This window comes from Cyclobacterium sp. 1_MG-2023, assembly GCF_030546805.1.
In the GTDB taxonomy this organism is placed as follows: Bacteria; Bacteroidota; Bacteroidia; order Cytophagales; family Cyclobacteriaceae; genus Cyclobacterium.
The window spans coordinates 230,686-288,147 of sequence record NZ_JAUOPC010000009.1 but is presented as its reverse complement, the minus strand read 5'-3'; the positions used below and the strand labels follow the sequence as shown (position 1 = coordinate 288,147).

42 protein-coding genes, 2 tRNA genes, 1 pseudogene and 1 riboswitch (1 of these 46 only partly in view) are annotated in these 57,462 nt (G+C 39.1%); of the genes and pseudogenes, 23 read left to right on the top strand and 22 right to left on the bottom strand.

The annotated features are described in order from the left end of the window. The 3 genes from Q4534_RS16025 to Q4534_RS16015 form a co-directional block, all read left to right on the top strand. A partial coding sequence (locus Q4534_RS16025) for a GIY-YIG nuclease family protein (RefSeq protein WP_303614154.1) occupies positions 1 to 185 on the top strand: 185 nt, incomplete at its 5' end. A gap of 110 nt (positions 186 to 295) precedes the next feature. Beyond that, positions 296 to 541, top strand: a complete 246-nt coding sequence (locus tag Q4534_RS16020; RefSeq protein ID WP_303614153.1) for a GIY-YIG nuclease family protein — start codon at positions 296 to 298, stop codon at positions 539 to 541. 111 nt (positions 542 to 652) lie between these two features. Continuing rightward, a complete protein-coding gene (locus Q4534_RS16015; RefSeq protein WP_303614152.1) occupies positions 653 to 898 on the top strand; it encodes a GIY-YIG nuclease family protein in 246 nt (81 codons plus the stop codon). A 410-nt stretch (positions 899 to 1,308) separates the two neighbouring features. Here Q4534_RS16015 and Q4534_RS16010 read toward each other — a convergent pair whose 3' ends face one another. The 6 genes from Q4534_RS16010 to Q4534_RS15985 all read right to left on the bottom strand — a co-directional run bounded on the left by Q4534_RS16010 (position 1,309) and on the right by Q4534_RS15985 (position 9,932). Then, positions 1,309 to 2,166, bottom strand: coding sequence for a phosphoenolpyruvate hydrolase family protein (locus Q4534_RS16010; RefSeq protein ID WP_303614151.1), 858 nt, complete (start codon positions 2,164 to 2,166; stop codon positions 1,309 to 1,311). Between the two features lie 41 nt (positions 2,167 to 2,207). Beyond that, a complete protein-coding gene (locus Q4534_RS16005) occupies positions 2,208 to 3,422 on the bottom strand; it encodes a Tm-1-like ATP-binding domain-containing protein (protein WP_303614150.1) in 1,215 nt (404 codons plus the stop codon). Between the two features lie 14 nt (positions 3,423 to 3,436). Further along, positions 3,437 to 3,736 carry a Dabb family protein gene (locus tag Q4534_RS16000; protein WP_303614149.1) on the bottom strand — a complete coding sequence of 100 codons (300 nt, stop codon included), beginning with the start codon at positions 3,734 to 3,736 and terminating at the stop codon, positions 3,437 to 3,439. Between the two features lie 154 nt (positions 3,737 to 3,890). Continuing rightward, positions 3,891 to 7,067: a PVC-type heme-binding CxxCH protein gene (locus tag Q4534_RS15995; RefSeq protein ID WP_303614148.1), complete on the bottom strand. Its 3,177-nt coding sequence runs from the start codon at positions 7,065 to 7,067 to the stop codon at positions 3,891 to 3,893. A gap of 30 nt (positions 7,068 to 7,097) precedes the next feature. Continuing rightward, positions 7,098 to 7,784 carry a DUF1080 domain-containing protein gene (locus Q4534_RS15990; protein WP_303614147.1) on the bottom strand — a complete coding sequence of 229 codons (687 nt, stop codon included), beginning with the start codon at positions 7,782 to 7,784 and terminating at the stop codon, positions 7,098 to 7,100. Between the two features lie 699 nt (positions 7,785 to 8,483). Beyond that, complete coding sequence (locus Q4534_RS15985; RefSeq protein WP_303614146.1) at positions 8,484 to 9,932, bottom strand: AraC family transcriptional regulator; 1,449 nt, start codon at positions 9,930 to 9,932, stop codon at positions 8,484 to 8,486. A 704-nt stretch (positions 9,933 to 10,636) separates the two neighbouring features. Here Q4534_RS15985 and Q4534_RS15980 point away from each other — a divergent pair. Further along, positions 10,637 to 11,020, top strand: a complete 384-nt coding sequence (locus Q4534_RS15980) for a hypothetical protein (protein WP_303614145.1) — start codon at positions 10,637 to 10,639, stop codon at positions 11,018 to 11,020. A gap of 135 nt (positions 11,021 to 11,155) precedes the next feature. Here the strand turns inward: Q4534_RS15980 and Q4534_RS15975 are convergent, their stop codons facing one another. Next, positions 11,156 to 12,436: a sensor histidine kinase KdpD gene (locus tag Q4534_RS15975; protein ID WP_303614144.1), complete on the bottom strand. Its 1,281-nt coding sequence runs from the start codon at positions 12,434 to 12,436 to the stop codon at positions 11,156 to 11,158. 320 nt (positions 12,437 to 12,756) lie between these two features. Here Q4534_RS15975 and Q4534_RS15970 point away from each other — a divergent pair, with 320 nt between their 5' ends. Further along, positions 12,757 to 14,913: a transcriptional regulator gene (locus Q4534_RS15970; RefSeq protein WP_303614143.1), complete on the top strand. Its 2,157-nt coding sequence runs from the start codon at positions 12,757 to 12,759 to the stop codon at positions 14,911 to 14,913. Positions 14,914 to 14,998: 85 nt separating this feature from the next. Here the strand turns inward: Q4534_RS15970 and Q4534_RS15965 are convergent. From Q4534_RS15965 to mutS, 3 genes are all read right to left on the bottom strand, one after another. Further along, positions 14,999 to 15,082: transfer RNA gene (locus tag Q4534_RS15965), tRNA-Leu, on the bottom strand. Between the two features lie 93 nt (positions 15,083 to 15,175). Continuing rightward, positions 15,176 to 15,248, bottom strand: a tRNA-Gly gene (locus tag Q4534_RS15960). Between the two features lie 135 nt (positions 15,249 to 15,383). Further along, positions 15,384 to 17,984: a DNA mismatch repair protein MutS gene (gene mutS / locus Q4534_RS15955; RefSeq protein ID WP_303614142.1), complete on the bottom strand. Its 2,601-nt coding sequence runs from the start codon at positions 17,982 to 17,984 to the stop codon at positions 15,384 to 15,386. A gap of 186 nt (positions 17,985 to 18,170) precedes the next feature. On the opposite strand from mutS, the gene Q4534_RS15950 reads away from it, so the two are divergent. After that, positions 18,171 to 18,707 carry an RNA methyltransferase gene (locus tag Q4534_RS15950; protein ID WP_303614141.1) on the top strand — a complete coding sequence of 179 codons (537 nt, stop codon included), beginning with the start codon at positions 18,171 to 18,173 and terminating at the stop codon, positions 18,705 to 18,707. Between the two features lie 88 nt (positions 18,708 to 18,795). Here the strand turns inward: Q4534_RS15950 and Q4534_RS15945 are convergent, their stop codons facing one another. After that, entirely contained in the window at positions 18,796 to 19,893 is a 1,098-nt protein-coding gene (locus Q4534_RS15945) for a transporter substrate-binding domain-containing protein (protein WP_303614140.1), read from the bottom strand. A 266-nt stretch (positions 19,894 to 20,159) separates the two neighbouring features. On the opposite strand from Q4534_RS15945, the gene Q4534_RS15940 reads away from it, so the two are divergent. The 8 genes and pseudogenes from Q4534_RS15940 (at position 20,160) to metE (ending at position 34,040) form a co-directional block, all read left to right on the top strand. Further along, positions 20,160 to 21,302, top strand: coding sequence for a DUF4221 family protein (locus Q4534_RS15940; RefSeq protein WP_303614139.1), 1,143 nt, complete (start codon positions 20,160 to 20,162; stop codon positions 21,300 to 21,302). Between the two features lie 102 nt (positions 21,303 to 21,404). Beyond that, positions 21,405 to 22,562: pseudogene (locus Q4534_RS15935) on the top strand (DUF4221 family protein). A 141-nt stretch (positions 22,563 to 22,703) separates the two neighbouring features. Beyond that, complete coding sequence (locus Q4534_RS15930) at positions 22,704 to 23,861, top strand: DUF4221 family protein (protein WP_303614138.1); 1,158 nt, start codon at positions 22,704 to 22,706, stop codon at positions 23,859 to 23,861. Between the two features lie 141 nt (positions 23,862 to 24,002). Then, complete coding sequence (locus Q4534_RS15925) at positions 24,003 to 25,157, top strand: DUF4221 family protein (protein WP_303614137.1); 1,155 nt, start codon at positions 24,003 to 24,005, stop codon at positions 25,155 to 25,157. A gap of 278 nt (positions 25,158 to 25,435) precedes the next feature. Beyond that, complete coding sequence (locus Q4534_RS15920; protein WP_303614136.1) at positions 25,436 to 28,699, top strand: DUF1553 domain-containing protein; 3,264 nt, start codon at positions 25,436 to 25,438, stop codon at positions 28,697 to 28,699. 5 nt (positions 28,700 to 28,704) lie between these two features. Then, entirely contained in the window at positions 28,705 to 30,168 is a 1,464-nt protein-coding gene (locus Q4534_RS15915) for a DUF1501 domain-containing protein (RefSeq protein WP_303614135.1), read from the top strand. 9 nt (positions 30,169 to 30,177) lie between these two features. Further along, positions 30,178 to 31,242: a 6-bladed beta-propeller gene (locus Q4534_RS15910; protein WP_303614134.1), complete on the top strand. Its 1,065-nt coding sequence runs from the start codon at positions 30,178 to 30,180 to the stop codon at positions 31,240 to 31,242. Between the two features lie 95 nt (positions 31,243 to 31,337). Then, a riboswitch (cobalamin riboswitch) is annotated at positions 31,338 to 31,530 on the top strand. 182 nt (positions 31,531 to 31,712) lie between these two features. Continuing rightward, positions 31,713 to 34,040 carry a 5-methyltetrahydropteroyltriglutamate--homocysteine S-methyltransferase gene (metE, locus tag Q4534_RS15905; RefSeq protein WP_303614133.1) on the top strand — a complete coding sequence of 776 codons (2,328 nt, stop codon included), beginning with the start codon at positions 31,713 to 31,715 and terminating at the stop codon, positions 34,038 to 34,040. Positions 34,041 to 34,092: 52 nt separating this feature from the next. Here metE and Q4534_RS15900 read toward each other — a convergent pair whose 3' ends face one another. From Q4534_RS15900 to Q4534_RS15875, 6 genes are all read right to left on the bottom strand, one after another. Next, positions 34,093 to 35,169, bottom strand: coding sequence for a DUF6340 family protein (locus Q4534_RS15900; RefSeq protein WP_303614132.1), 1,077 nt, complete (start codon positions 35,167 to 35,169; stop codon positions 34,093 to 34,095). Positions 35,170 to 35,288: 119 nt separating this feature from the next. After that, complete coding sequence (locus Q4534_RS15895; RefSeq protein WP_303614131.1) at positions 35,289 to 36,947, bottom strand: SusD/RagB family nutrient-binding outer membrane lipoprotein; 1,659 nt, start codon at positions 36,945 to 36,947, stop codon at positions 35,289 to 35,291. Between the two features lie 32 nt (positions 36,948 to 36,979). Further along, positions 36,980 to 40,411, bottom strand: coding sequence for a SusC/RagA family TonB-linked outer membrane protein (locus Q4534_RS15890; RefSeq protein ID WP_303614130.1), 3,432 nt, complete (start codon positions 40,409 to 40,411; stop codon positions 36,980 to 36,982). 506 nt (positions 40,412 to 40,917) lie between these two features. After that, positions 40,918 to 41,934: a DUF4421 domain-containing protein gene (locus Q4534_RS15885; RefSeq protein WP_303614129.1), complete on the bottom strand. Its 1,017-nt coding sequence runs from the start codon at positions 41,932 to 41,934 to the stop codon at positions 40,918 to 40,920. Positions 41,935 to 42,674: 740 nt separating this feature from the next. After that, a complete protein-coding gene (locus Q4534_RS15880) occupies positions 42,675 to 43,385 on the bottom strand; it encodes a glycosyltransferase (RefSeq protein WP_303614128.1) in 711 nt (236 codons plus the stop codon). Between the two features lie 51 nt (positions 43,386 to 43,436). After that, positions 43,437 to 44,639: a pyridoxal phosphate-dependent aminotransferase gene (locus tag Q4534_RS15875; RefSeq protein ID WP_303614127.1), complete on the bottom strand. Its 1,203-nt coding sequence runs from the start codon at positions 44,637 to 44,639 to the stop codon at positions 43,437 to 43,439. 244 nt (positions 44,640 to 44,883) lie between these two features. Here Q4534_RS15875 and Q4534_RS15870 point away from each other — a divergent pair, with 244 nt between their 5' ends. Continuing rightward, a complete protein-coding gene (locus Q4534_RS15870; protein ID WP_303614126.1) occupies positions 44,884 to 45,738 on the top strand; it encodes a toxin-antitoxin system YwqK family antitoxin in 855 nt (284 codons plus the stop codon). Here the strand turns inward: Q4534_RS15870 and Q4534_RS15865 are convergent. Continuing rightward, positions 45,732 to 46,088 carry a YraN family protein gene (locus Q4534_RS15865; RefSeq protein WP_303614125.1) on the bottom strand — a complete coding sequence of 119 codons (357 nt, stop codon included), beginning with the start codon at positions 46,086 to 46,088 and terminating at the stop codon, positions 45,732 to 45,734. The two genes, Q4534_RS15870 and Q4534_RS15865, sit on opposite strands and share 7 nt — an antisense overlap. A 41-nt stretch (positions 46,089 to 46,129) precedes the next feature. Here Q4534_RS15865 and lipB point away from each other — a divergent pair, with 41 nt between their 5' ends. From lipB to Q4534_RS15835, 6 genes are all read left to right on the top strand, one after another. Then, the gene (gene lipB, locus Q4534_RS15860; protein WP_303614124.1) at positions 46,130 to 46,864 is read left to right on the top strand and encodes a lipoyl(octanoyl) transferase LipB; all 735 of its coding nucleotides are present in this window, start codon (positions 46,130 to 46,132) and stop codon (positions 46,862 to 46,864) included. Beyond that, positions 46,861 to 47,262, top strand: coding sequence for a hypothetical protein (locus Q4534_RS15855; protein WP_303614123.1), 402 nt, complete (start codon positions 46,861 to 46,863; stop codon positions 47,260 to 47,262). The genes lipB and Q4534_RS15855 overlap by 4 nt, the downstream gene beginning before the upstream one ends. A 5-nt stretch (positions 47,263 to 47,267) precedes the next feature. After that, on the top strand, positions 47,268 to 48,002 hold the full coding sequence (locus Q4534_RS15850) for a 3'-5' exonuclease (protein WP_303614122.1): 735 nt from the start codon (positions 47,268 to 47,270) through the stop codon (positions 48,000 to 48,002). A gap of 81 nt (positions 48,003 to 48,083) precedes the next feature. Then, positions 48,084 to 50,261 carry a ribonuclease R gene (gene rnr / locus Q4534_RS15845; protein ID WP_303614121.1) on the top strand — a complete coding sequence of 726 codons (2,178 nt, stop codon included), beginning with the start codon at positions 48,084 to 48,086 and terminating at the stop codon, positions 50,259 to 50,261. Beyond that, complete coding sequence (locus Q4534_RS15840; RefSeq protein WP_303614120.1) at positions 50,251 to 51,237, top strand: polyprenyl synthetase family protein; 987 nt, start codon at positions 50,251 to 50,253, stop codon at positions 51,235 to 51,237. The genes rnr and Q4534_RS15840 overlap by 11 nt, the downstream gene beginning before the upstream one ends. Before the next feature lie 4 nt (positions 51,238 to 51,241). Then, complete coding sequence (locus tag Q4534_RS15835; RefSeq protein WP_303614119.1) at positions 51,242 to 51,871, top strand: rhomboid family intramembrane serine protease; 630 nt, start codon at positions 51,242 to 51,244, stop codon at positions 51,869 to 51,871. Between the two features lie 58 nt (positions 51,872 to 51,929). On the opposite strand, the gene Q4534_RS15830 is transcribed toward Q4534_RS15835, so the two are convergent. From Q4534_RS15830 to rplU, 3 genes are all read right to left on the bottom strand, one after another. Beyond that, positions 51,930 to 52,238 (bottom strand): HPF/RaiA family ribosome-associated protein, encoded by a 309-nt coding sequence (locus Q4534_RS15830; protein WP_303614118.1) that lies wholly within the window; start codon positions 52,236 to 52,238, stop codon positions 51,930 to 51,932. A gap of 126 nt (positions 52,239 to 52,364) precedes the next feature. Continuing rightward, positions 52,365 to 52,625: a 50S ribosomal protein L27 gene (rpmA, locus tag Q4534_RS15825; RefSeq protein WP_303614117.1), complete on the bottom strand. Its 261-nt coding sequence runs from the start codon at positions 52,623 to 52,625 to the stop codon at positions 52,365 to 52,367. A 33-nt stretch (positions 52,626 to 52,658) separates the two neighbouring features. Beyond that, positions 52,659 to 52,970 carry a 50S ribosomal protein L21 gene (gene rplU / locus Q4534_RS15820; RefSeq protein ID WP_041935086.1) on the bottom strand — a complete coding sequence of 104 codons (312 nt, stop codon included), beginning with the start codon at positions 52,968 to 52,970 and terminating at the stop codon, positions 52,659 to 52,661. Positions 52,971 to 53,562: 592 nt separating this feature from the next. Here rplU and Q4534_RS15815 point away from each other — a divergent pair. Both Q4534_RS15815 and Q4534_RS15810 read left to right on the top strand, forming a co-directional pair. Further along, positions 53,563 to 54,543 carry a ribonucleotide-diphosphate reductase subunit beta gene (locus tag Q4534_RS15815; RefSeq protein ID WP_303614116.1) on the top strand — a complete coding sequence of 327 codons (981 nt, stop codon included), beginning with the start codon at positions 53,563 to 53,565 and terminating at the stop codon, positions 54,541 to 54,543. 29 nt (positions 54,544 to 54,572) lie between these two features. After that, positions 54,573 to 56,969 (top strand): ribonucleoside-diphosphate reductase subunit alpha, encoded by a 2,397-nt coding sequence (locus Q4534_RS15810; protein ID WP_303614115.1) that lies wholly within the window; start codon positions 54,573 to 54,575, stop codon positions 56,967 to 56,969. 200 nt (positions 56,970 to 57,169) lie between these two features. Here Q4534_RS15810 and Q4534_RS15805 read toward each other — a convergent pair whose 3' ends face one another. Further along, positions 57,170 to 57,462, bottom strand: partial view of an alpha-L-rhamnosidase C-terminal domain-containing protein gene (locus tag Q4534_RS15805; protein ID WP_303614114.1) — the 3' portion only. It continues 1,480 nt past the right edge of the window; the window shows 293 of its 1,773 coding nt (coding positions 1,481-1,773); the start codon falls outside the window, past its right edge; the stop codon is at positions 57,170 to 57,172.

Here is a 57,462-nt window from a genome sequence, read left to right as displayed (position 1 = left end):
GTAAAAACCATTTAGAGCGTTTTGAGCGTCACCAAACCGGGCGTAATAAATCTACTAAAGCAGGTATACCATGGGAAGTAGTTCATGTAGAATATTTTGATGATCGTTCCTCTGCTGTTCGAAAAGAGCGTCAAATTAAAAATATTGGTAGTCGAAGATACATTGAGAGGTTAAAGGATCGGTAGGCTATAGCCAAGAAGACAGCGTATCCTGACGGAGGTCAGGAGGGTCGCAGGTTCAAATCCTGTCACCCCGACGAGAAGCCAGGCTGGGATAACCCGGCCTGGCATTTTTTATGAACTATTCTGTCTACATATTGTATTCTGTTTCACTTGACCGTTATTACGTAGGTCAGAGTAAAAACCATTTAGAGCGTTTTGAGCGTCACCAAACCGGGCGTAATAAATCTACTAAAGCAGGCATACCATGGGAAATCGTTCATCTAGAATATTTTGATGATCGTTCCTCTGCTGTTCGAAAAGAGCGTCAAATTAAAAATATTGGTAGTCGAAGATACATTGAGAGGTTAAAGGATCGGTAGGCTATAGCCAAGAAGACAGCGTATCCTGACGGAGGTCAGGAGGGTCGCAGGTTCAAATCCTGTCACCCCGACGAGAAGCCAGACTGGGATTAACCTGGTCTGGCATTTTTTATGAAATATGCTGTATACATATTGTATTCAATTTCACTTAACCGTTTTTATGTAGGGCAGAGTAAAAATCATTTGGAGCGATTTGAGCGACATCAAGCAGGCCGGAATAAATCTACTAAAGCTGGTATACCTTGGGAAATCGTTCATGTAGAATTTTTTAATGACCGTCCTTCAGCTGTTCGTAAAGAACGTCAAATTAAAAATATTGGTAGTCGAAGGTATCTTGACCGACTGCAAAATCAATAGGGAATAGCCAGCAAAAAAGCGTATCCTGACAGGAGTCAGGAGGGTCGCAGGTTCAAATCCTGTCACCCCGACGAGAAGCCAGGTCGGAATTAAACCGGTCTGGCATTTTTTATGAAATATGCTGTTTACATATTGATCTACACTTTGTTATTTTCTAACAGCAGTGTAAAACATTAATTAAAATATTACATGATAAGGTTAGAATGGGCTACTACCATTACCTACTAAGGAATCTCTTTCAATAACCCTCTTTCCAAAGCTTTATGGCAAGGTTGGTTTTTACTCTTCAGACTATTATGAGGTTTTGGAATATTTTTACTTAAAAAATGGCTTTGGAATTAAAACTTTAATAAAAATAAATTAGGGGCAGACCAATAAAGTCTGCCCTTAATAAAGTTGAAATATATTAGCTAGAGTTTTATGGATTTGAAGTCTTGAGTCAATGCTGTTAATGAAGACTCTACAGCCATTCGCTCCAAAGAAGAGGCACCTACAAATCCGTGAGCATCTGTGTTGGAGAGTATTACCTTCACATCATCCGGTGTATTAATAGGCCCACCATGAGCTAAGAATATGATATCCTTATTGATCTTTCGGCCTGCTTCAATGATCTCTTGGGTCCGTTTGATAGCGAAGTCCATATCAACAGTTGCTCCTACTACTCCAATTGATCCTCCTACTGTAGTTCCTACATGAGCAATTATGGCATCTGCTCCCACCTCCGCCATTTGAATGGCCTCTTCCGGAGTAGCCACATAAACACATGAGAACATGTCCATCTCAGAGGCTAAACGTACCATCTCCACTTCCTTGTGAAACCCCATTCCTGTCTCTTCGAGAATATCCCTAAAATTACCATCCACGATAGAATGCGTAGGAAAATTGTTGACCCCTGAAAATCCCATTGCCTTTACTTGTTGCAGAAAATGCCACATACGCCTGCGTGGATCAGATCCGTGAACACCGCAAAATACCGGGATCTCCTCTACTACCGGCAAAACTTCAAACTCACCAATTTCCATGGCTACTGCATTCGCATCACCATAAGCCATAAGGCCAGCTGTGGAGCCATGGCCAGCCATTCTAAATCGTCCGGAATTATATACAATCAGAAAATCGGCACCACCCTTTTCTATGAATTTTGCACTAATTCCTGTTCCAGCCCCTGCCCCTATAATGGCTTTTTTTTGGGCCAAAGTATTTTGCAATCGCTGTCTAATTTCCTCCCGGGTATATGGATTCCCTTTACCTGTCCATTTGTTTGGCATTTTTATTTTATTTTGTTAGTAATTCAATTAAATATAAAGCACTATTTAAGTAATTTCAATAATTGCTCTACCAAGCATATAGCAAATGCTTCATCATTGATATGAGCGTCCATTTCAATTACATTAATTTTATTTCTTGCAGTCACCTTTACTGTTTCAAAGAGTGCATTATTTGCTGCTGGATCATAAAAAACCCCACCTACGTTATCAATTTGCGAAATACCTTTTAATGGGATGATGATTTCTACAGGCCCTGTAGAATTCTTTAATTTCTCAACCAGCTGTTCCCCCAAAACCTTATTTTCTGATATATTGGTACGCATTAGTGTCACATCCGGGGCCCAACTGTATAGTTTCCTTGTTTGATATTCTTCAGGAACTGTGTCTATTTGGGCAAAATTGACCATATCCAAACAGCCGGGAACAACTAGCTGAGGAATTCCCATTTCAGACGCTGCCGTCAATCGGTCAGGCCCAGCACTTAAAATCCCTCCGCAAAGCTCATCAGCCAGTTCCGTTGTAGTTATATCCAATATTGCATCAAAAACATCTTCACGAATAAGCGATTCCATAGTCGCTCCGCCTACTCCAGTAGCGTGAAAGGCCATCACTTCATATCCTTTCTCCTTTAATAATTCTGTACACCGGTCAACACATTTGGTCGTGTTTCCAAACATGCTAATCGCAATATTTTTTCTTTTTCGCAACCCAGAATCCTCTGTGACTTCTGACATAGCTGATATTGCCGTAGCAGCTTGCCGAATCAATAATCTACTGATTCGATTCAGCCCAGCTATATCTACCACAGAAGACATCATGGTAATGTCCTTTACTCTAATTTGTCTGGAAAGCTCCTTGGCAACTACTGTTGAAAGACACAACTTGGGTATGCCTAAAGTTACTTTTTGCATCGCTTCCAAAATGATAAAGGTGCCTCCTCCTCCCCCCATTCCGATTACCCCTTTTACTAAGTTTTTGGAAACAAGATCTGCAAGGATTTCCGCAGCTCCTTTCCCCATTAGCTCTACCGCCTTTCCCCGATCTCCTGATTCTCGAATAGCTTGTAAACCTACACCAGAAGCGGCAGCCACCACGTCATTGCCAATATGTACATCAAAGTCAACCAACGTTTCCATAACCCCGACGTTGATAGTAATTAATGGTTGTTTCAGTTTAATAAGAAAATCTACGAGAAATGTAAAATCTTCTCCTTTTGTATCAAAGCAACCTAGAACTACAATACTTTTTTCCTGCATGCCTAATTCAATTATTAAACATTAAAATCAAAAACAACCACCCGTTCTAAATTTGGGACTACTACGTTTTTTACTTCTTCATGAACTGGATGTGGTAGGTAGGCATCCCGAGATTCAGGACTTTCAAAGGTCATAATAAATCCGTGAGTAAATCCATCGTTAAGTCCTTCTCCACTATCATATGCACCATATTCCATCCCTAACAAGCCCGGTATCTTTCCAATCATTGCCTTCATCGTGACAAAGCAAAATTCTATTTCTTCAGCACTAACCGTTTCTTTAAACTTAAACATTCCAAAATGTCTGGTCATCATTGTAATTTATATTATCAAATTTAAATAAATTTCTACTAAACCTCTGATCCTATAAAAAGAGGAAACTATTTCCATTAAATTTCTTACAAGAACAGATAATAGGTCCTCTCTTGAGAATTTAACTTCTGTAATTCTCAAGAGTATATTGCAATAGCTATTTGAGTGTTTTTATATAAGCTAGCAAGTCAGCTACCTGCTCCTCCGAGAAGTTATCTATCAGTCCTTTAGGCATAAATGAACGACCACCTAAATGACCTTCAAATCTAATTTCAGAAGCTTGGATGAACTGTTTGCTCCCCCCCATAAAACCTAAAGTGGTACCTCTTTCATCCTTCTTCACTAAATACCCTTCTATATTGCTTCCGTCATTTTTTGTCACCCGATAAACTAAATAATTACTTTCTACAGCAGCATCGGGTTCCAGAATAGCCGTCAATAACGCCTCATTTTCACGTAATGAGGATCCATCCAAAGCAGGTGCGAAATCGAAGCCCTGGTCTCCAACACTATGACACATTAGACAGGTCTGGAAAAGCGTCTTTCCCTTTTTCGGGTTTCCATCTCCTTTTTCCGCTATGGCCATGTATGTTTGTAACTTCAATTCCAGTTCATTCTTTTCTTCCTTAACCCTATTCTTCACCTCTTCATAAAGTCGTTTTCCTTGTTCATCGCTTTTATCTGAATGAAATATTTTTTCTGCACTTGAAAGATCAAATTCATTGGCATAAACATGCCCTTGTTCAAGCAACAGTTTTAAGAGTTTAATGCCTTCTTTAGCGTTTGCCAAAATGTTGATAACTTTTTTCTTCTGCTCCGAATCAAGGTTGGGGAGCCAATTAACCAAAATTTGGTTGGCTGCATGTACATCTGTAATAGCTACAGTCTGAATAGCAGAAGCCCTAACCTCAACTTCCAATGTTTCCATTTTTGATAGCTTCATAAAAGTTTTTTGATTTTCTTTAGGCTGGTTGATAAGGGCAGACATGTACAACCTAACCATTTCGGTAGAAGAATTATCATCGACCAATGACAACACCTCACTTCTTAAGCCTTGGATCTTCAATTTTCCAATGGCCTCCAAACCTAACATTTGATCGGACACATCTGAGCTTTTTAATAAATGACTTATTGGTTCTATCAACGCTTTGGTCAATTCTTCTGATTGAACCCTGGCTTGATTCATTAATGTGAGTGAAACGTGTTTCACTGCCATGTCCCTATTTTCTAAGATTGGTAATATTAAGTTCAATACTTTTCTGTTTCCTAGCATTTCGGCTACCAAAACGAAAGTCACTTCATCCAAATCTTTTTTGTTATTTTTCTTCCAAAGCTCTATAAATACCTGTTCTTTTTCAGCTTGGGGCAATGCTTGACTAGCCCATATCAAATTGGATGTTTCATATTGTTCTACAACAGGAGATCTGAAGAAATCCAACAGCTCTGTTGGATAATTCTCGAGCGCCTTTCTGGCTAAAAATCGCTCAAAATTTCTTTCATAGGCACCACCCATTGCATTACCTTCAAGTGGCTCTTTGCAGGCCTCGACTAGCAATCCAATAGTTGCTTCATTCGCAGTATTGACTGTTTCCAAAGTCCTTAATACCTGAGACCGTACCATGGGATTGCTATCTGAGGATGGTTTTCTAAGTAAGGCAGCAAGTACAGCTGCATTTAATGGAAAGGACTGCAATGCACGAATAGCTTCTCTTCTAAGGTTATCAAATCGACTGCTCAACAAAGTCTTCATCAGATTTTGATCGTAATGCTTTATACCCTCCAGTGACCAAAGCGCCATTATTCTTGTAATTTCATCTTGAGCACTATCAGAAGCGAGTTCGATAAGCTCCTTGGCAAGGCCCCGTGTTTCTTCAATAGGACGATCACTGATCTGGTGCCATGCTGCCCTTTTTGCCCAAATCGACGGAGATTTCAGATAGGCCACAAGCTCACTTGTTTTTACCTCATAAAAATTGGGGATTTCTCGAGAAGGTTGGGATTTATGGCGAACTCTCCAAATACGACCATGTGATTTATCCCTATCTGGATGGGATGTTCCCACTTCGTTATGGGAAACTATTTTATTGTACCAATCGACAATATATAGGCTACCATCAGGTCCAAACTCCATGTTGACAGGTCTAAACCAGTCATCTTGAGAAGTCAAAAAATCAGGTAAATGTTCGGCTGTCACGGAACCATCGCTTTTACGTAAGATTCTCACAGCGTTAATAGAACTGGTAATGGGATTTGCAATGAAAGCCACATCTTTCCATTCTTTGGGGAAGCTTCCATCCAAATCATCTGCAAAAGCAACACCGGAGATACCCGTTCCTCCTACACGAAATTCATGCAATTCAGGCATCCAAGGTTGATACGGACGAATACGATCATTTCCAATACCAGGAAAGCCAGTCCCTTTTTCCATAGGGACAATAGAGTATCCCAAATCATTGGCTTCAATACCATACCATTGGCCATTTCCTCTCAGCTTATATCCCCAGATATTTTGCAGGCCGGAATTAACCAGCTCCATTTTTGAGGCGTCTAAAGAAAACCGAACGATTTTACTGTAGTCTATCCGCACTTCAACATCGCTAATAAGGGAACTTACCTTTCCCTTATTTAAAGCACCATGGCTAAAATGGATCCAATCACCGGGCGCACGTACCAATGCATGTGCCATGGTATGTGTATCTGTAATTCCAAAACCAGTGAACAAAGGTGTTCGTTTGTCTGCTTTACCATCTTCATCTGTATCCTCTAAAAAAAAGAGTTCAGAACCTTGAGCAACAAAGCTTCCGTTTTTGTAAGGCAAAACGCTTTGGGGTATGGCAAGTCCATCTGCCCAAATAGTGGATTTAACCTTATTTTTTCCATAAAGGTCAGAAAGCACTAATATTTTATCCTTCCCTTTGGTTTTGCCACGGTACAGGTCAAAAATCCTTCTGAAATTAGGATCTTCCTCCTGAGCTTCAGGGTTATCCATTAAATTTAATAATTCATGCCAGGCGATATCCGAAACCGGATCCATAGGATACATCTCTGCGGTTTGAGTCCATAATTTTCCGGCATCATCAAAAGCTATGTGGATAGGGTTTACCACTCCGTCTCTTTCACTAGCTACCAATTCTACTACAAAACCTTCAGGTACTTCAAAACCTGCCAACTCCTCTTCAGGACTAAACAATTTCGTTCTTGCAGACTGTGTTTTATGGTTGTAATCAATGTATTCATTACCAGCAGCATCTGTTGGTGAGTTAGGTGCTTTTTCTTTACAACCTAAACCGATGAAAATTGTCAGAATAAAGAATAAATAGAATGCGCTTTTCATTTGTATTGCTAAATAGGTAGGTAATGTATTTTAAAGCTTAGAGATGGTAATGTCCTTGAATTCAATTTTAGCATTCCCGCCACTGTGCAACTGAATACCAATGACCCCTTTAGAAGGAATTTCAACGTCCATTTCGAAATATTCCGTCGTTTTGACCCCATTGATATACAGCTCATGCTTGTTTCCTATGCACCTTATGATATAACTGTTCCAGCCATCTTCGTACAAAATATTGTTGAGCGTACTGAGATCTCCGCCCATAAGCTTGCCTCGACGGTGCTCGTCGTAGATATCTCCCCAATACCCCTTTCCTATATCAGCCTGATACCCAATGATAGTATTGCCTTCGATGAAGGAACGGTATTGAATACCGCTGTTGATCAGGCCAGTGGTGTGATCACCTGTTAAACGGAAAAGAGCACGGAATTCAAAATCCTCAAAACTTTCAACCGTACGCAAATAGGTGTTGGTTGGAATATTGATTGTTCCATTACCTCCTGTAATTACACCATCAACTACTGACCAGTATTTCCCGTTTTCTGGGTTGACCACTTCCCAACCTTCTAAAGACGTTCCTTCAAAAAGCGAAATCGTATGATTTTCACTTTGTGCATAGCAATTCAAATTAACAAAGCAAACAAAAAACAAAATTATTGTACAGCTGTACAAGCTGCACATTTGCTCCTTAGGTCTAACTATTTTTATATGATTTTTCATGGTATTATTATGGTTATGGATTCATTTTATGAATAGTATTGAATTTCAATTCTTTTGTTTATATACTCAATTTTTCTATTAACATCTGTTGCTATCTATGCAATGAAAGCACTGTTTCTGTAGGCCCATTCTCAATAAAAGTAACCTTCTAGCCAAGCCAACAATTAAGAATAAATACCAAAGACATGCGTGGAAAAATTATTTTTCCCTTCATAAGCGCTTCAATAATCAGCGCTTAAAAGTACAATCATATAAAAGTCTAGTGAACCTGAAACATGCGAAAAATGTCCCAAAAGCACTTTGGGACATCCCAAATTCCAAAAATGATAAATATGGCCTGATCAAAATGTCCTCTAAAACATTTTAAAAATCGGTTGAGCTTGAATCCCTCATGCCAAACTTGGAGATGTCCTCGTTGAACAAACTTTGAAAAAGTATTTCTAATGTTTATTAAAGTTCACTTATGAATTTTTAAGTGGTGGCCTGCGGGTGCAGAGTCGAGTTTAAGCATATATAAAATTTGCATCGCTACCTTTTTCTATGACGTACTTAAAGCCTTCGTGAAGGGTGTTTTATATCTGGTAAATCTGGAATTGAGTATTGCAGATTGTTTTCATCAAAAACTTTACATGAAGAATACTTAGATTGAACAGGCTTTACTACACGAAAAAAGTGTTATGGATCCAAATTACTGTAACTTTACAGCAGCTTTTTATACTCAGTAGGGGTGATTTTAGTGACCTCCTTGAAAATTCTATAAAAAGAGGTTTTGGAACTAAATCCACATTGATTTGCAATGTAAATCATCGTATACGCTTTGTTTTTTGGATCTTGCAATTCTTTTTTAAATTCTTCAACCCTAAGCTCATTTATAAAAAATGAAAAAGTTTTACCCTCACCCCTTAAAAATAACTGTTCGATTTTTTCTGAATCCATGCCCACAGATTTAGAGTAGGAGGTTAAATTATATTTTTGATTCCTGAATTCTTTATTAATTATTATTTGGTTTTTTAACTGCTCTAAAGTTTTGCGTTCGACATCAGAAATCTCAACCCTGGATTTTTTCCTGATTTTAAGGAGTATGAATATAGTTATCAAAATAATTACAAAAACAACCCCAGCTATTTTAGCATATCTTTGATACCAAGGAGTGTTGACAAATAGGATTTCATCTACAATTATGTGTCCCCAAGGGCCGGAATATTGGTCAACAATCTCTATGGTAGCAATGCTTCCTCTTAGGTTCTTGACATTCCATTCCTTTCTCCTCAAATTCCCATCATCATCTCCAGTTGCTGACCGAACCACTTTTTCACCAACTACAAGGTTGATACATGTTTTACCATCATGGCTTCCCCCACCAATCAAGAACTGAATTTTATCATACTGAATTTTAAATGGCCTGGAGACAAGCTTCCCTTGAAGTAAATCATGAGAATCCCCAAAACTAAATGCATAATAATCTCCCTTATAGCCATTTGCTATTATTGGGTAGTATACATTTTTATTACTATTAGGCTCTCGGAAGGCATCACCAGTTACATTCCAGCTATTAAAGGTCCCACTTTCAAAATCCTCAAAAACCTTTTTGTTTTCCCTATTATCATCACTCAAAACAATTCGATCTACTAGTAATCTATTATCGAAACCCTGTGTGGATTCAGTAGACAGGGCATCCACTATTTCTAGATAGGCCTCTTTACCTTCATATTTTCGAATGTCCCAAATAATTTCCCTGAAAATTAAGTCGTTTTTGCCGGTAGCAGATTTAACTATAGTATTATCTATGATTAAATTTACGCTAGACCTGGTTTCATGTTCATGTCCTGCTATTAAAAATCTTAAAAAATTCCTGTTAATGGTAAAACTATTTGTGATTAGTTTACCGGAACCTTTGAAAGTCCCTGAAACCTGACTTGAAGAATAGGCGAAATATTTACCATGGACATTAAAAACTGTATCTTGTATCGCATCAATGTTTACCGGTTGATGGAATGCCGTGCCCTGAATTTCCCAATTTTCAGAAAACACTCCCCCTTCAAAATCTTCCAATACGATATCAAACTCATTTTTATGAACACAAGAATGCAATAAGTAAAGTAAAAAAAACAATTTCCCCTTTTCAAGAAAGGACTTCATTAATGACATCCTGATTAAATTAAAACCTTATTTATTGACAACTGATTAGGTAAAGCTATTTCGATTGTTCTTTTTTCTCTGCTCTTTACGAAGATGAGAAAAGCGGACAATATTAATAATTTTATATTTACAATTTATTAAACCTGAAAAAGATTGTAAATCGTAAAAACCTGAACGCCGCGTCTTATTACAACAACCCGACATTTTATCAGCAATGATGGGGTAATTAAACTTGAACATTAAATTATTAAAGATAACCAATAATTCCATGCGACCCACTTAAACTTTGTTTCTTCCCACTAATTTGATGAGAGTGAAATTGCATTCAAGCAGGATATGGCATTTATCATTCTATGTGCAAAGTAAGCCCCATTTACGCTGATCAACTTTTCGAAGTTACTCTTTTAAATTCAAAAGAAAAGCTCCCTAAATTTTAAGTAATTAGAAAGGAGAAAGACAAAACTATCTCAATATTTTTTAAAAGTTATCAATAGTATATGATCAGGCAACAAGCTATTTACCAATATTTTATAATTTTTTTTATTTATTATTACCTTTTACCATTGGTTTATTTATAATATATACCTATATTAATATTATAAATTCATTTACTTGTTATAATTACTTCTAAGCTTACATGGTAAGTTATTCCAGAACTAAAGCGTCTTATGGAGTAAAACAATTTTAACCATAAATTCAAACCCATTTATAATATGAAATTGGTTACTGCAGATCTATTAGACATTTATCATCACCCTTTTGGATCAACAGATCCTAATGGTGAAAAAATAGCCCGGAGGTTATTTTTACCTCCCTTATTGGAGGAATCAGCTCAAAAAAAAATTTGGTCCCACTTGGCAAATTATTTCAAAATCCATCGGGTTATGCCAGACGAGTTAGTAAAAAAAGAAATAACCAATTATTCGTTTAAATTTTATTTTAACCCTCCATACCACAACCACGGAAGAGGAAAGCTAGGACACTTCGGCAAGCAAATAATAAATAAACTCCCTGTAGAAAACTTAGCAGATTGCTATTTCATTGACAATGGCAACACAATTGAGTTGCATATTTTTGACAATATTACTTTCACCTAAGACAAGAAAAAACTAAATCCAACACGCGAGGCTATTCAAAAAAAAATACCCTTTCCAGCAGAAGCCAGTCCCTAATTGAGGGAAATCCTACATCAAAACCTCCTTGACTATACTTTTTAGCAAAGCCTATTGCTTTTACTTAAAAACCAATTGAAAAGAAGCTCCTTCATTTGGTCTACTTTCCACCCTGATTTCCCCTCCCATTTTTCGCATCAGGTCATTGGCCAAGGAAAGCCCCAAACCGGTGCCTTGCTCCCCATTGGTTCCCCTCGAACTATTATTGAAGTTACCGGACAACAAGGCTGAAGCCTTTTCCTTAGTCATTCCTTCCCCTTGGTCCCTTATACTCAAAACCTTATCTTCATAATGGATCACAATCACCCCTTTTTCAGGTGAAAATTTAATGGCATTGGACATGATATTCCGAATAACCGTCTGCAATACCGGCTTGTCCGCCAAAACCACATCCTCTTTTTTGATTTGAGTTTTCACTTCCAATTGCTTCTCACTTATTTGGTTGGCATAAATCCCAATAACCTTCTCTGCTTTTTCAAGCAGGTTCACCTCTAAAAGCTCCACCTTTATCGCATTCAACTGGGCTTGAGCCCATTTTAATAGGTTATCCAATAACTCAAAAGAACTTTTAGAGGAGGCTTTGGCCACCTTCAGAAAAGTGTCAAGATTTTCCTTATCTCCTTGCACACTGAATTCACTGGCCAATTCCAGCAAAGTATAAAGATTACCTATAGGGCTACGCAGGTCATGTGCAATAATTGAAAAAAGCTTGTTCTTTGTGTCAATTTCAGCTTCCAATTCTTTTTGCTTGTTTTTTAAGTTCTGATTGAGCACAAAATAACCTTTAGCCCCCTTATACTTATTTTCTACCAAAAAATAAGCACTAATACAAATCGCTAATGCTATCGGCCACCAACGAAGTATATCATTTGCTGAAAAAGGACTGAATAACTCAAAGAGTACAAAATTCACCAACAAACCATAAATCAGTAAAATCAACATGTGCTTACTCTTCCAAACTAGTAGCAATGCAGGAATGATGAAAATAGGAATATTTGAAAGAATCAATGGACCTAAGGATCTTTCACTCAAGGTTAGGGCTGAAATCACTGCATTACATGAAATTAACCCAACTGAATTGCCGTAAGCTAAAATAAATGAATTTTTCATCTTATTAGCAGCAAACCAAGAGGCAAGAAGAATTAAAGGAGTAATTATACTAATGAAAATATATGGAGACAACAGCATTTCGGTGTTGTAATACCTTAAGGTTAAGGTTCCTAATAGACAATAAGAAAAAAGCCCTATCAAAACGGTCTTGGTCGCCCCTTCCTTAAGCAATAGCAGTTGCTTTTCTTCCCATAAGGATTCAGTTGTGGCTATATTCAGTGGATTAGTCATAAAAAGATAATTACACGCACACCTATATTTTTAATATTCTATAAAAAATACAAAGACACTATTAATGACAGAGTAGTAAATTATGAAAAAGACAATTCACATCAAGAAAGCTACTTTCATAATTAATACAATTTACGGTAAAATCAACAAAAATAGACTTTAACAACTTATTTATTTAACAAAACTAAGACCTTTTATTAAATAATAAAAATAGCCTAATTTTTGGCCTGATCAGTAGTATATCAAGAGTTTAACTATTTGGCATAAAAAGCAACCCCCACCTTATCACCTCTCACTTCAATAAAATAGAAACCCCTAAAATGAAAATATTAAAATTACTCATTTTACAGTTATTCATCCAATTTTCGGGTACCTACACTACCTATTCTCAAAAACTTCATTCAGGAGAATACTATCAGGAAGTTAGCCAATCCATTGCATTGCCTCCACATGCAGGACTGGATGTAGTCAAATTGTTTAAAAATCAAGACCGCGTCAAAGCAATCACCTCCCATGGCATATTTTATTACCAAAACGGAAAATGGACTGGAAGACCTTTTGTTTCTGGAATAATCAATGCCAGCACAGACAAATCACAAACCGTATGGATGAACAACGACAAGACGATTTGGTCTGAAAAAGGGGAAAGAATCCCAAATCCTCCACGTACTAATGGACGACAGGCCATTACTGCCACGATTTGGACAGACAACAACTCTTTGCTTGCAGGCACTACCCACGGTCTATACCTATGGAATGGCTCTTGGGAAAAAGACCTTTCCTTCCCCGAAATAAAGATCAATGCGATCACACAGGATAGCGAAGGCACCGTTTGGATTGCTTCAGATAAAGGGCTCTGGCAGAAAAAGTCAGGTGAATGGCTGGACATCGACAAAATAGGCTTGGCGCTTGGTCATGACAGCCAATACCTAACAGTAACCACGGGATTGAATGACAAAGATATTTTGTTTAGCTCCCCAAAAGCAATTGCCGCTCTTGCCTCAGACGGTAACCACTGGCTCAAAAGAGGTGCTGATGGACTGCCCTACGGCCCGGCTACAACAATTCTTGAAACAGACAGCTTGTTATGGATAGGTACTGCAAAAGGCCTGATTCGCAAGGGTAAAAACTGGAGGTATTATACCAGCAAAAGGTGGTTGGCTGATGATCAGATCAATGACATACTAGCCATTGAACCGGGTAAAGTATGGGTGGCAACACCCAATGGCATCTCCGAAATCGGATTAAAAGCCATGACCCTGGAAGAAAAGGCCAATGACATCGAAGACATCATCGAAAAAAGACATAACAGGATAGGCATTGTCAACAGGTCTAAACTAGCCATCCCCGGCGACATTAACAGCAGCTTTCTAGAAAACCAAGACAACGATGGCCTTTGGACTTCCTGCTATCTCATTGCTGAATCTTTCAGGTATAGTGTAACCAAAAGCGATGATGCAAAAGCCAAGGCAAAACGTACCTTTGAAGCCCTTGAAAGACTGGAAACCGTTACAGGAATACCGGGGTATCCCGCAAGGTCTTATGTAAGATCTGAAGATCTTTTGGCCCCTTCCAGGTCTCCACATCCTAAAAACTGGCACCCTTCACCTGATGGAGAGTGGCAATGGCTCGACGACACTAGCTCAGACGAAATTGTAGGACATCTACTTTCCATGGCACTCTACCATGATCTGGTAGCTGATGAGGCGGACAAAAAGAAGGTAGTAGACTTGATCGACAGAATTGTTAGCCATATTATAGACAATGACCTACAATTAATCGATTACGATGGAAAACCTACCAGATGGGCCATTTGGACTCCTGACTCCCTGAACAGATCTTCCAATTGGTATTACGAAAAAGGGTTGAACTCCCTACAAATCCTTTCCTCTCTGCAAACAGCCTATCATTTTACAGGAAAGGCAAAATACAAGAAGATTTACCAGCATTTGATAGAAAAAGAAGGCTATGCACAAAATGCCATACAGGCCAAGATGACAGATCCTTTTGATATCAGTCATTCTGATGACATATTAAATTTCTTTCCTTATTATAATTTATTAAAATACACACCCAAAGAAGATCCCAATTACCCACTCTACCTACAAAGCCTCCAAAGATCTTGGAAAGCAGTACAATCAGATAATATGCCTGTTTGGAACGTTTTTGCCAGCGCCTTATTAAAAGAAGACAAGGATTTGAATATCGCATTGCGTGAAATCCAAACTTTCCCTTTGGACATGATTACCTGGTCTATCGATAACAGCCATCGCTGGGACCTCAGGATAGATGAGTTTCCAGGCAGAGGGAGAAGCCCACAAGCTTACACCGCCATCCCTTCACCGGAAGGCAACACCTTTAGGTGGAACACCAATCCAAAACAATTGAAAATTAGCGGAGGAGGAAAAACTGAAGTAAGTGGCACCTATTACCTCGTTGCCTATTGGATGGGGAGGTATTATGGATATTGGGAGTAAAAAAACTAAAAACCACCTAAAAGAAAAGCCGCTTAAAATAAATTTAAGCGGCTTTTTTTGTGTTTGCCTAACAGCATAAACGGTGTACCAGGAGCGGGAATCGAACCCGCACGACCGTGAGGTCACAAGATTTTAAGTCTTGCGTGTCTACCAGTTCCACCATCCCGGCAACATTAGCGACAACTAATATAGAAAAAGGAAAAACCATTTCCACTATAATTGCCATCTAAATAATAAAGCCCTTCTTCAAGGGCTTTATATGAGCGAAAGACGAGATTCGAACTCGCGACCCCGACCTTGGCAAGGTCGTGCTCTACCAGCTGAGCTACTTTCGCTTGTTAATTTCACACAGAAAAACGTTTATTTCCGCGATTGTGAATGCAAATTTACGCCTTAATTTTTAAAGTCCAATATTCCGAAAGAAATTTTTCTCAACTTATTGCTACTCCCCTGACAATAAAGCCTATAAATTATTCCAGCATCTTTTTAACCTCATTTAATTTAAGCAAAGCCTCCACCGGAGAAATGGTATTGATGTCCAATGCCTCCAATAATTCCTTCGCTTCTTTGAATTTCGGATCCAGTTCAAACATACTTAATTGGTAATTGTTCTTGGGTATATCTTTGATATTGTCTTTGTGCTGCTGAAGCTGCTTGTCCTTCTCCAGAAACTTCATGATTTCTGCAGCGCGTAAAACCACGGGATTGGGCATCCCGGCCATTTGGGCTACATGAATACCAAAGCTATGCTCACTTCCCCCTTTTTGCAACTTCCGCATAAATACCACCTTATTGCCCAACTCTTTTACAGCCACATTGAAATTTTTCACTTTTGGGAAATCGCTGGCCAGCTGATTCAGCTCATGGTAGTGGGTAGCAAATAATGTTTTGGCCTTGCATTTGGGATGGTTGTGCAGAAATTCTACAATGGACCAGGCAATGGAAATCCCATCATAGGTGGATGTACCTCTTCCGATTTCATCCATAAGAACCAGACTCCTATCAGAAAGATTATTCAAAATACTGGCGGTTTCAGTCATTTCCACCATAAAAGTAGATTCTCCTTTTGAAAGGTTGTCCGAGGCACCGACTCTGGTAAAAACCTTATCAACTATACCCACCCGAGCAAATGAAGCCGGAACAAAACTCCCCATCTGGGCCATAAGCACAATCAGTGCAGTTTGTCGAAGCAGGGCTGATTTACCCGCCATATTGGGGCCGGTAATAATGATTACCTGCTGACTGGAATTGTCCAGGTATATATCATTAGGCACATAATCTTCGCCTATGGCCAGCTGTTTTTCAATGACAGGATGTCGGCCATCCTTAATTTCAATGGCATCTGAGTCGGCGATTTTTGGCGCACAATAATTGTTTTCCGAGGCCACCTCCGCAAAACTTAAAAGGCAGTCTAAAGTAGCCAAGACCCTTGCATTCTGCTGAATTTGTTCTACATAATCCCCTGCATCCTGCACCAAAAGTTGAAAATATTTTTGCTCCAAAGCAATCAGCCTTTCTTCAGCATGTAGTATTTTCTCTTCATACTCCTTCAACTCTTCGGTGATGTATCGCTCTGCATTCACCAAGGTTTGCTTCCGTATCCATTCCGGTGGCACCTTGTCTTTATGCGTATTGCTTACCTCCAAATAATAGCCAAAAACCTTATTGAAGGCTACCTTCAAGGAGGTAATCCCTGTACGCTGTACCTCTCTCTGCTGGATTTGAACAAGGTAATCCTTTCCTGAATTGGCCAACTTCCGGTACTCGTCAAGATCCGGATCCACCCCATTTTTAATAATACCTCCCTGATGAGTAAGCATAGGGGCATCTTCCATCAATTCCTTCTCAATTTTCTCCAGCAAATAAGAACAGGTATTCAATTGATCTGCTAGTTTTTTCAAAGCCCCATGTTGCTGGGTAGCCATCAATTCCTTAATTGGCAGGGTACACTTTAGTGCTTTCTTTAAGTGGTTCATTTCCCGCGGATTGATCCTTCCCACAGCCACCTTGGAAATCAAACGCTCCAGGTCACCAACATGCTTGAGGTGGGAAAAAAGCTCTTCCCTTAGCTCTGAATTCTCATAGAAAAAGCGTACTGATTTTTGTCTTTCTACAATCAATGCTTTCTCTTTTAGTGGTAATACCAACCACTTTTTCATCATCCGGCTCCCCATGGGTGTTTGGGTGCGGTCCAAAATCTGGATAAGAGGCACGCCACCTTCCTGTTGAGGGTATACCAGTTCTAAATTCCTAATGGTAAATTTATCCAACCACACATATTTCTCTTCAGCAATCCGGGAGATGGAAACAATATGTTTGACCTGCTTGTGTTCCGTTTCTTCCAAATAATACAGAATAGCACCCGCCGCAGTAATGCCCAGCTCCATTTTTTCCACTCCAAATCCTTTAAGGTTGTTGGTTTCAAAGTGATTGGTGAGTTTTTCATAAGTATACGCAGGTTGAAAAACCCAATCCTCGCAATGAAAAGTATGAAAATCATTTTTTAACAAAGCTCCGGCAGGTCCCTTAGCAGCCTTGGAATAGATAACCTCAGAAGGATTAAAACTCTGTAAAAGTTTTTCTATATAGGATTGATGCCCTTCGGCACACATAAATTCCCCGGTAGAGAGATCTAAAAATGCAATCCCTAACCGGTCCTTCCCAAATTGAATACTGGCTAAAAAATTATTTCTGCGCTTGTCAAGCACATTGTCATTATAGGCCAAACCAGGAGTAACCAATTCAGTCACACCTCGTTTCACTATACCCTTTACCTCTTTAGGATCTTCCAGCTGGTCGCAGATTGCCACTCTATTTCCTGCCCTAATCAACTTGGGAAGGTAGGTATCCAGAGAATGGTGTGGAAACCCTGCCAACTCTATATGAGAAGCAGAGCCATTGGCCCTTTTGGTCAGGACTATATCAAGAATCTTGCTTGCCTTAACTGCATCTTCTCCAAAGGTTTCATAAAAATCCCCTACCCGAAAAAGCAAAATGGCTCCGGGATGCTTTGCCTTGATGGCATTGTACTGTTTCATTAAAGGGGTTTCCTTGGCTTTCGTCTTGCCCATGGTCTTTTTTCTGTTTCAGGACATGAATTTAATTAAGAATGTAAGGGAAACAAAACCTAAATCTAATACTAGGCCCTAGTCTCTCTTGTTTTTTTTGTCTGGAATTAAGTAAATTTGAGGTCCTTTGGGCTTTGAAAGCCCTACCATTCACTAAATCAGCATTTTAAATTTTTAATTTATATCTCGATGAAAAAACTCAGCATGGAAGAACTCAACCGACTCTCTGTTGAGGATTACAAAGAAATCGAAAAAAACCCAATTGCCCTGGTTCTTGACAATGTTCGAAGCCTAAACAATGTAGGTTCAGCCTTCAGAACCTCTGATGCTTTTCTGGTGAAAAAAATCTTTCTATGTGGCATTACAGGAAAACCACCACATAGAGAAATACAAAAAACGGCCCTTGGTGCTACTGAGTCAGTAGACTGGGAACATCACGAAAACACCTTAGACGCAATCAAGCTTTTAAAAAAAGAAGGCTACGAAATCTGTGTGCTAGAACAAGCCTCGCACAGTACACCACTCAATGAATTTGTGCCAAAACCTGGAAAACCTTATGCCTTTGTATTTGGAAATGAAGTGTTTGGCGTGGAAGAAGATGTTGTACTGGCTGCAGATCAGGTATTGGAAATCCCTCAATTTGGAACCAAACATTCTTTAAACATCTCAGTAAGCATTGGCATTACCCTCTGGGATATGGTAAGCAAAACCTATGGGGTTAAATAAAAGAAGGGTAATTAGAGCAAAGTTGAAGGTCAAGTTTCAATAAATAGCAATAAACTCAATTGCATTTAAATTGGATTAACTTCTTCAATTACTCTTCTCGTCTCAGGTACCTATCTATTATCTTATCCGTATCCTGGTCTTCCGCCAATTCAAGCAATGCTCTGTTGACCTCATAAACCAGGTTACTCTCGAGTGGAAAAGCAAAGCCATAGCCTTGCTTATAATACTCCGCCTTGGCCATAAATAAATCCTCATCCCCGTGCTTTTTGAGGTAATACAAAAGCTGTGGTCTATCATAAACCACAGCAGCCACCTCCTTTTTGTTTAACATGGACATGGCTTCTGCCAAAGTATATACCTCCACAGGTTTGGCATAGTGCTCCTCCAAAAATACCTGAGAAGGAGAATTGGTAATGGTCGCCACATTTTTATTTACCAATTGTTCTATATTGGAAACGGGAGATTTGCCCAAAGAAGATAAAGTTAGGGTACTGGCAATACCGGCGACCATGGAGGTCGCAAAAATAATAGAGATAATCATCCAACTGCCTGCGATAATGCGACCCGTGAGCGTAATCGGTGCTTTGTCACCATATCCGGTGGTACTCATGGTGACGATGGCAAGCCACATCCCGTTCCCTATCCCATCTATTGGATCATTTGGAAATTGGTCTTTGGAATGCTTTCTCTCTGCCAACCACAACATGGTACCTACGATGGCGAGAATAAATAAAAAGACAATTACCGCAATCAATAATTTCATACTAAAAAATGGCTTGATCTTGTCCCAATATCCTTGCTTTTCAGAACGAGAAACGATGGCCAAACTTGAATTATAAAAAGGCTGGGAAAACCTAAAGTCCTCCACCCTTCTAGAAGTAATACTGATAGGCCCAATTACCAAATCCAATGCCCCTTCTTCCAAGGAATGCAAAGCGTCATCTACAGTAGTATAAGACTTAAAATAATAATTCCACCCTTGTTTGGCCGCCAATTCTTCCCAAATTTCAACAGAAATACCACTGACTTCTTGACCTTCACCATACACAAACGGTTCACTTCCTGCCACCCCCACAAGCAAAGTATCAATGTCTAAGCGCAATTGACGGGCTTGAAGGTTAGTCGTTAGGAGAAATAAACCTAGTATAAAGAAAAATAGAATTGGGCTTTGACATTTCTGAAACATGTGCGTATGTTTTATTTAAGGACTACCCAATTTATTGAAATTAATTAATAAATTGATTCTAAACAGCTTCCAATATAAATGGAGAACCCTTAAATAAGGTACAGAACTTTTCTCTCAAAATAAAAACCTTTTCCAAGTCAGGAAAAACACCCTTAAAAAAATTTAGAAGTAATTAGTCTTGGTCTGTATTAAAACTAAAGTTGTCTTTCAATTTCTAGGAAAGCTTAAATTTATCAGCTAAATTTTTAGTCTAAATTGATGACCAAATGAAATTCAGCGCTTATTTTTTTGTTTTTTGCTTAATTCTCGCTTGTAGTAGCCCAAAAACAGGAGAAGATCATGAACTACTCTCCTTGGAAATCACCATGGACACTGTCGTGATAGATCCAGGTGAGGAAATTTTATACCTCAAAAGGAGAGTTAGGGTAAATGCAATAAGTGAGGATAAGAAATACCTTTACAATGTTGATCCCCTGAAACGCAGTATTGAGCAAATCAATCTCAATAAACTAACCCTGGAAAAAAAACACCACTTCGAAAGAGAGGGACCAAATGGCACCGAAGCTATCTGGGCAATTTCTTTAATTGGTGAGGACAAGCTACACATAAACAATAGTACGAATGAACATGTATTCAACTGGCAAGCGGAAAAGCTCGAAAGTTTTAACATCACTGAAATAGGCAAAGAATCAGAACAGCTGGAGGAAGGGTATGAGGTTCATAAAACGATAAGTATAGCCTCGGACGGTAAGCAATTTGCCTCTTTGATCTCCGATCATGAAAAAAAGGACATGTCTTTTGCAATAATAAACATTGAAGACAGAACCTTTAAGAAATTTCCAGTCCCAGCCATTGATAAAGCCAGAAATTTTGAAATATCATCCAATGAGGGTGGAATGGGTAGCACTCTAAGTGCCCGTCGTTATTTAATAAAAGAGGGAGGAAAAGTATTATTGGGAACCAACGTAAGTAATGAACTTTATGTGCTGGACGAAACAAATGACTCCCTCAGCCACATCACCTTCAACAGCCAACCGAACCCAAATGAAAAAAGTGGCACTTACCCTTCTGAAGTTGGAGATCAGTCTCAATTTGATAGCTACTTTCAAAAAATAGCAGAAGACATTAACTTTATGGAACCTGTTTGGGATGAAAAAAAACAGGTATATTATCGTATGTCTTTTCGGTCAAAATTTGATAAAAATAAAGCAGAAGAACTGCCATTCCTTCCCACCAGCTCTGAATGTTATATAAGTGTATTGGACAAGGACCTCAACTTAATCGCAGAAGACCATTTCCAAACAATTGATACCTCTCCAAAAATTTATTTTGCCAAAGATGGCAAACTATGGCTATTTGAAAATATTGAGGATGAAATGGGTTTTGTAAGGTTAGAAATTAATTGGTGATCAATTTTTACTTCAAATAATAAATACCATTTTTAAATATCCCCTAATTTCTTAGGAAACCTAAAAACTATCCACTAAATTTTATTCCCAAACTTTAAGCCAATGAAATCCAGCTTTTACTGCATCACTTTATTTATTTTTTTTGCGTGTAACCAATCAAAATCCACCAGTGACAGTGATCCACTACCTTCCTTAGAAATATCCTTAGACACCGTCGTAATAGATCCGGGTCAAGAATTCCTATTCCTTAATAGCAATTTGAGCTTAAGTGCTCTAAGTGAGGATAAAAAATACCTATATAACATCAACTCCAAGGAATATACCATTGAACAAATCAACCTAAATACCTTAGCATTTGAAAAAAAGTACCGCTTAGAAAAGGAAGGCCCGAATGAAGTTGGCCATAGTATACAGACATTTTCACTTATTAATGAAGACAAGCTTTTTATTAGCACTTTTTATAACGATGGTGTTTTTAACTGGCAAGGAGAAAAAATAGAAAGCTTTGGTATTAAAGAAATAGGAATTAGTTTAGGTCAGTTAAAAGAAGGTGACAGGCCCTATAAAACGGTTAGTATAGCTTCAGATGGTAGTAAATTTGCTTCTCTAATTCACAATTTTGAAGATAAAAAACGTTCTTTTATTTTAATAGAACCAGCCAATAATACAATTAAAGAACTCCCAATTCCAGTCATTGAGAAAGCCAAAAATTTTGATGTTGCATTGGTAGAAGAGAGGACAGTTGCCATTGTTGGTCCTCAACGTTATTTAAACATTGAGCAAGGAAAAGTAATACTGGGAACCGAAGCAAGTAGTGAACTTTACGTATTAGACAAAGACGCAGACTCGCTAAAACATATAACTTTTAATAGCAGGCTTATTCCTAATGAAAAGTCAGGCACTTATCCACCCGAAGTTTCAAGTAAGAATTAGTTTATAACCTATGCTCTAAAAATACAGAAAGACATCAGTTACAAGGCACCTGTTTGGGATGATAAAAGAAAGGTCTACTATCGATTTTCTTTTCAATATATTTTTGATGAAAATAACATACCAAAAGAGAAACGACTCTTTCCAAAGCCTGTTGGAGCAACAGTTTATCTAAGCGTCTTGGATAAGGATTTTAATTTGGTGGCAGAAGGAGCTGTTCCTCAATTGGATCGCACCCCCTCCTTCCATTTTGCCAAAGACGGTAAACTATGGCTATTTGAAAATATTGAGGATGAAATGGGTTTTGTAAGGTTGGACATTAATTGGTAGCAAACGGATTGGCGCTTAGTAACAAGGCAAGGAAAATTTACTATTGAACCAAATTGAAAAGTACTGTAGAAAAGTTATTCCTAAATCTTTAGGAAAACTAAAAACTATAAGCTACCTTTTTAGTTCACAAAACCTAAACCAATGAAATCCAGCTTTTACTGCATCACTTTATTTATTTTTTTTGCGTGTAACCATTCAAAATCCACCAGTGTCAGTGATCCACTACCTTCCCTAGAAATATCCTTAGACACTGTAATGATAGATCCCGGCGATGAAATTTTATTCCTTAAATTGGGATTGGCGTTAAGTGCACTGAGTGATAATAAAAACTATTTATTTAACTTAGACCCTCGAAAAAATTCCATTGAACAAATCAATCTCAACACCCTGTCATTTGAGAAAAAATTTATTTTCGAAAAGGAAGGTCCAAATGGCGTTGACGGTTACATATTGGGTTTTTCACTCATAAACGATGAGCAATTATTATTTTGCACATCTCAAAAAATAAGTATATTTAATTGGCAGGCTCAAAAAATTAAAAGTACTAACATAATCAATTTAGGAAAGGTGTCAAACCAACTGGAGGATGGAGAATGGCCCTTTATAACTGTTAGCATATCCCCAGAGGGCAATCAATTTGCTTCTTTAATTTTTAATTATGAAGAAAAAACAAACGCTCTTGCACTGATAAACCTTGACGATGAAACATTTAGAAGGTTAGCTGTTCCCACCATAGAAAAAGCTAAAAAATATGAAGTGACTTTCAAAGAAAATGGTGGAGGGTCTGGTATAGTCTCAACCCGTTACCTGAAAGAAGGAGGAGGCAAAATTCTGTTAGGGACTAGTGTAAGTAGTGAAGTCTACGTCTTGGACAAAGGTTCTGACACGTTAAGGCATCTAACTTTCAATAGTCAGCTCACTCCTAATGAAAAAAAAGGGACTTACCCTTCTGAAGTTGGGACACTTGCAGAATTAGCACTATTCAAACGTAAGATTGAGGAAGACATCAATTTTAAAGAACCTGTTTGGGATGAGAAAAAGCAGGTCTACTATCGTTTATCCTATCAATTAGGATTTGAGGATAATTTTGACCAAAATGAAAATCATGTTTTCCCCATTCCCATCGGAGCAACGGTTTACCTAAGTGTTTTGGACAAGAACTTTAATTTAATTGTAGAAAAAAAAGTGCCTGAATTAAGTAAAAATCCTTCTTTTCATTTTGCCAAGGACGGGAAACTATGGCTGTTTGAAAATATAGAAGACGAAATGGGTTTTGTAAGGCTGGATATTAATTGGTAGTAATCGGATTGGTGCTTAGTAACAGCACCAAGAAAATTTATTATTGAATCAAATTAAAAAATACTATTCGAAAATTATTTTTAAACTTTTAGGAAAACCAAAAGCTAACAGTTAACTTTTTAATCCACAAACCCTAAACCAATGAAATCCAGCTATTACTGCCTATTTTTCACCTTTATTTTTGCATGCAACGGATCAAACGAAAAAACAAATCATGACCTTCAAGGCTTTGAAATAACAAGCGACACTGTTATAGTAGATCCGGGTCAGGAAATACTATTCCTCACTTACAAATTAGGCCTAAGTACGCTAAGCGAGGATAAAAAATATCTTTATAATTTCAACAACCAAGATTTTGCTATCGAACAAATAAATCTAAACACCCTTAAATTTGAAAAAAAATATCCTTTCGAAAAAGAAGGGCCAAATGGGGTTGGGGAGTATCTAATGGATTTTTCACTCATTGACAACAATCAAATATTTTTCAGGACTTTTACCGGTGAGGGTATTTTCGATTGGCAGGGCAATAAACTCGAAAGCTTTAATTTGGCCAATATGGGTGAGGAAAAAGGGCTTTTGGAAGAGACTGATAGAGCTTATAAAATATTGAGCTTCTCACCGGAAGGGAAAAAATTTGTTTCATTAATTACAAATTACCAATCCAAAACAAATGCGCTGGCCATAATAGACAGAGAACACCAAACTTTTGAAAAGCATGCGATTCCTGCCGTGGATAAAGCAAGTGACTTTGAGGTCTTTTTAAATGATGGAAAATCTGCTTTTGGTTTTGGTGCTTACAGATTCTTAATCCAAGAAGGGGCTAATATAATTCTAGGAACCAATGTAAGTAATGAACTTTATGTCGTGCATCAAAAAAGTGATTCCCTACAACTCTTATCCTTCAAAAGCGATTTAACCCCTAATCAAAAATCCGGAACCTACCCTGCCGAATCTTCTGATATCGATGAATTTAGAACTTATCGGCAAAAAATTCAGGAAGATATAAATTTCAGGGAGCCCTATTGGGATGAAAAGAAGCAGGTTTATTATCGCATTTCATATCATACAAAGTTTGATGAAAATGCAGAAATACCGGAGGGAGGGATGTTTCCTTCCCCAAGTGGTGTTAAGGCCTTTTTAAGCATATTGGACAAAGACCTCACTCTAATCAAGGAAGGGGAGTTCCCCCAATTGAATCGGGTGCCGGAATTCCATTTTGCCAAAGATGGCAAACTATGGTTATTTGAAAATATTGAGGATGAAATGGGCTTTGTAAGGTTTGATATCAATTGGTAAGCCCTCTTATTTTAAAGGGGTAAAGGAAACATTACCTATTAGCAACATCCCGAGCATCCTTTTCATTAAACCAGAATTAACAAGTTATCATGCCAACTCATTTCTATTTACCGAAACAAAATTTTTTGTTACTCCCTTCTTATAATTGTAATTTTATTTCTTAAAGATATTCAATAACTTTAAGGTTAACTATTGACAAAAATTACCCGTTAAATTACGTTGAATGCAAATGACATTTGGCGAAATAACTGTCATATAAAATTATCAATTTACAATAAATGACACAAGTCATACCCAACATAACATACAAGAAGGTCTTTCCTTTAATTTTACTTTTCCCGCTCCTGATTGGCTGTAGTTGGGAGAAGCCGGAAGCTATTGAAAAAGCCTATGAAGACTTGCCGGAGGCCATAGATTTCAATTACCATGTTAAACCCATTCTTTCTGACAAATGCTTTGCCTGTCATGGGCCTGATGCCGCCAATCAAGAAGCGGATTTAAGGCTAGATTTGGAAGAGTTTGCATATGCCAGCCTTAAAAGCAATGCCGGTCATTATGCCATCGTCCCGGGAAAACCAGGTAAAAGTGAAGTCGTAAGCAGGATCTTAACCGAAGACAAGGAGTTATTGATGCCTCCACCTGAATCAAACTTAAGTCTAAGTGTAGCAGAAATTGCCACGCTGACAAAATGGATTGAACAAGGAGCAAAATACAAACCTCATTGGTCATTTATCCCTCCTGAAACACCTTACGTTCCTGACCTAGAGAATAAAGACTGGGCCAATAATGAAATTGATCATTTTGTAGCCGCCAAACTGAAAAGCGAAAATCTAAATCCTTCAGAAAAGGCCAACAAAGAAAACCTTATTCGTAGGGTAAGTTTTGACCTGACAGGCCTACCACCTTCCCTAGAAGAAATAGAGGCATTTGTTGAAAGTGATGACCCAAAGGCTTATGAAAAATTAGTGGACAGGCTGCTCGCTTCTGCAGCCTATGGTGAGCGAATGGCCGCAGACTGGATGGATGTAGCCCGGTATGCAGATTCAGATGGTTACCTAGATGATAAACACAGGGATTTTAGCCCTTACCGGGACTGGGTCATCCGAGCTTTTAACAAAAACATGTCCTATGAACAATTCATCACTTGGCAATTGGCCGGAGATCTTATTGAGGACCCCACCCAAGAGAGCATTTTAGCGACTGCTTTTAACCGACTACATAAAAAGAATTCTGAAGCCGGTATCGTTTTCGAAGAATACAGGGCAGAATATGTTGCAGACAGAACCTCCACCGTAGGAAAAGCCGTAATGGGTCTGAGTATGGAATGCGCCAGGTGCCATGACCACAAATATGATCCCATAAGTCAAAAAGAGTTCTACCAGCTTTCTGCCTTTTTTAATAGCACCAATGAATTGGGAACCGCTGTATATGGACCGGGACAAGTCCCGGGACCTGCATTATTATTGACCAGTGAAGAGCAGGACAAGCTGCTGGAATACATAGACAGCCAAATTAAATCCAAAAAAGGGCATCTGGAAGATTTAAAAAAAGGAGCCCTTAAAACAGCACAACAAGCATCGAATGCTACTGCCTTTCTAGCAAATGTTAAAAAAGACCTGTCTAAAAAACTTGTAGCTGCTTATGATTTTGATAAAATAATACCGGGGGACAAAAAAACCACCTTCACAAGTCCGGGAAAACCAACACAATCCGGATCGGTTCTGATAAAAGAGCCCGTGATCAAAGAAGACCACAAGGGCAAAGGCGTATTCATCAATGACTTTACTACCTTAAGTCTACCGGAAAAACTTGGCTGGTTTGACCAAACCGACCCATTTTCAGTAAGCCTGTCTGTATTTCCGGATACACTTTACAATGAAGCGGTATTGTTTACCCACTGTGAAGATATTCGGTTGGGATTAAAAGGATACTCCTTATTTCTAGAGGAAAACAAACTCAATTTTATTATCGCTTATAGTTGGCCGGACAATGCCATACAGGTAAAGACGGTTGACCCAATCCCAGTTAAAGAATGGACCAACCTCAGCATAACCTACGACGGACTGGGGAAAGCAGAGGGCATAGGCATCTACCTCAATGGAGAAAAGGTTCCCGTCACAGTATCTGCGGACAATATCTACAAATCCATTTTATTCAAACCCGACATTCACACCTACGGCTTCAGAGGTTTTGTCCTAGGGGTTAGAGACAAAATGAAGACCTTTTTGAATGGGGGGCTGGATGAATTGAAGATATACAATCAGGAATTGAGTCCATTGGAAGTGCTCTATGAGGTCAACCCGGAAAAAGCCACCGCTTTAATTTCCAAAAGCAAAGATCCCCAAGCAAGACAATTAATTGCAGATTACCTTTTCAATGCTTCCAATGAGCAGGCCAGACAGCTCAAAAATTCCTTAAAAGATTTAAGGAAAGAAAGGGCTAAAACCACTACCGACATCAAAGAAATAATGGTAATGGGAGATCTTGAAGAACCCAGACCAACCTTTGTATTGGATCGAGGGATGTACAATGCACCTACAGAGCAGGTGGAGCCGGGAATTCCTGAAACGGTACTTCCGTATGATGAAAAATTACCTAAAAACCGACTTGGCCTTACCAAATGGATTTTCGATCCTAAAAACCCATTGACAGCAAGGGTTTTTGTCAATAGGATCTGGCAAATGCATTTCGGAAAAGGACTAGTAGTTACTTCCGATGATTTTGGGAATCAGGGCAGCATGCCTACTCATCCTGAACTGCTGGATTGGCTGGCAGTACAATTTCGGGAATCCGGTTGGGACATTAAGAAAATGCATAAGCTAATCGTGATGTCTGCCACTTATCAGCAATCTTCCAAATACAGTCCTGAGCTGTTAGAGAAAGACCCTGACAATTTGCTTTTGGCGAGAGGGCCGAGTTTTAGGATGACAGCAGAGATGGTACGGGACAATGCCCTTGCCATAAGCGGTTTGCTCGTCCACAATACGAGTAGCGAAAGTGCCTACCCTTATCAGCCGGAAGGCCTTTGGGATGAAATCAGTACCAAATCCTGGAGATACAAATACTTACAGGAGCCCGGAGATGGACTTTACAGAAGAAGCCTTTACACCATTTGGAAAAGAACATCCGGCCCACCTTCCATGATGATTTTTGATGTAGGTGACAGGGCAGAATGTAAGGTAAGAAGGACAGAAACAAGCACACCCTTACAAGCTTTGGTATTGTTAAATGATCCTCAATATGTAGAAGCAGCAAGGGTGACAGCAGAAAAATTAATCAAAAAATACAAACCCCAAGAGCAACTTGCCAAGGCCTTTAAGTTAAGTACCGGCAGGCAAGCTGACGCCAAAGAGTTAGAGATTATTGAGCAGTTTTATCAGGAGGAAGAAGATAGATTTACTCAAAATAAAGGGGATGCTATGGCTTACTTAAGTACAGGCAATAAACCTGTAGACGATACACTGGACCCGGTAAGGGTCGCTTCTTTGGCAACAGTCATCAATGGCATCATGAATACTACAGACGGGTACACAATTAGATAATCGCCATGAAAGATAGAAACAACAACAAATTTGGAGAAACCAGACGTGGCTTTTTGAAAAAAACTTCACTGGGGTTTGGAGCAATGGCACTCTCCAGCCTGTTGGGTAACCAATACGGCTTTGCAGACAGCCCTGACAGTTCCGGTCTTTACAAACCACATGGGCTTAACACAGGAACCCATTTTCCGGCCAAAGCAAAGCGAGTCATTTATCTTTTTCAATCCGGTGGACCCTCTCAGATTGAAACTTTTGATTACAAACCATCACTGGAAAAGTGGCATGGAAAAGAAATCCCTCCCTCTGTTCAGGGCACGCAAAGAAATTCCGGCATGGTGGCAGATCAATCCACTTTCCCATTGGTGAAATCCATTTATGATTTCAAGCAATATGGACAATCCGGAGCTTGGGTAAGTGAAATTTTCCCTCACACGGCCAAGGTAGTAGACGAACTTTGCATTGTCAAGTCCATGATCACTGAAGCCATCAATCATGAACCTGCCGTCATGTTTATGCAGACAGGCTCTCAATTGAGCGGAAGGCCTTCAATCGGCTCTTGGCTGAGTTATGGCCTTGGAAGCGACAATGAGAATTTACCCAATTTTGTGGTTTTACTATCCAAAAGCCCTGGTTCTCAACCATTAAATTCCAATGCTTGGAGCAATGGTTTTTTGCCTTCCCACCATCAAGGTATTCAATTTCGCTCAGGAAAAGACCCGGTCTTGTACCTCAACAATCCCCACGGAGTGCATGACCATGACAGGCGCCGTGCCCTAGACCATATAGGTAAACTCAATGAACAACAGTTTGATTTATGGCAGGATCCGGAAATTCAGTCCAAGATCAGCCAATATGAAATGGCTTATAAGATGCAAAATTCCGTTCCGGAAGCTGTAGATACCAGTAATGAACCTGATTATATCTACGAACTTTATGGAGAGGACGCTAGAATTCCCGGAACCTATGCCTCCAATTGTCTTCAAGCCAGAAAACTAGCAGAGCGAGATGTTAAATTTATCCAGCTCTACCATATGGGCTGGGATCAACATGGTAGTTTGCCAAGTGGCATCAAAAGACAAGCCTTAAGCACAGACCAAGCTACTGCCGGCTTGATTCAGGACCTTAAGCAAAGAGGTTTGCTGGAGGACACACTGGTCGTCTGGGGTGGCGAGTTTGGTAGAACCAGCTTCTCTCAAGGAAGGCTTACGGCTGACAACTACGGAAGAGACCATCATCCGGGCTGTTTTACCATGTGGATGGCAGGGGCTGGAGTAAAAAAAGGAATGGTCTATGGAGAAACCGATGAATTCAGTTATAATGTAGCCGAAAACCCGGTGCATGTTCATGACTTTCAAGCCACTTTACTACACCTATTGGGTATAGACCATGAAAAACTAACTTTTAAACATCAAGGCAGAAGATTCAGACTAACTGATGTCCACGGACAGGTAGTCAATGAACTCTTAGCATAAATACGATTCATGCATTCACGAAGAAAATTCATCCAAAAATCCATCACCGGTGGTGCAGTATTTACTGCAGGCATCCCTCTTTTCAACATCAATTCAAATGCAGCGCAGCTTCAAAAGGACATGCTGGGCCATGGTGATTTCCAATACAGAATAGAAAGAGAATGGAGCAAAACCAATAGCAACAGCCATCCTGTAAATAACTGCCACGAAATGGTCTTGGATAAAAAGAACAGGCTAATACTGTTGACGGACCATCCGAAAAACAATGTCCTGATTTATGATACTTCAGGAAAAATTTTGGACACTTGGACATTGGGTTTTTCAGGTGCCCATGGGTTGTCGATTTCGGAAGAAGGTGGTGAAGAATTTTTGTTTGTTACAGATACCGGTTTAGGAAAAGTGGTAAAATGTAGCATGAATGGTGAAATTGTAATGGAATTGGATCACCCATCCAAGATAGGCACCTACACTGAACATGCATATTATCGCCCAACGGAAACAGCCATAGGCCCCAATGGGGATATTTATGTGGCCGATGGTTATGGTTCCCAGTTTATTTTGCAATTCGACAAGTCAGGTCAATTTATTCGCAAATTTGGCGGAGACAGTTTTCTCCAACCGGACAAATTTAAACAGGCACATGGTGTGGCCATAGATTACCGAGACCCTAGCAATCCGAGCCTACTTTGCTCTGCAAGAATAAAAAACACTTTCAAGCGCTTTACTTTAGAAGGGGAATACTTGGAAGACATTTATTTACCCGGTGCATTTATAAGCCGACCTGTTTTGGATGATGAAAATTTATACTCCAGTGTCTGTTTTGGTATGGAAAGAGACAATTATAACATGCATTTAAACAAAGGCTTTGTAACCATTTTAGACAAAGACAACAAAGTGGTTTCTAATCCCGGAGGCACCAAACCTGTTTATAAAAAAGGCAAACTTGAACTGATGTTTCAAGAAGAACCCATCTTCAAACATTGTCATGATGTGTGTTTGGACAGGGACAAAAACCTCTATGTTTGCCAATGGAATGCGGATGGTGTTTACCCCTATAAATTACACCGGGTATAATTTTACAGCTACCTTTTTCCTCTCCTTTTTGAAATTGTTGCAGGAAATGTAATTTATCTGTCCTACATTTGGGGTCAATAAGTTCTTTTATTATTTCTTTATCAACCGAAATAGGTTTTACTTAACGTGAATTAATAGGGAATCGTGTGAGAATCACGAACTGTCGCGCAACTGTAAGTAACTACAAAGGTTTTTACCCATAGCAAATCCACTGTTCTAATCTTTAGAATGGGAAGGAAGGTAAAAATGTTACAAGTCAGGAGACCTGCCTGTTTCGAATTGACAATGCTTTCGCGATCTAAAGTTTGGTGTCAGGTTGGATATTATCAACTAAAACAATTGTTTGCCATGGGATAACTGTGTTTTTTTTGATCAATTTCTACGACCAACTCCACTCCCATTTCTACAAAGCGTTTGAAATAAAGCAAAGGGCTTTTAACTCATTTTATTCATTAAAAAGTTAAAAGAACATGCAAACGCACATTCTTGGCTATCCGCGAATTGGTAGCAAACGAGAACTCAAAAAAGCCTGCGAGCAGTATTGGTCAGGCAAAATTTCCGGTACAGCATTAGAAGAGGCCGGAAAACAAATCCGTTTTCAAAATTGGAAAACCCAGCAAGAACAGGGAATAGACCTTATCCCTGTAAATGATTTCTCTTTTTATGATCAAGTGCTGGACATGTCCTTAACAGTAGGAGCCATTCCCGAAAGGTATGCAGCCCTTGTGAAAAATAAGGAGATTTCCCCTCTGGATCTTTATTTTGCCATGGCTCGAGGCTATCAAAAAGAGGGATTAGACATCACCGCCATGGAAATGACCAAATGGTTTGACACCAATTACCATTACCTAGTGCCGGAGTTTACAGTCGATCAAAGCTTCAGTAATCATTCTTCAAAGGTGGTTGAAGAATTTAAGGAGGCTAAAGAACTAGGAATCAAAGCCAAGCCGGTCCTAATAGGTCCAGTGACCTATCTCTGGCTAGGAAAAGAGAAAACCAATGGTTTTGAAAAAATTGACCTTATTCATAAGCTCCTTCCGGTATATTTGGAGATTCTTAAAGAATTGGTGGAAAATGGAGTGGATTGGGTGCAATTTGATGAACCGATTTTAGGCTTGGACCTCAATTCAAAGGAAAAAGAAGCTTTCCTTATGGTCTATAAAACCATTAGAGAAACGTTCCCCAAGCTAAAAACCTTACTGGCCACCTATTTTGAAGGATTAAATGACAATACAGCATTGGCATTGTCCCTCCCCGTGTGTGCCCTGCATCTGGATCTGGTCAGAAACTCCGAACAACTGGATGAAGTATTGGGACAAATTCCTGATAATCTGAGCATTTCTCTGGGCTTGGTTGATGGCCGAAACATTTGGAAAAATGACTTTGAAAAATCGCTAAAAATCATCAAAAAAGCCAGCCATACCCTTGGGCGAGAAAAGATCATGATTGCTCCCTCATGCTCCCTATTGCATGTTCCTTATGATTTGGAACTAGAAAGTCAAGAAGACACCTTATTACCTGAAATTAAAAGGTGGATGGCTTTTGCCAAGCAAAAATTAAAGGAAGTCACCTTATTGCAGAAACTCTCTTTACCCAATCCGGAAAAAAACCAGCTCTTGGAATATGAGGCCAATAAGGCCGCCATTGCTGATCGAAAAAACTCAGGATTAATTCACAATAAAGCTGTAAAACAAAGGGTAGAAGCCATCGCTCCTTCCGATGACAAAAGGAAGAGTGAATATGCGTCCCGAAGCATTCTTCAAAAAAACTTCCTACAACTACCCCTTTTACCTACCACCACCATTGGCTCTTTTCCTCAAACAGGAGAAGTGAGAAAGTGGAGATCTCAGTATAAGAAAGGGGTGATAGACAAGCATACCTATCAAAATTTATTGATAGAGGCCACAGAAAGCCTCATTCGCAAACAGGAAAAAATTGGCTTAGATGTATTGGTACATGGAGAGTATGAGAGAAATGACATGGTGGAATATTTTGGAGAACAACTGGCCGGCTTTACTTTCAGTCAATATGGCTGGGTGCAAAGTTACGGCAGTCGCTGTGTAAAACCACCGATCATTTTTGGTGACATCTCACGACCTGAACCGATAACAGTTTCCTGGTCTACCTATGCCCAATCCTTAACAAAAAGACGAGTAAAAGGCATGTTAACAGGGCCGGTAACTATCCTTCAATGGTCTTTTGTACGTAATGATCAAGACAGAGCTACTACATGTAAACAAATTGCCTTGGCCATAAGGGAAGAAGTGAAGGACCTTGAAAATGCAGGAATCAACATCATACAGATTGACGAACCTGCCATAAGAGAAGGGCTTCCATTGAGGAAATCGGCATGGGAAAACTACCTGAATTGGGCGACTCAAGCTTTCAGGCTGTCTTCTTCAGGCGTAAGTGATGCCACCCAAATTCACACCCATATGTGTTATTCGGAGTTCAATGACATAATGCCAAGTATTGCTGCCATGGATGCGGATGTGATTACCATCGAATGTTCTAGGTCTCAAATGGAGCTATTGGATGTATTTGCAGATTTTAAGTATCCCAATGAAATAGGCCCCGGCGTCTATGACATCCATTCACCAAGAGTACCTAGCCAAAAAGAAATGGTACAATTGATAAAAAAGGCTCAGGATGTAATTCCTACAGCTAAACTTTGGGTAAACCCGGATTGCGGGCTTAAAACCAGAAAATGGGAGGAAACAGAAAAAGCGCTAATACTTATGGTTGAAGCTGCCAGAGAGTTGAGAGAAATAGCACGTGTTTCCAGCGATTTAACTTAACTCATTTTATACCCCGGGTTAGGTAAATCATTCCACCTAATCCGGGTTATTTTTACTGATCCTGAGGAGTACTCAATTGCTGGTGAAGCAATTCATCTTCCATCATTCTTCGCTCAATTTCCTCTGCATAAGTCCTCCCGGGTTTAAATCCATACTGGGTATAAGCTTTAGCTGCCCATTCCTTAGCCAAAAATAAATCGCCAAGCACTTCTTGCCCCAAAGCAATATTGTAACACAGCTTGCCATAGGTTTTTTCGTCAGCGGGAAGCGATAAGCCCTCTTCCCAACTTTGGATGGCATTCCCCCATTTATCTACCTCTGCATAGCGTGCGCCTTTTTCTAAGGAGGTGCTTTTCTTTGATTTAGCATAGAAAGTACGGTTTATATCAAGGTACATGGGTGCAATTCTTCGGACATAGGCTGCACCTGCCATCTGCCCAACATACCTGGTAGCCTGAGCTTTTTCTATAAGCAAGGCCATTGCCTGTGTCTTGGTCTCAGCCTCGGCAGACCAAAGGTTATTTTTCACCAGATCATCCTGATCCAAAATTGATCCGCTCTCAGGATCATACAACCTGAATCCTACCCGAACAGTGGCCACTCCTTCCACCAAGACCCCGGGTACTTCGATGGTTCGGGCATCTTCACCTTTGCCTATTTTCTTTTTTATTTTGATCTTTTTATCTTCAAGGACAAAATCAGAACTGAATTTTTCCAAAGTCAATACAGCATCTGTCTGGTAACGCTTACAAAGGGCCCTTACCATTTCTCGATTCAATGGATTGGGAAATGTCTGCGAAAATAAACCGCCTGTCAACCGCTCATTGGCCCTTACAATTTTATATCGTGGAGAGGTACTCAGCTCTTGTTGTACAGTAGCCAAAGTTCCGTCTATGGCATTTTTCACTTCAAAAGGTAGCTCACCTGTTAGAATTCCTTCAATAATGGCTACACCTTGACTTTCAGGTTTGGTCCTATCCACAATGAGTAAACGCTGTATATGGTTAGGAACATTAATTTCCGCAGGCATCAACCTGGTCAAGGATACATTTTTAGTACATGAACCCAGTACCAAGAGCGCAATAAAAATATATAAGGTATTATGGGATTTTAAATTCAGAAACTTCATAAGGCAAGGGCGGTTATTTTGCAATTTAAGGCGAATAAGCAAATCTAATGCCCAACCATAAGCAAAAAAAGGACTTTTCTTTCGAAAAGTCCTTTTTCCTATAAAATTGAATTCATTATTTACCAAGGCTTACCGGTACCCTGAATAACCCAAGGTTTTGACCAAGCACTATTGGCTCCATCAACTTCCGAGAGGTTGGTTGTTTCTAAACGGCTTGTGGCAAGCTCTGCATTCGATTTATTAAGATTCATCTCCTCCACCATATAATAAAACCGAACAGGTATGGCTGCTCTTATAGTATAAGGCCCGGCCTCCAATTCGGGATAGCCTGTTCTTCGGTAATCAAACCATGCTTCAGCAGCTGTGGTCCAAGAAGCAATCCATTTTTGTTCAATCAATTGTTTAACAGTGCCATCAAACATTACATTTTCTTGTTGAAGATAAGCTTCAGCTTGATCAGATAAGCCCCAAGTAGCAAAAGAGGACTGGATTGCTTTATTGTAATAGTCTTCTGCGGTTCCTCCAACAGCCCAACCTTTAAATGCTGCTTCAGCTAGAATAAAATTGACTTCCGTTGCATTAATTAACCTGGCTTTTAACAAAGGTCCATTTGTTTCTCTATATCGATCATTTAACCATGAAACATGTGGATTAAATGCAGCTTGGTTGGCATCCGGACTTAGGTTATAAACTTGCGCTCCGGCTATTCCCGGAGGAATTCCTACATAATCCTGGTTTTGACTGATGTCTTCTAGGGCAACATTCTTGGCTTCTAATGCATCCGGAGAAAGGTATCTTTTCCCATCTTGTATTACATCTGTTCCTGCAGGCAAACTTGCATCCACCACCAAAGGGATTTCCACAGGATTGGCCCAAACCCCAAGTCTTGGGTCATTTTTGGCCCGCATGGCTTCTACCAACGTTTCGCACATTTTTAACCGCCTATAATTACTCGCATCCACATCAAATTTGGTGTTATTAGGCCAGCTACTTGCTTCACTTTCAGTGTTAAAGGACATGGACGCATCATCTCCCGGATCAGTAATGATAGGGTTGGTACCCGGATCGGCTAAAATTCCTTCTATGCCTTGCTTGGCAAAGTCAGGTAATTTCTCTGACAACCTCATATAAAACCTAAGCCTAAGTGAATTGGCCATTTTTTGCCATTTGGAAGGATCTCCATTAAAATATACGTCTGCACTTTCAATAGAGCTGTTATAGGCGGATTGAGGTTGTGATAGCAATTGATTCGCCATTTCCAATTCATCAAGAATCCCTCGATAAATGTCTTCCTGTGTATCAAATTCAGGAAAAGTTCCTTCAGGGGTTCCTTCAGCACCTTTGAGTGCTTGTGAATAAGGTGCATCCCCCCATAGATCTGTAATCAAACCGAACATCATTCCTCGAATCACCAAAGTGACACCTTGATGCAGTTCTTGATCCAATTCAACAGCCCTTTCGTATACAAATTGGTTGTTCCTAAGAATAGCATAATATCCTGACCAACTATTGCTTCGATTCCAGTCATAGGAATTATGAGAACCGGACCAGCCATCTTTTTGCGTATGTTGCATTACCCCTGCAATGTCCTGGTAACCAAGATCCAGTACAGTTTTACCTGCTTCAGTCAATACCGTTGACAGCACAAGGTTGGGATTGGCCGATTCAGGGCTTGCACCATTTGGATCAATATTCATCTCTATGAGATCTTCCTTACAGGAAAATGTACACAGCAATAAAAGCGCCCAACCGAATATTAATTTATTTTTGATAATCATAGTAATTTCGTTTATCAGTTGAAAACTAACAATTAAAAAGTAGCATTTATTTTAAACCCAATTGGCATCACCCAAGGCATCACATTCCACCTTTCTATTCCTTGTTTGAATTGGGTACCTGCTTGTACGCTTGAGGAAGGTTGAAAAGCCATCTCAGGATCTATATTAATTTTTGCTGCGGTCCAAAGGATAATATTTCGGCTGTAAACAGAAAAACTAAGGTTCTGCATTTTTAGTGAATTGGCAAAGGTTTGGGGCAGATCATATCCAAAAGAAACTTCTCTCAATTTCACAAAGGAAGCATCATATAGGAATGCCCTAGCAAAACTCCAGGCGGTACTACCTGCATAAGGCAAGGTTAAAGTTCCTCCGGGCTCGCCAATATTTTCACCCAGATTTTCGGCATAAGCAGTAGGATTCCCATTGTCATCAAATTCTGTGGCATACACCCCCGGTATGAAAACACCTCCATGAGGCAAGGTAAAAGGTCCAAAGGTAAATGGATAACTACCGTATTCAGGAGTAGGCCCACCTACTAGTGGAAAATTGTTGCCATTGATTAAAATCATAGACTCCTGGTTGTCCACCAGGTAATTCTTCAGTGCTTCTCCTTCCAATTCTCCCGGATTGATCAGCTTATCCAAGAATACTGATGACCTGCCATGCTCCTCACCGAATCGGTAGGTTTGGGACACAAAATCCCCTCCACTTCTCCAATCAAAGGTCAAGTTCAAATGAAAGTTCTTGTAAGACAATGAAGTTTGCATACCCAACACAAAATCCGGATTGAAATTACCTATTTTATTTCTTGAACTTACCGCATCTATGCTTTGCCATTTACCGGTTTGGTCCAAAATTGGATAACCAAAATAGGGTGATTCAGTATCTTTTACTGTAACCACCTCAGCATCATAAATATCGCCAATCTCTTCTCCTACATAGGTCCAAGACCCCCCTCTTGCATCTTCCCATAGGGTGTAATAGGGCATATTATCAGCCAGTTCAATAATTTTGGTCCTGTTACGGGTAAGATTCAGATTGACTGACCAGTCCCAATTATTGTTTCGGATAATGTCGGTTCCAAGAGATAATTCAACCCCTTCACTTTGCAATAAACCTGCATTGATTCTTTTTGAAGTATAACCAGTGGATGGTGGTAAATCAATGGGTAGAATTTGATTTTCATTCTGAACTTTATAGTAAGTTCCACTAAACCTAAGCCGATCATTAAAAAAATGCAAGTCAATTCCACCCTCGTAGGAGGTGGCGATCTCAGGTTTTAAGGTAGGGTTCAGCAAACCATTTCGCAAGGAAAGTCTTGGTATATCACCCCAAGCGCCTGCATTATATAAGGTAGCCAATAGTTGGTAAGGGTTGGCATCATTCCCTACAGAAGCATAGCCACCTCTTAATTTGACCAAGCTGAAAGGCTCAGGTAATTCCAGCATTTCGCTGACCAATACACTTAAGGCAGCAGAAGGGTAAAAATAAGGATCCGCTTCCGGCAAGGTACTAGACCAGTCATTTCTGGCTGTAAGATCCAAGTAAAGCATGTCCTTGTAAGAAAAGTTAGCCAATCCATAAATACTATGAATCCCTCTTTCAAAGCTACTATTGCCGTAATCAATATTCGCAGGAGCTATATTGCTTAATGTAAACACGCCTGGCGTAATCAAACCTACACCTGACTTGGTTCCAGCATATAAGTTACTACCATTTTGGTACCTAATGTTACCCCCACCTGAAAGGGTAATACCAAAATCATTTACATCCTTATTATAGGTAAGCAAGAAATCTGCATTGGTTTCCAAGCCATGAAGCTCTGTGATACCATAAGCCCCATCCGGTTCCTGACTGTAACTTCGGCCTATTTTACTTTCTCTGGTTTCATTGTACAAGTCCAGAGAATAACGGGCAAAAAAGTTAAAGGATGGAGATATCTGCCAATCTGCTTTTACATTTCCAAAAACCCTATCCCTTTTAAAGCTATTGTTCACTTCATTGGCAAGGAAATAAGGATTATCTGTCACCCTTACTTCTCCACCCGCGTCCATGGTTTTTTGTTCCAATCCCTCTTGTCCCGGAAGCCAATAATCCTCCAGATCCAGAATATTAACATGTGGAGAGGTTTCATAAGCCCACTGTAAAGGGTTGGTTCCACGTTCTCCCGCAGGTCTATTATTGGAGTTGTTTCGGCTAACATCAATATTGGTACTGATATTCAACTTATCATTTACCTTAATATTGGAATTAATATTCAAGGTGTTTCTGAACAAGTCTGAATTGGGTATAATACCTTTATTTCGCATATTGGAATAAGAGATCCTATAGTTCATGGCATCATTGCTATTGGCAATTGAAAAACTATTGGAAGTGGTTATACCAGTTTGTACAAAATTTTGAACATTGTTAGGATAGGAAACCAAAGGCATCGCTATGGGATTACCATTTTCATCCAATGGACTGTTCCACTGCACTTGCTCATAGCCTTTGTCCAACTCTGCACCAAAGGCAGCATTTACGTTTTCTTGAACCAGGCTACCAAAAGGGTTGGTCAATGGATTACCACTAACATCTACAGGAATCGCAGAATATTGTCCTGCACCAAATTTACTGTGCCATTTAAGAAATTTATAAGGCACATCAAAAACCGTATTGGTACTGACATTGACTGTTAATCGGTCTACATTACCTCCTTTGGTGGTAATAAGTACCACTCCATTTCCTGCTCGGGATCCATAAAGGGCTGCAGCACTTGGTCCTTTCAATATGGAAATGTCTGCAATATCATCAGGGTTAAGCCCCGAAATGGCATTGCCATAATCGACTCTATTTTCAGAACCAACTGAAGAGACATTATTTAGGGTATTGGCAATCGGGACACCATCCACTACAAAAAGTGGCTGGTTATCAGTACTCAGCGAAGTGGCTCCTCTAATTACCATACTTACCGATGAACCTGTACCCCCTGTAGTACTGATGGTAGCACCCGCCACTTTACCGGCCATTGCATTCAGGAAGCTTTCTTGCGCCACTCTGGTCATTTCTTCTCCTTCCACACGTTCGATGGAATAACCTAAAGAAATTTCCTCCCTTTTAATTCCGAGAGCAGTCACTACCACTTCATTCATTTCAGAAGCATCTTCTGAAAGTGAAACATTAATTACAGATCGATTACCTACCACTTCATTTACCGGCTCAAAACCAATGAAGGAAAAAACCAATACCGCATTATTGTCGGGCACAGTTATGGAGTAGTCTCCATTGACATCTGTGGCTGTGCCTGTCTGACCTCCCTGAAGCAATACATTTACTCCGGGAATTCCTAGGCCATCTCCCGTGGAGGTGACCTTACCTGTGACCTTTCTACTTTGGGCCAACGCATCTGGAACCATGGATCCTATCAGGAAACACAGTATAATTAAATGATACCAGTTATTGAATTTAGTAAACCTCTTCACCATAAATTATTTTTATAGTTTATACCTTTTTTTAATTATACTCCAATACTTCAAAACATACTACTCCAAACACAATATATATTGGCAAATAAAGTTTTCATCAAAAGGTCAACCAATACACTACTAACTATTACGTATTTCTATTTTGTTATCGCAATGTTAAGGTAATATTTATTCTGATACCCACCGATCATGATGTAGATTTACCAAATTTACTTCGATTAAAGCCTAATACATTTGACAGGCGCCAGACAATCAATACAAAACATCAATTCCCAATCCTTTAGAAATGAACATCAGATCAACATAAGCCGGTATATAGCGTAGTATGGGATAAAAGGCCTCCAATTACTAAAATTTGAATGACTTAAGAGGAGCTTAAATTTATTGACCTGGGGAAATGCGCAGGAGCACCAACTCATGAAGCGTACAAAAAATTAACCGCCACTTAACTTAATAAGTCAACCTATTCCGGCTTGGCAAGGGAAATAGCATTACAAAAAATTATCCTATTTTTTACTCAGTTTGTTTTTGAGCCGACTTACCCAATTCAACTTTTTGGACAACCCCTCTCCGGGACTTATTCGGTAAATAATATTCAATCGGTAATTTCCGGTACCTAGGTTAATAAGGTAATCCTCTACCGGAACCAAATTGACTTGATTGTAAACATAATTTACATTTACAGACCATTTATCTGAATTATACCCTGTAAATCCCCTTATGAAATAATTGGGACGAATTGACCAATTACTTTGATCGTTTCCATCTTCAAAGTTTAAGTAAGTCCTGCCTAAAGCAAGGCTTGTTGCAGCAGATAAGGTAACAAAAAAATGTTTTTTAATGACCCATGAATAAGCATAGCCCAGGTTTGGACCTATCTCAAAATACTTAATTTGATCAAAATTTCTGGCCTTGGCTTGAGCATGTAATATTCCTCCGGCATTTCTTACCTGCCCTCCATACATCTCAACTCCTGCCATAAATGAGCCTGCAGAAATCTTTTGCCACTCATTTTGTAAAAAAGCAGCCCTGTATGAAAACTTGTCTCCATTGAATAAATACTGAACAGAGGCTCCCAGTTTCCTTAGTTTCATCTCCGGAAAAATCCTTAAGTCATTACTAATTTCAGAAGGGCTTCCTCTTTCTAAATAATATCCATTGTAAAATTGACCAAACAAATCTATTACCCAGTCTTTAGGGTAAGCATGAGCCTGCAAATCTAAATATTTTGTATCGCCTCGACTTTTATTGGGATTTAAAAAACCAAAACCATAAGCCAGATTGAGGGTAAGTCCATCAAAGGTTACCCCTACCCCCATGTTTAATGAAGAGTTTGGCCTATACCAATAATGAACATTTCCTACCTTTAAACCCAATCCGGTATATTTTCTTGACATATAGGTGCGTAACACCAATTGATCAGGATAAGTCTTATAATACGCTATGGAATCTACAGCATCTTGAGCTAACACCGGCCGATGGAAGGTTAAGACAAAGAAGATAAATGCCAAGCTATATTTCATAAAGACTATTCAAACACTCAGATTTAATGAAAACAAGGTATACAAAACCTGAAAATAAGATTTATAGAGAAAGGGAGGTTAGGAAAAATTATTTCGAAATAACCTCCAATTAATTTCTAAAAAAAGAATAAGTATAAAAAGTTGCTTAATCACCCGTCACAAAGATACAATAATTTAGCCCAATAAAGCAAAAATAAATTCTTAGTATACTTCGATATTTTAATGAAATAATTACAAAATGAATTTTAACTCCTTAAGAAAATGCCTTAAACCACTTGTCATAATAACTTAAACAACCGTCGTGATAGCCATTTTACCAAAATATTACAATCTATTTTTTTAGATCTATTTATAGAAAAAATTGACTTATTGAAATAAAAAGTAGTGAAACCAGTTCTACAATATGATTGGGGCCATTATCGGAAATGATATATCAAGCTGAGAATCATTTACTAATCACTTCAAACTTTTCAATTACATAAATAATTTTTTATTAAAATATTTATATATTTTACATTAGTACTTTATCATGAAAACCTCTTTTAAAAGACCTGAAAACAGACCTCATTAATTAAGGATATAAAGTGCATGAGTAATAATGATTTCTTCTATAAATTACTGTTTTCATAGTGTTAACTCGGATGATGCAATAAATCTAATATTTCCACATCCGTGAAAAAATATTATCCAATGTAAAATAGGTCGTTTAACTACTTATGAAAATAGGTCTGAAATAACCCCTAAATCTTATCTTTTCCTAAGAACCATTTACGGAAATAATAGAGTACCGGATTTTTGTATTTGAGTTGCTTCCAAGGTCGGCTGGCATGAGGTCTATGCCAAACAGGAAGTTCCGGAAGAATAAAGTTCTCAAACCCTAAGGCAATAGCTTTTTGGCTGATGTGTGTATCGTACCAATCTTTGCTGTTGTCCAGATCGGTAAAATCGTATTTCTCTAAAAAATTGTTATTGATTAAGGTGCAGCAAAAACTAAGGCTGCGATTTGTTTTGGTAGGCTCCTTACTTTTTAACTGCTTAAATTTTAGGTAGGGAAAATTAACCTTTCCTTCTTCATCATGGGTAATTGCACCGACTAAACCTGCCTTGGGATATTCCTGTGCAAATTGCAATAGTTTCTCTAAGGTATCTCGATTTACCTTTACATCTGACTCAACAATAATTAAGGGAACCCCCGCTTTAAGGGCTTTTTTCTGGGCAATCTGAAGGACGGTCTTGTAATTTGGAGAAGGATTGGATGTGACCTCTTCAAGGTTCACCAAGTTAAAGTCTTTGGAACTGCTGGCTTTTTCCAAAGCCTTTTTGGTTTCATCAGTGGAGTAATCATTAAAAACCCAATATTCATAATTTCCATTGGCTTCTGATATGGCTTGGATTGTCTCTAGTGTAGCTTCGAGTGCATCTTTTACGGGAGTGATTACTATTGCCTGCATCGTGGAAATTAAGAAAAATCCCCGGATTTAAGTCCGGGGATTTATTAAAAATTATTTCAATTTTGCCAATACTTCTTTTATGCGCTTAAGCGCTTCTTTTAATTCAGCTTCAGAAGCTGCATAGGACAACCTCACCGAGTTAGGCGCACCAAATGCTGCTCCAGTAACCAAAGAAACATTTGCCTCTTTCAGTACATACAAGCAAAAATCATCCGCCGTTTCAATTTTTTGATCGCCTGAAGATTTACCAAAAAAGGCAGAAACATCAGGAAAGAAATAAAATGCTCCTTCAGGAACATGAGTTTTGATCCCAGGAATGTCTCTCAACAATTCCAACACCAAATCTCTTCTCTTAAGATAGGCTGCTGCCATTTCTTCTGTTGGTTTTTGGTCTCCAATAAGACCCGCAAGTGCTGCACGCTGTGCTATTCCTGTTCCACCTGAAGTAAACTGACCTTGAATTTTTTCACAAGCCTTTGCAATAAACAAAGGTGCGCAAATATACCCAACTCTCCATCCGGTCATGGCGTACCCTTTAGAAAATCCATTGACAGTAATTGTTCGCTCAAACATGCCCGGGAAGGAAGCAATGCTAGCATGCGATCCGGTAAAGTTGATCAACTCATAGATCTCATCTGCGATAACCACTAAATTTTCTTTGCTTTTGATAACCTCTGCAATGGCTTCCAATTCTGATTTACTGAAAACAGAACCTGAAGGATTACAAGGAGAAGAATAGATCACCGCTTTGGTTTTGTCCGTAATGGCTTCTTCTAACTGCTTGGCTGTGGCCTTAAAATTATTTTCAAGGTTTCCTTCTATAAGTACTGGAACTCCACCTGCCAATTTGATCACCTCTGAATAAGACACCCAATATGGAGAAAAAATGATAACCTCATCACCCTCGTTGATTAGGCACATAAAGATGTTGGCAATAGAATGCTTCGCACCGGTAGAAACCACAACGTTTTCTGCCTTAGCTTCCGCAATATTGTTTTGCTCTCTTAGTTTTTTAGCGATTGCCTCTCTAAGGTCCTGATAACCCGCCACTGGAGGATAGGAAAAATACTTGCCTTCATCAATGGCTGACTTGGCAGCTTCCTGTATGTGTTTAGGCGTTTTAAAATCAGGTTCACCCAAGCTCAGACCTATAATATCTATCCCTTGAGTCTTTAATTCCCTGGCTTTTTTTGCCATAGCCAGCGTTGCTGACTCTTCCATATTGTTAATACGATCAGATAGGATGGAATTCATTTATATTTTATTTAAATTACGTTTGATAATCAGATTAATAGGAACTTTAGACCAATAGATAAATTCATTTCGAGTGATGGCCTTCCATCTCCATTTTTAATTTTGCAAAAATAAGCATAATGACAACGATTCCTAAATCTTTGACTAGTTTTGAATGGCGGAAGATTTTACAAACCGCTTGAAACATTTTGTGATTTGACACTTTACTGTAATATCCGGACTGTATTTTCGTTTTAATATTGTTATGAAAAAACTCATTTACTTATTTTCTGTGATGCTGTTTTTTAATGCTTCTGTAGGTATTGGGCAAGAAGAATCCCCTACAACAGAGGTTGACTCATCGGGAGTAGAAGAAAACAGGCTTCTCCCAACATCCACCCCTATCCTTTTATTTTCTGACGCAGAGGATGAGCTCAAAGAAGAAAAAAAGAAGAAGCGGAAAAAGAAGAAAAAAAACTTTCACTTCGGTGAAAAAACCAGTAGAGCCCTGATCAAAAGCAGTTTCAGGGACCAAGTTACTTACCAATTTTTCAATTACACTACCAGAAACAAAAAACCTGACCCCTATATCAGAGATATATTTTGGTATGACACCAAAAATAAAGCCATCAAAAATGGGGGATATTTGCCTTCGAAAGGCTATTTATTGCATGGACCTTACGAAAAGCGGATTGGGGACAATGTAGTAGAAACCGGGATGTATATGTACGGTACCAAACATGGCCGGTGGATGACTTTTGATACCAAAAATATCCTTTTGGATAAAAAACATTATTCAGAAGGTTGGCCAAAAGCATCCAGGGTAACTTACTACAACCGAGGTGAACGCAAAATCGAAAAGTTAACTCCCATTGAATACGACTTAGAGGAAGGCAACTTTTTTCACTTCTACCCGGATGGACAAGTAGCGGTAGCAGGTGAATATAAATTTGGCGAACGCATCGGTGTTTGGACAGAATACTGGCCAAGGGAAAAAGATAAAACAGTGAAAAAACGCGAAATCCAATACCAGAATGAAGCTTTAAACAATAGCTTCCAACCATATATTAGAGCAGAATGGGACAAGGAAGGAAACTTGATCTATAGCCACAATCAATAAAAAGCATCTTCAAAATGCTTGAAAGCAATCCCTCCCGATTTGCTTTGATAAACTCCCACAATGTCAAATCTTATATCCTTTTTCCAATCTTTCTCGTATATATAATTGTCTGCTGCCCTAATTATCAATTGTCGTTTCCGGTAATCCACAAATTCTTCAGCATACCCATAGCCTGTACCACTTCGGTACTTTACTTCTACAAAGATCAGAATACCTCCTTTCTCCATTATAAGATCTATTTCTGCATGCTTGTACCGGTAATTCGCAGTGATAAACTGATAGCCATTCGCCACCAACCAGTCTCTGGCAAGTTGTTCGGCTTTGGTTCCTTTGTCATTGTGTTCAGCCATTGTATGATATTGACTATATTTGAAAAAAACTATTGCAAAAGGTGAATCAATTTATAAATAAAAAAGTTATTTTCAGGGATTTAGGCACCAAAGATTACCAGGAGGCCTGGGACTATCAAGAAAAAATATTTGCCAAAACGGTGGCCATCAAAATTGACAACAGAAAACTTGATCCTGAGCAAGCAAAAATCACTGACAATTACCTCTTGTTTGTGGAGCACCCTCATGTATATACTTTAGGCAAAAGTGGTCGTCCAGATAACCTTCTCCTAGACGATGCTGGGCTAAAAAACTTTCAAGCCAGTTATTACCCCATTAATCGTGGTGGTGACATTACTTATCATGGGCCCGGGCAACTGGTAGGCTATCCTATTCTGGACTTGGACAATTTCTTCACAGACATTCATAAATACCTCAGGTACCTGGAAGAAGCAGTAATTGCCACACTGGAAGATTATGGAATTGAAGCGGGCAGAATTGAGGGATTAACCGGAGTTTGGCTAGACCATATTCATCAGAAAAATCCACGAAAAATCTGCGCTTTAGGAGTGAAATCCAGCAGATGGGTGACCATGCACGGTTTTGCATTCAATGTCAATACAGACCTCAGTTATTTTAACCATATTATCCCCTGTGGAATCAGTGACAAAGCTGTCACTTCCATGGAAATGGAGCTAGGAAAAAAAATATCCATGCCCGAAGTTAAAGAAAGAGTAAAGTCACATATCGTTCGATTATTTGGGATGGAACTATTGGAAAGAGAAGAATTAAAATGAAAAAAGACATACAATTTCATCCGGTAACCGGTGTGAAAATGGCCATCGTAAAAGAGGAGACTGAAAAAGGGGAAAGCTGGGCAGTTTACCTGATCAACAATAACCTGATTGAGCTGGAAACCTTAATGATAACAGCAAAAGGTTACGGCACAATATCCGGAGAAGTGAAGAAAACCTCTATATTGAGACATGTGATTGCAAAGTTAGAAGCTACAAGTTTTATAAGAATAGAAGCCATTGACCCCGCTCTATTTGTATTGAACAATGAATTTTGGGTAAGTTACTATATACTCGACCAAATATTTGACAAAAAGTTTATATTTGTAGCAGGCAGTGTGCAAGACAAGCACATGACCTACATTCCGGAACTCGACATGCATGGGATATTACACACCTAAAGCTTATGGCTGATTTTTTCGAACATTTGAATGAAATTCTTTTTCTGGACATTGAGACAATCTCCGGAGTCGAAAATCTTGAAGATTTACCGGAAAGATGGCAAGAAGAATGGAAAAAAAAGGCCCTTCAATTACAAAAAACGGACGAAAGAGATGCAGCGGAACTCTACTTTGAGAAAGCAGGAATTTACGCTGAGTTCGGCAAGATCATTTGCATCGGCGTAGGATATTTTACCTATAAAAGGGAAGAGGATCAACTAATCTATAGAACCAAGTCCTATGCCGGAATAACAGAGCATGAAACTTTATTGGAATTTAGGGCATTACTAGAGAAGAAGTCATGGTGTATATGTGCTCACAATGGCAAGGAATTTGATATCCCTTATATCTGCAGAAGAATGCTGGTTAATAAAATTCCCCTTCCGGAAGTCTTACAAATCTCCGGGAAGAAGCCATGGGAAATCAAGCATTTAGACACCCTTGAGCTGTGGAAGTTTGGAGATTATAAACATTATACCAGACTGGATTTGCTTGCAACAATTTTTGATATTCCAAGTTCTAAGGAAGGCATAGATGGGAGTATGGTCAATACCGTATATTACAAAGAGGATGATCTGGACAATATCCGTAAATATTGCCTGAGGGATGTAGAGGTAACTGCGAGAATATACCTTGCCTATCAAGGTTTACCGGGAGACTTGTCCTTTGAAATTATCAACCTCGATTCACCTGCAGTTTAAACATTACAATAACATTACCAATAAAGGAAGGCCCATTAAATAGAATAAATATCCTTACCTTTATAATTACAAGACATTTTTATGGGAAGAAAATCAGGAAGAAAAAAATCAGGATTTAAAAAGAAGGGCAGTAAGCCCACTGACATAGAACAACTAAAATTAAAATTAACGCAATTTTTTGACAACAATTTCGGCGAAGCTTATTCCGAAAAACAACTCATCAAAAAACTGGTGCTTCGGGATGCCCACACCAAAAAACTTTTAAACCCTGCCCTGCGGGAGCTTATAGATGAAGGCAAAATCAGCTGCAATCCCAGAAATCTTTATTCCTCCACAGCTGAACCGGAGTTTATTATTGGAGAAGTAGATTTCGTCAATCCAAGGTTTGCATTCGTCATTCCTAGCAATCAAGAAAAAAAAGAAGACGACATCATGGTCAAAGAATCAGATTTGAAATCTGCGCTTGATGGTGACAAAGTCAGGGTTATGATTTTACCCAAAAGGGGTAGAGGCAATCGAAGAGAAGGCAAAGTTTTAGAAATAATGGAACGGAGCAGGGATGAATTTGTCGGGAGGATTGAAATCTCTCCTCGTTTTGCCTTTGTTGTGCCGGACTTTAAGAAAATGCACCACGACATCTTCGTTAGAAAGTCGGACCTTGCAGGAGCTCAACATAACCAAAAAGTGGTGGTAAAGCTTACTGAATGGAAAGATGGAGACAAAAGCCCAAGTGGCAAAATCATTCATGTCTTGGGCAAAGCAGGAGACCATGAAGTCGAAATTCATTCCATCATGGCAGAGTTTGGACTACCCTTTGACTATCCGGAGGAAATTGAAGCAGAAGCAGAGAACATCTCTGAGGTAATCCCGGAAGCCGAAATCAAAAAAAGGAAAGATTTTAGGGACATAGACACTTTCACCATAGACCCGGCAGACGCCAAGGATTTTGATGACGCGATATCCTTTCGCTATCTGGACAATGGGAACATGGAAATAGGTGTTCACATTGCTGATGTCACACATTATGTCAAGCCGAAAACCCTGATGGAAAAAGAGGCTTATGACAGGGCCACCTCCGTCTATTTGGTGGACAGAACCATACCCATGCTCCCCGAGCGGCTCAGCAATGGACTTTGTTCCTTGCGACCCAACGAAGACAAGCTCACTTTTTCATGTGTTTTCGAGATGACCAACCAAGCGGAAGTCAAGGACTTTTGGATTGGCCGTACGGTAATTCATTCCAACAGGCGATTTACCTATGAGGAAGCACAAGAAAACATGGATGCTGAGAGTGGTGATTACGCCAAGGATTTATTGAAAATCAACGCCTTGGCCAAATTGCTTAGGGGAGCAAGATTTAAAAAAGGCGCCATTAATTTTGAAACGGTAGAAGTGAAATTTCAACTTGATGAATCCGGAACACCAACCGGACTTATCATCAAAGAGAGAAAAGACGTTCATAAGTTAATTGAAGAATTCATGCTCTTGGCCAATAAAACAGTGGCCACCTATATTTACGATAAAAATAAAGGCAAAAGCACCTTTGTTTATAGGGTTCATGATTACCCGGACCTCGAGAAGCTGGCAACATTCTCCAACTTTGCGAAGAAATTTGGTCATGAAATCAAAATTCTAGACGAAAAGAAAGTATCCAACAGCCTGAACAAATTGATGGATGACATCGTTGGTAAACCGGAGCAAAACATACTAGAGCAACTTGCCATCAGGAGCATGGCAAAGGCAAAATATACCACTGAGCCCAAACAGCATTTTGGCCTTGCCTTTGATCACTATACGCATTTTACCTCACCAATTAGAAGGTACCCTGACATGATGGTACACCGACTCTTGCAACATTACCTGGATGGTGGGAAGCCACCTGAAAATCAGGCCTGGGAAGAAAAGTGTCTTCATTCCTCTGAACGTGAAAAGAGGGCAGCAGATGCGGAAAGAGCCAGCATTAAGTACAAGCAAGTAGAATACATGAAACTTGCTGAAGACAAGGATTATGCAGGGATTATTACTGGAGTAACAGAATGGGGCGTATATGTAGAAATCTCTGAAACCAAGTGTGAAGGCATGGTAAGGGTGCAAGACCTAACCGATGACTATTACGATTTCGATGAGAAAAACATGCGACTCATAGGCGCCAAGAACAAAAGAATGATCACCCTTGGTGACAAAGTTGAGGTTAGAGTAACGCGCACCGACATAGACAGAAGAACCATAGATTTGGAATTTGTAAACAATGATAAATGAAAACCAGCTTGAGGAAATCAAAACCAACCTCGAGCAATACATCCAACAACTTGACCTCCAGGGAAATCCTCAAGAATTATATGAACCCATCACCTATCTTATGGGACTGGGTGGCAAAAGGATACGTCCATTACTAACATTACTGGCTTATAACCTGTACAAGGAAGATTACCAAAGCGTACTAAGCCCTGCAGCTGCGGTCGAGGTTTTTCATAATTTTACGCTTATGCATGATGACATCATGGATAACGCGCCACTGAGAAGAGGGAAAGCCACAGTCCATGAGAAATGGGATGACAACACCGCCATCTTATCCGGAGATGTTATGTTGGTAAAAGCTTATGACTTGCTCTTGTCAATTGCTCCTGAACACCTGAAAGAAAGCCTACAGTTATTTAGCAAGACCGCTGCAGAGGTTTGTGAGGGACAGCAGCTCGACATGAATTTTGAAAGCAGAGAACTCGTAAGTGAAGAAGAATACCTGAACATGATCCGCTTGAAAACTGCGGTATTATTGGGATTTGCCCTACAGCTTGGTGCAATATTGGCAGGGGCTCCCAAAAGTGATGCCAAGCGGCTTTACGATTTTGGGATGAACATTGGAATTGCCTTTCAATTAAAAGACGATTTATTGGATGTTTATGCCGACAAGGAAAAATTTGGCAAACAGGTGGGAGGAGATATTATTGCCAATAAGAAAACCTATCTCTTGGTAAAGGCCAAAGAATCCGCAAAAGGATCAACACAAGAGGAGCTTGAAAAATGGCTTCATGCAGAATCTTTTTCCTCAGATCAAAAAGTAAAAGCAGTAACGACTATCTACGATCAGCTTCAAATAAAAGAAAAAACGATGGCTGTAATGGAAAATTATTTCCAAAAAGGCTTCAAGCAGCTATCTGAATTACAGGTAAAAAACACCACAGGTTTACAATTACTACAAAACTTAACACAGAATCTCGCCAACAGAGAAAAATAGAACCATGGATTTATCTGTAACTTTAATCATTATCATCATTACCTGTCTTACATCCTATTATGGGTGGAAGAATCCTGAGTTTATCAATAAAAACTTGTTCACTCCCTATATTATAAAAGCTGAAGGGGCTTATGGAAGATTTTTAACGTCGGGCTTCATCCACAAAGATGGTACCCACCTGTTATTCAACATGTTCACCTTCTATTTTTTCGGAAATGTAGTAGAGTCATACCTCAATTATGCTTTTGGTCAAGAATTAGGTATAGTAGCATTTGTGCTTTTCTACCTCATTGCCATTGTTATTGCAGACATCCCCACTTACCTTAAGGAGCAAGACAATCCCAGTTACCATGCTTTGGGTGCATCAGGGGGTACTTCTGCCACGGTATTTGCAAGTATCATCCTAATGCCCTTGTCAGACATCTGCATTTTTGGGATTTTCTGTCTCCCGGGATTTATATTGGGTATACTCTTTTTAGGTTATGCTTTTTATAAAGGCCGTACAGGTGGAGACAATATCAATCACGATGCCCATTTTTATGGTGCGGTCTTTGGAATCCTTGTGATTGTGTTTATTTCTCCCGAAAACGCATTGCATTTTTGGGAGCAAGTAAAAAACTTCAGCCTTTTCTAAATAGGTTGAGCATTGGATCTTAAAGCCTAATCTAGAATGGAGGCTGAAGTTTTATTTATTATTTGGCTTTCTTTAATTGTCGCACCAATTTATCTACGACATCCTTCAGCAATGGGATCCAATGTGCACCCTTTTCTTCAGCAAAAACATCCGGTCCCGGTATACCCACGCGCATACCAACGACGCTTACCGCATTGCCTCCACTCCCTTCTGTTTTAAAATAAACATCTACAGCATTGATATCATGGGTAAATTTAGACAGTTTATCTATGGATGTACGGATTTCCTCTTGAACAGCATTATTGATATCAATATTAACTGATTGAACATCAATTTTAATTCCTTTGTAGTTTTCTGTATAGTTCATTGTTAATGATAGGTTAATTCCCTCCATTGAGAGAAATAATAATTCTTACTTCTGCAAGTCTAAAAGCATAGCACAAAAAAAAGGCCATTCTCTCGAATGGCCTTTTTTTATGATTGATTAGAAAGCTTAAGCTTCTGCAGGAACAACAGTAACGATGGATTTGCCATCATGCTTTTTAGTAAAAGCAACTTTACCGGGAACCAAAGCAAAAAGCGTATGATCTTTACCTAAGCCAACATTTACACCAGGATGGTGTTTTGTACCTCTTTGTCTTACGATGATATTACCAGCAATAACTGATTCACCACCAAATTTCTTTACACCAAGTCTTTTACTTTCAGACTCTCTACCGTTTTTGGAACTACCTACACCTTTCTTATGTGCCATAACTTGTATTATTTAAGGTTGCTTCCCGAAGGATTAAAGCGTAATGTTTTCAATTAAAATTTTTGTGAACTGCTGACGGTGACCGTTTTTCTTTTTGTAACCTTTTCTTCTCTTCTTTTTGAAGACAATTACTTTGTCACCTTTCACATGATCAAGGATTTTCCCTGATACCTTGGCACCTGACAATAAGGGTGCGCCTACCGATACAGTGCCATCGTCTTCTGCCAAAAGCACCTGATCGAATTCTACGGAAGCGTCAACTTCACCTTGCATTTTTGGTGCAAAGATGTGCTGATCTTTTGTTACTTTGAACTGCTTACCGGAAATGTTAACTATTGCGTACATAATGGTTTGATATATTACAATTATCAAAATTGAGGTGCAAATATAAGAAAATTAACAGCATAGATAAAATATTTCCCCAATATTAATTTTATTTTTTGCAGTCTTATTTTTCAATATTTCCGCTCGTCTGCTCACATAACACAGATTTAATGCTGTAACTTTCATTTTTAAGCCTTTAAATGGAGGGTCACCTTAGGAAAAAGCTGGTTTTCAGTTATTTAAGTTACTAAAAAGATAAAAATTAAGCCAGTTTATTGACCGTTAGTCAAAAAAATGGCCTTTTTTTGTTATTTTTAATTATTTCAAAAATATTTCGAAAAAGTTGACCTTGCATATTTGGACTGTTTGGATTAAACCTTTACTTTCGTTCAATTATATTATACATCTGTTTATTACCTATTTATAACCTATTGACCGCCGGTCAGTTTTTTAGGCTTTTTAGGATTATTGGGCTTTACTTTTTCATTTTTCTTGCCCATCTTTGTTAAGGCAATATTAACAATTCACTCTAAAACGCTTTGATTTAGACGGTAAGAAGAAATAGTGAACTTGCCTAAATTTAATTTTAATTCAGATTAAACCAATTCTACTAATGAAGTCCGAGCCAATATTAGAACAAGGAGATAACAGTCGTTTTGTTTTATTTCCTATCCAACACGATGACATTTGGGAGTATTATAAGATGGCAGAAGCAAGTTTTTGGACTGCTGAAGAGATAGACTTGGGCCAAGACCTAAATGATTGGAAAAACTTAAGTGATGGAGAACGTCATTTTATATCGCATGTACTTGCATTCTTTGCAGCAAGCGACGGAATTGTAAATGAAAACCTCGCCGAACATTTTGTAGCGGAAGTACAATATACAGAAGCCAAGTTTTTCTATGGTTTTCAGATTGCCATGGAGAACATCCATAGTGAGACTTATAGCTTATTAATTGATACCTATATAAAGAATCCTGAAGAAAGAGATCACTTGTTCAATGCCATCGAACATCTAGACTGCGTAAAGAAAAAAGCAGAATGGGCTTTGCGTTGGATTGACCAAGGCAATTTCATGGAAAGATTGGTGGCTTTTGCAGCTGTTGAAGGAATATTCTTCTCCGGTTCTTTTTGTTCTATTTTCTGGTTGAAAAAAAGGGGGTTAATGCCGGGCTTGACTTTTTCCAATGAATTAATCTCTAGGGATGAAGGTTTACATTGTGATTTTGCTTGTCACCTTTATACCAAACATTTGGTCAACAAGTTACCTCAAGAACAAGTTACACAGATCATCAAAGATGCTGTGGAAATTGAAAAAGAATTTGTTACAGACGCATTGCCTGTAAGACTTATTGGCATGAATTCTGAATTGATGTGCCAATACATTGAATTTGTAGCAGACAGGTTGCTACTTGAGTTGGGATGTTCTAAAGTGTGGAACAGTAAAAACCCGTTTGATTTCATGGACATGATTTCCTTAGAAGGAAAAACCAATTTCTTCGAAAAACGTGTTGGTGACTATCAAAAAGCCGGGGTAATGAAAGGCAAAGACGACACTTCTTCAGGAAAATTCTCTGTTGAAGAAGACTTTTAATTATTTTTTAACCATTATAATCAGTAAGTATGTTAGTAATAAAAAGAGACGGTAGAAGAGAGTCCGTCAGATTTGATAAAATCACAACTAGAATAGAGAACCTATGTTATGGTTTGGATGCTCGCTACATCCATCCCATTGAGGTTGCAAAAAAAGTAATTGATGGCCTTTATGATGGTGTCACTACTTCAGAACTTGACAATCTTGCCGCTGAGGTTTGTGCTTCCCTCACCGTTAAGCATCCGGAATACGCAATACTTGCTGCTAGGATTTCCATATCAAACCTGCACAAAACTACCAGTCAGTCGTTTTCGAACACCATGAAACGACTTTATACTTATATCAATCCAAAAACAGATGAGAACGCAGCTTTGATTGCTCCTGATGTTTATGGGATTGTAAAAAAACATGCTGCCAAACTAGATCAGGTCATCGATTATACCAGAGACTTTGATTATGATTTTTTTGGTTTCAAAACACTAGAAAGAAGTTACCTTATCAAACTTGATGGTAAAGTAGTGGAAAGACCTCAACACATGCTTATGCGTGTGTCTATAGGAATACATAAAGAAGACATAGAAGCGGCCATAGAAACTTACCACCTATTGTCTCAAAAATGGTTTACACATGCCACCCCTACCCTTTTCAATGCCGGTACACCAAAACCTCAACTGTCTTCTTGCTTCTTGCTAACGATGAAGGACGACAGTATTGATGGGATTTATGACACTTTGAAACAATGTGCTAAAATTTCACAATCTGCAGGAGGTATAGGTCTTTCTATCCATAATGTAAGGGCCAAAGGCTCCTATATCAGAGGCACCAATGGTGTTTCCAATGGAATTGTACCCATGTTGAGAAACTTTGACATGACTGCCCGATATGTTGATCAGGGTGGTGGAAAAAGAAAAGGAAGCTTCGCCATTTATCTTGAGCCTTGGCATGCAGATATCAAAGACTTCCTTGACTTGAAAAAGAACCATGGAAAGGATGAACTACGTGCTAGAGATTTATTCTATGCTGTATGGGTATCCGATCTCTTTATGAAAAGGGTGGAAGCCAATGAAGAATGGTCTTTATTCTGTCCACATGAAGCCCCCGGCTTGGCTGATTGCCATGGTGAAGAGTTCGAAAGACTTTATGAAAAATACGAAAAAGAAGGTAGAGCGCGTGAAACAATTAAAGCGCAAGAACTGTGGTTTGAGATCTTAGAATCTCAAATTGAAACAGGTACCCCTTATATCTTGTACAAGGATGCAGCCAATGGCAAATCCAACCAGAAAAATTTGGGAACCATCAAATCATCCAACTTATGTACGGAGATCATGGAGTACACTTCTCCGGATGAGGTAGCGGTTTGTAACTTGGCTTCTTTGGCTCTTCCTAAATTTGTTACTACAGGAAAAGATGGCAAAAAACATTTTGACCACCAAAAACTATATGAAGTCACCAAGGTAGTTACCAAAAACCTTAATAAGGTAATCGATGTAAATTATTACCCTGTACCTGAAGCGCGTAAATCAAACTTCAGACACAGACCAGTTGGTTTAGGAATTCAAGGATTGGCAGACACCTTTATTCTACTGAGAATGCCTTTCGATTCCGAAGAAGCCAAAGGCCTCAATGAAGACATCTTTGAAACCATCTATTTTGCCTCTATGGAAACCTCCATGGAACTGGCAAAAATAAACGGCACCTATGAGACTTATGAAGGCTCACCGGTATCTAAAGGACTATTCCAATTTGACATGTGGGGGGTAACACCTAAATCAGGTCGATGGAACTGGGCAGGGCTTAAAGAAAAGGTAAACAAGTATGGGGTAAGGAATTCACTTTTAGTGGCTCCTATGCCTACAGCTTCTACTTCTCAAATATTGGGTAACAATGAGTGTTTTGAACCATATACTACCAATATATATACTAGAAGAACCTTGTCCGGAGAATTTGTTGTCGTCAACAAACACTTGATGAGAGATTTGATCAGGTTAGGACTTTGGACCGATGGAATGAAAAACAGACTGATCGCTGCCAATGGCTCCGTTCAAAACATGCCTGATATTCCTCAAAACCTCAAAGACCTTTACAAAACGGTATGGGAAATTTCTCAAAAGGTTATCATTGACATGGCCGCCGACAGAGGTGCCTATGTATGTCAGTCTCAAAGCATGAACTTGTTTTTGCAAGAGCCAAATTTCGGAAAATTAACCTCTATGCATTTCTATGCCTGGAAAAAAGGTTTAAAAACCGGGATCTATTACCTACGATCTAAAGCAGCAAGTAGCGCCATCCAATTTACTGTTGACAAATCACAATTGAACGGTGATAAACCAGCTGCAATTGATGATGCGGAAACCAAGAAACAACAACAGGATGCTATTGTTTGCTCACTGGACAACCCGGATGAGTGTGAAGCTTGTGGTAGTTGATCCACCATTATAAAATTGCATAAAAAAAGCAACTGTCCATAAGGCAGTTGCTTTTTTGTTTTAATAGTCTATCCAGAATTATAAATAGGATCTCCCATGTTTACGGGAAAGGATTTAATCGAAAGAAAATCAGGCTTTTTGGATATTTCACCCGGTAATAAATGGTATATTTTGGGTTTATCCGAAGGTAAGGACAAACCTCATTTAGAATATACAATATTGACATTCTCTGGGCCAGAAACTTCTGTCTTAACCGTTCCATTCCCCTGCTTTTCATGCTTGACATAAACCAAGCCATAAGGTGTAGGGAAAGTTCCTTCTACCCATTCCAAATCCCCTAAGTGTGGATCAATTAACAATGTCCTAGAGCCCGACTCCAAAACCTCCACTCCAAGCACATGCTTGCTCAACCAAGCTGTGGGCCCTGAAGCCCAACCATGACTTAGATTATGTCGGAGCTTATCATAGCTATACCCTCCATAAGAGGCATGAA

Coding starts and splice junctions, on each gene's coding strand:
- Q4534_RS16020 (WP_303614153.1), top strand. CDS start 296: ATGAACTATTCTGTCTACATATTGTATTCTGTTTCACTTGACCGTTAT.
- Q4534_RS16015 (WP_303614152.1), top strand. CDS start 653: ATGAAATATGCTGTATACATATTGTATTCAATTTCACTTAACCGTTTT.
- Q4534_RS16010 (WP_303614151.1), bottom strand. CDS start 2,166: ATGCCAAACAAATGGACAGGTAAAGGGAATCCATATACCCGGGAGGAA.
- Q4534_RS16005 (WP_303614150.1), bottom strand. CDS start 3,422: ATGCAGGAAAAAAGTATTGTAGTTCTAGGTTGCTTTGATACAAAAGGA.
- Q4534_RS16000 (WP_303614149.1), bottom strand. CDS start 3,736: ATGATGACCAGACATTTTGGAATGTTTAAGTTTAAAGAAACGGTTAGT.
- Q4534_RS15995 (WP_303614148.1), bottom strand. CDS start 7,067: ATGAAAAGCGCATTCTATTTATTCTTTATTCTGACAATTTTCATCGGT.
- Q4534_RS15990 (WP_303614147.1), bottom strand. CDS start 7,784: ATGAAAAATCATATAAAAATAGTTAGACCTAAGGAGCAAATGTGCAGC.
- Q4534_RS15985 (WP_303614146.1), bottom strand. CDS start 9,932: ATGTCATTAATGAAGTCCTTTCTTGAAAAGGGGAAATTGTTTTTTTTA.
- Q4534_RS15980 (WP_303614145.1), top strand. CDS start 10,637: ATGAAATTGGTTACTGCAGATCTATTAGACATTTATCATCACCCTTTT.
- Q4534_RS15975 (WP_303614144.1), bottom strand. CDS start 12,436: ATGACTAATCCACTGAATATAGCCACAACTGAATCCTTATGGGAAGAA.
- Q4534_RS15970 (WP_303614143.1), top strand. CDS start 12,757: ATGAAAATATTAAAATTACTCATTTTACAGTTATTCATCCAATTTTCG.
- mutS (WP_303614142.1), bottom strand. CDS start 17,984: ATGGGCAAGACGAAAGCCAAGGAAACCCCTTTAATGAAACAGTACAAT.
- Q4534_RS15950 (WP_303614141.1), top strand. CDS start 18,171: ATGAAAAAACTCAGCATGGAAGAACTCAACCGACTCTCTGTTGAGGAT.
- Q4534_RS15945 (WP_303614140.1), bottom strand. CDS start 19,893: ATGTTTCAGAAATGTCAAAGCCCAATTCTATTTTTCTTTATACTAGGT.
- Q4534_RS15940 (WP_303614139.1), top strand. CDS start 20,160: ATGAAATTCAGCGCTTATTTTTTTGTTTTTTGCTTAATTCTCGCTTGT.
- Q4534_RS15930 (WP_303614138.1), top strand. CDS start 22,704: ATGAAATCCAGCTTTTACTGCATCACTTTATTTATTTTTTTTGCGTGT.
- Q4534_RS15925 (WP_303614137.1), top strand. CDS start 24,003: ATGAAATCCAGCTATTACTGCCTATTTTTCACCTTTATTTTTGCATGC.
- Q4534_RS15920 (WP_303614136.1), top strand. CDS start 25,436: ATGACACAAGTCATACCCAACATAACATACAAGAAGGTCTTTCCTTTA.
- Q4534_RS15915 (WP_303614135.1), top strand. CDS start 28,705: ATGAAAGATAGAAACAACAACAAATTTGGAGAAACCAGACGTGGCTTT.
- Q4534_RS15910 (WP_303614134.1), top strand. CDS start 30,178: ATGCATTCACGAAGAAAATTCATCCAAAAATCCATCACCGGTGGTGCA.
- metE (WP_303614133.1), top strand. CDS start 31,713: ATGCAAACGCACATTCTTGGCTATCCGCGAATTGGTAGCAAACGAGAA.
- Q4534_RS15900 (WP_303614132.1), bottom strand. CDS start 35,169: ATGAAGTTTCTGAATTTAAAATCCCATAATACCTTATATATTTTTATT.
- Q4534_RS15895 (WP_303614131.1), bottom strand. CDS start 36,947: ATGATTATCAAAAATAAATTAATATTCGGTTGGGCGCTTTTATTGCTG.
- Q4534_RS15890 (WP_303614130.1), bottom strand. CDS start 40,411: ATGGTGAAGAGGTTTACTAAATTCAATAACTGGTATCATTTAATTATA.
- Q4534_RS15885 (WP_303614129.1), bottom strand. CDS start 41,934: ATGAAATATAGCTTGGCATTTATCTTCTTTGTCTTAACCTTCCATCGG.
- Q4534_RS15880 (WP_303614128.1), bottom strand. CDS start 43,385: ATGCAGGCAATAGTAATCACTCCCGTAAAAGATGCACTCGAAGCTACA.
- Q4534_RS15875 (WP_303614127.1), bottom strand. CDS start 44,639: ATGAATTCCATCCTATCTGATCGTATTAACAATATGGAAGAGTCAGCA.
- Q4534_RS15870 (WP_303614126.1), top strand. CDS start 44,884: ATGAAAAAACTCATTTACTTATTTTCTGTGATGCTGTTTTTTAATGCT.
- Q4534_RS15865 (WP_303614125.1), bottom strand. CDS start 46,088: ATGGCTGAACACAATGACAAAGGAACCAAAGCCGAACAACTTGCCAGA.
- Q4534_RS15855 (WP_303614123.1), top strand. CDS start 46,861: ATGAAAAAAGACATACAATTTCATCCGGTAACCGGTGTGAAAATGGCC.
- Q4534_RS15850 (WP_303614122.1), top strand. CDS start 47,268: ATGGCTGATTTTTTCGAACATTTGAATGAAATTCTTTTTCTGGACATT.
- rnr (WP_303614121.1), top strand. CDS start 48,084: ATGGGAAGAAAATCAGGAAGAAAAAAATCAGGATTTAAAAAGAAGGGC.
- Q4534_RS15840 (WP_303614120.1), top strand. CDS start 50,251: ATGATAAATGAAAACCAGCTTGAGGAAATCAAAACCAACCTCGAGCAA.
- Q4534_RS15835 (WP_303614119.1), top strand. CDS start 51,242: ATGGATTTATCTGTAACTTTAATCATTATCATCATTACCTGTCTTACA.
- Q4534_RS15830 (WP_303614118.1), bottom strand. CDS start 52,238: ATGAACTATACAGAAAACTACAAAGGAATTAAAATTGATGTTCAATCA.
- rpmA (WP_303614117.1), bottom strand. CDS start 52,625: ATGGCACATAAGAAAGGTGTAGGTAGTTCCAAAAACGGTAGAGAGTCT.
- rplU (WP_041935086.1), bottom strand. CDS start 52,970: ATGTACGCAATAGTTAACATTTCCGGTAAGCAGTTCAAAGTAACAAAA.
- Q4534_RS15815 (WP_303614116.1), top strand. CDS start 53,563: ATGAAGTCCGAGCCAATATTAGAACAAGGAGATAACAGTCGTTTTGTT.
- Q4534_RS15810 (WP_303614115.1), top strand. CDS start 54,573: ATGTTAGTAATAAAAAGAGACGGTAGAAGAGAGTCCGTCAGATTTGAT.